This window comes from Faecalimonas umbilicata (assembly GCF_004346095.1).
Classification (GTDB): domain Bacteria; phylum Bacillota; class Clostridia; order Lachnospirales; family Lachnospiraceae; genus Faecalimonas; species Faecalimonas umbilicata.
The window spans coordinates 1-57,671 of record NZ_SLZV01000008.1 but is presented as its reverse complement, the minus strand read 5'-3'; the positions used below and the strand labels follow the sequence as shown (position 1 = coordinate 57,671).

Annotated in this window: 47 protein-coding genes and 2 riboswitches (1 of these 49 running past the window's edge); of the genes, 37 read left to right on the top strand and 10 right to left on the bottom strand. The window is 43.4% G+C overall.

Translation table 11 applies throughout. The features are described 5' to 3' along the window. From pheT to EDD74_RS05135, 31 genes are all read left to right on the top strand, one after another. Positions 1-1,401: the 3' portion of a phenylalanine--tRNA ligase subunit beta gene (gene pheT / locus EDD74_RS05285; protein ID WP_116441340.1), read on the top strand. 1,017 nt of this gene lie to the left of the window's left edge; 1,401 of the gene's 2,418 nt are visible here — the last part of the coding sequence; the start codon falls outside the window, past its left edge; the stop codon is at positions 1,399-1,401. A 374-nt stretch (positions 1,402-1,775) separates the two neighbouring features. Beyond that, positions 1,776-2,591, top strand: coding sequence for a hypothetical protein (locus EDD74_RS05280; protein ID WP_116441341.1), 816 nt, complete (start codon positions 1,776-1,778; stop codon positions 2,589-2,591). Positions 2,592-2,606: 15 nt separating this feature from the next. Continuing rightward, complete coding sequence (locus EDD74_RS05275; protein ID WP_116441342.1) at positions 2,607-5,918, top strand: InlB B-repeat-containing protein; 3,312 nt, start codon at positions 2,607-2,609, stop codon at positions 5,916-5,918. 227 nt (positions 5,919-6,145) lie between these two features. Continuing rightward, a complete protein-coding gene (sppA, locus tag EDD74_RS05270) occupies positions 6,146-7,135 on the top strand; it encodes a signal peptide peptidase SppA (RefSeq protein WP_116441414.1) in 990 nt (329 codons plus the stop codon). Continuing rightward, positions 7,116-7,802 carry an RDD family protein gene (locus EDD74_RS05265; RefSeq protein WP_116441343.1) on the top strand — a complete coding sequence of 229 codons (687 nt, stop codon included), beginning with the start codon at positions 7,116-7,118 and terminating at the stop codon, positions 7,800-7,802. The genes sppA and EDD74_RS05265 overlap by 20 nt, the downstream gene beginning before the upstream one ends. After that, complete coding sequence (gene queA / locus EDD74_RS05260) at positions 7,783-8,808, top strand: tRNA preQ1(34) S-adenosylmethionine ribosyltransferase-isomerase QueA (protein ID WP_116441344.1); 1,026 nt, start codon at positions 7,783-7,785, stop codon at positions 8,806-8,808. The genes EDD74_RS05265 and queA overlap by 20 nt, the downstream gene beginning before the upstream one ends. A 195-nt stretch (positions 8,809-9,003) precedes the next feature. Further along, the gene (locus EDD74_RS05255; protein ID WP_116441345.1) at positions 9,004-10,572 is read left to right on the top strand and encodes an ABC transporter substrate-binding protein; all 1,569 of its coding nucleotides are present in this window, start codon (positions 9,004-9,006) and stop codon (positions 10,570-10,572) included. A gap of 70 nt (positions 10,573-10,642) precedes the next feature. Further along, entirely contained in the window at positions 10,643-11,593 is a 951-nt protein-coding gene (locus EDD74_RS05250) for an ABC transporter permease (RefSeq protein WP_116441346.1), read from the top strand. Positions 11,594-11,604: 11 nt separating this feature from the next. Further along, positions 11,605-12,501, top strand: coding sequence for an ABC transporter permease (locus EDD74_RS05245; RefSeq protein WP_016440782.1), 897 nt, complete (start codon positions 11,605-11,607; stop codon positions 12,499-12,501). Further along, entirely contained in the window at positions 12,501-13,520 is a 1,020-nt protein-coding gene (locus tag EDD74_RS05240; protein ID WP_116441347.1) for an ABC transporter ATP-binding protein, read from the top strand. The genes EDD74_RS05245 and EDD74_RS05240 overlap by 1 nt, the downstream gene beginning before the upstream one ends. 2 nt (positions 13,521-13,522) lie before the next feature. Continuing rightward, positions 13,523-14,500 carry an ABC transporter ATP-binding protein gene (locus EDD74_RS05235; protein WP_116441348.1) on the top strand — a complete coding sequence of 326 codons (978 nt, stop codon included), beginning with the start codon at positions 13,523-13,525 and terminating at the stop codon, positions 14,498-14,500. A gap of 151 nt (positions 14,501-14,651) precedes the next feature. Continuing rightward, the gene (locus tag EDD74_RS05230; RefSeq protein WP_116441349.1) at positions 14,652-17,378 is read left to right on the top strand and encodes an outer membrane protein assembly factor BamB family protein; all 2,727 of its coding nucleotides are present in this window, start codon (positions 14,652-14,654) and stop codon (positions 17,376-17,378) included. Between the two features lie 159 nt (positions 17,379-17,537). Then, complete coding sequence (locus EDD74_RS05225) at positions 17,538-18,029, top strand: NADH-quinone oxidoreductase subunit NuoE family protein (RefSeq protein WP_008975060.1); 492 nt, start codon at positions 17,538-17,540, stop codon at positions 18,027-18,029. A 20-nt stretch (positions 18,030-18,049) separates the two neighbouring features. Beyond that, complete coding sequence (locus EDD74_RS05220) at positions 18,050-19,834, top strand: [Fe-Fe] hydrogenase large subunit C-terminal domain-containing protein (protein ID WP_116441350.1); 1,785 nt, start codon at positions 18,050-18,052, stop codon at positions 19,832-19,834. Positions 19,835-19,836: 2 nt separating this feature from the next. Next, on the top strand, positions 19,837-21,009 hold the full coding sequence (locus EDD74_RS05215; protein WP_008975062.1) for a SpoIIE family protein phosphatase: 1,173 nt from the start codon (positions 19,837-19,839) through the stop codon (positions 21,007-21,009). Between the two features lie 23 nt (positions 21,010-21,032). Further along, positions 21,033-21,227: riboswitch (cobalamin riboswitch) on the top strand. A 170-nt stretch (positions 21,228-21,397) separates the two neighbouring features. Further along, positions 21,398-22,540 carry a cobalt-precorrin-5B (C(1))-methyltransferase CbiD gene (gene cbiD, locus EDD74_RS05210; protein WP_116441351.1) on the top strand — a complete coding sequence of 381 codons (1,143 nt, stop codon included), beginning with the start codon at positions 21,398-21,400 and terminating at the stop codon, positions 22,538-22,540. Then, positions 22,537-23,229 carry a precorrin-2 C(20)-methyltransferase gene (gene cobI, locus EDD74_RS05205; protein WP_116441352.1) on the top strand — a complete coding sequence of 231 codons (693 nt, stop codon included), beginning with the start codon at positions 22,537-22,539 and terminating at the stop codon, positions 23,227-23,229. Before cbiD ends, cobI begins: the two co-directional genes overlap by 4 nt. Next, entirely contained in the window at positions 23,226-24,014 is a 789-nt protein-coding gene (cobM, locus tag EDD74_RS05200; protein ID WP_116441353.1) for a precorrin-4 C(11)-methyltransferase, read from the top strand. Before cobI ends, cobM begins: the two co-directional genes overlap by 4 nt. A 6-nt stretch (positions 24,015-24,020) precedes the next feature. Then, positions 24,021-25,124 carry a cobalt-precorrin 5A hydrolase gene (locus EDD74_RS05195; protein WP_116441354.1) on the top strand — a complete coding sequence of 368 codons (1,104 nt, stop codon included), beginning with the start codon at positions 24,021-24,023 and terminating at the stop codon, positions 25,122-25,124. Beyond that, positions 25,117-25,848, top strand: coding sequence for a precorrin-3B C(17)-methyltransferase (cobJ, locus tag EDD74_RS05190; protein ID WP_116441355.1), 732 nt, complete (start codon positions 25,117-25,119; stop codon positions 25,846-25,848). Before EDD74_RS05195 ends, cobJ begins: the two co-directional genes overlap by 8 nt. Continuing rightward, positions 25,841-27,880, top strand: coding sequence for a precorrin-6A reductase (gene cobK / locus EDD74_RS05185; protein WP_116441356.1), 2,040 nt, complete (start codon positions 25,841-25,843; stop codon positions 27,878-27,880). The genes cobJ and cobK overlap by 8 nt, the downstream gene beginning before the upstream one ends. Positions 27,881-27,895: 15 nt before the next feature. Continuing rightward, positions 27,896-29,278, top strand: coding sequence for a cobyrinate a,c-diamide synthase (locus EDD74_RS05180; protein ID WP_116441415.1), 1,383 nt, complete (start codon positions 27,896-27,898; stop codon positions 29,276-29,278). A 3-nt stretch (positions 29,279-29,281) separates the two neighbouring features. Next, a complete protein-coding gene (cobT, locus tag EDD74_RS05175; protein ID WP_116441357.1) occupies positions 29,282-30,361 on the top strand; it encodes a nicotinate-nucleotide--dimethylbenzimidazole phosphoribosyltransferase in 1,080 nt (359 codons plus the stop codon). Continuing rightward, positions 30,362-30,949 (top strand): bifunctional adenosylcobinamide kinase/adenosylcobinamide-phosphate guanylyltransferase, encoded by a 588-nt coding sequence (locus EDD74_RS05170; RefSeq protein WP_116441358.1) that lies wholly within the window; start codon positions 30,362-30,364, stop codon positions 30,947-30,949. A 5-nt stretch (positions 30,950-30,954) separates the two neighbouring features. Continuing rightward, positions 30,955-31,746, top strand: coding sequence for an adenosylcobinamide-GDP ribazoletransferase (locus EDD74_RS05165; protein ID WP_008975072.1), 792 nt, complete (start codon positions 30,955-30,957; stop codon positions 31,744-31,746). Between the two features lie 32 nt (positions 31,747-31,778). Beyond that, positions 31,779-32,162, top strand: a complete 384-nt coding sequence (locus tag EDD74_RS05160; protein WP_116441359.1) for a bifunctional adenosylcobinamide kinase/adenosylcobinamide-phosphate guanylyltransferase — start codon at positions 31,779-31,781, stop codon at positions 32,160-32,162. A 76-nt stretch (positions 32,163-32,238) separates the two neighbouring features. Further along, positions 32,239-32,886 carry a histidine phosphatase family protein gene (locus EDD74_RS05155; RefSeq protein ID WP_116441360.1) on the top strand — a complete coding sequence of 216 codons (648 nt, stop codon included), beginning with the start codon at positions 32,239-32,241 and terminating at the stop codon, positions 32,884-32,886. Then, positions 32,825-33,790: an adenosylcobinamide-phosphate synthase CbiB gene (gene cbiB / locus EDD74_RS05150; protein WP_116441361.1), complete on the top strand. Its 966-nt coding sequence runs from the start codon at positions 32,825-32,827 to the stop codon at positions 33,788-33,790. The genes EDD74_RS05155 and cbiB overlap by 62 nt, the downstream gene beginning before the upstream one ends. 55 nt (positions 33,791-33,845) lie before the next feature. Next, positions 33,846-34,892, top strand: coding sequence for a threonine-phosphate decarboxylase CobD (gene cobD, locus EDD74_RS05145; RefSeq protein WP_116441362.1), 1,047 nt, complete (start codon positions 33,846-33,848; stop codon positions 34,890-34,892). Continuing rightward, positions 34,874-36,403, top strand: coding sequence for a cobyric acid synthase (locus tag EDD74_RS05140; protein WP_116441363.1), 1,530 nt, complete (start codon positions 34,874-34,876; stop codon positions 36,401-36,403). Before cobD ends, EDD74_RS05140 begins: the two co-directional genes overlap by 19 nt. Before the next feature lie 31 nt (positions 36,404-36,434). Then, positions 36,435-37,076 carry a precorrin-8X methylmutase gene (locus EDD74_RS05135; protein ID WP_116441364.1) on the top strand — a complete coding sequence of 214 codons (642 nt, stop codon included), beginning with the start codon at positions 36,435-36,437 and terminating at the stop codon, positions 37,074-37,076. A 93-nt stretch (positions 37,077-37,169) separates the two neighbouring features. Here the strand turns inward: EDD74_RS05135 and EDD74_RS05130 are convergent, their stop codons facing one another. Genes EDD74_RS05130 through EDD74_RS05110 form a run of 5 tightly spaced genes read right to left on the bottom strand, consistent with a single transcriptional unit; the run spans position 37,170 to position 40,782 of the window. After that, a complete protein-coding gene (locus EDD74_RS05130; protein ID WP_116441365.1) occupies positions 37,170-37,964 on the bottom strand; it encodes a sirohydrochlorin cobaltochelatase in 795 nt (264 codons plus the stop codon). Between the two features lie 53 nt (positions 37,965-38,017). Continuing rightward, a complete protein-coding gene (locus EDD74_RS05125; protein ID WP_116441366.1) occupies positions 38,018-38,887 on the bottom strand; it encodes an energy-coupling factor ABC transporter ATP-binding protein in 870 nt (289 codons plus the stop codon). Continuing rightward, positions 38,887-39,657, bottom strand: a complete 771-nt coding sequence (gene cbiQ / locus EDD74_RS05120) for a cobalt ECF transporter T component CbiQ (protein WP_116441367.1) — start codon at positions 39,655-39,657, stop codon at positions 38,887-38,889. The genes EDD74_RS05125 and cbiQ overlap by 1 nt, the downstream gene beginning before the upstream one ends. Before the next feature lie 56 nt (positions 39,658-39,713). Then, the gene (locus tag EDD74_RS05115; protein WP_008975082.1) at positions 39,714-40,031 is read right to left on the bottom strand and encodes an energy-coupling factor ABC transporter substrate-binding protein; all 318 of its coding nucleotides are present in this window, start codon (positions 40,029-40,031) and stop codon (positions 39,714-39,716) included. After that, positions 40,021-40,782, bottom strand: a complete 762-nt coding sequence (locus tag EDD74_RS05110) for an energy-coupling factor ABC transporter permease (protein ID WP_008975083.1) — start codon at positions 40,780-40,782, stop codon at positions 40,021-40,023. Before EDD74_RS05110 ends, EDD74_RS05115 begins: the two co-directional genes overlap by 11 nt. A 228-nt stretch (positions 40,783-41,010) precedes the next feature. After that, a riboswitch (cobalamin riboswitch) is annotated at positions 41,011-41,187 on the bottom strand. A gap of 194 nt (positions 41,188-41,381) precedes the next feature. Between EDD74_RS05110 and tdh the strand changes: the two genes are divergently transcribed. After that, complete coding sequence (gene tdh / locus EDD74_RS05105) at positions 41,382-42,458, top strand: L-threonine 3-dehydrogenase (protein WP_116441368.1); 1,077 nt, start codon at positions 41,382-41,384, stop codon at positions 42,456-42,458. 47 nt (positions 42,459-42,505) lie between these two features. Beyond that, a complete protein-coding gene (locus EDD74_RS05100) occupies positions 42,506-43,708 on the top strand; it encodes a glycine C-acetyltransferase (RefSeq protein ID WP_008975085.1) in 1,203 nt (400 codons plus the stop codon). Positions 43,709-43,788: 80 nt separating this feature from the next. On the opposite strand, the gene EDD74_RS05095 is transcribed toward EDD74_RS05100, so the two are convergent. Beyond that, positions 43,789-44,640, bottom strand: a complete 852-nt coding sequence (locus EDD74_RS05095; RefSeq protein WP_116441369.1) for an AraC family transcriptional regulator — start codon at positions 44,638-44,640, stop codon at positions 43,789-43,791. A gap of 525 nt (positions 44,641-45,165) precedes the next feature. Between EDD74_RS05095 and EDD74_RS05090 the strand changes: the two genes are divergently transcribed. From EDD74_RS05090 to EDD74_RS05080, 3 genes are all read left to right on the top strand, one after another. After that, positions 45,166-46,629: an amino acid permease gene (locus EDD74_RS05090; protein ID WP_116441370.1), complete on the top strand. Its 1,464-nt coding sequence runs from the start codon at positions 45,166-45,168 to the stop codon at positions 46,627-46,629. Between the two features lie 77 nt (positions 46,630-46,706). Further along, a complete protein-coding gene (gene ebgA, locus EDD74_RS05085; RefSeq protein ID WP_116441371.1) occupies positions 46,707-49,847 on the top strand; it encodes a beta-galactosidase subunit alpha in 3,141 nt (1,046 codons plus the stop codon). Positions 49,848-49,999: 152 nt separating this feature from the next. After that, positions 50,000-51,025, top strand: a complete 1,026-nt coding sequence (locus EDD74_RS05080; RefSeq protein ID WP_116441372.1) for a M20/M25/M40 family metallo-hydrolase — start codon at positions 50,000-50,002, stop codon at positions 51,023-51,025. A gap of 174 nt (positions 51,026-51,199) precedes the next feature. Here EDD74_RS05080 and EDD74_RS05075 read toward each other — a convergent pair whose 3' ends face one another. The 4 genes from EDD74_RS05075 to EDD74_RS05060 all read right to left on the bottom strand — a co-directional run bounded on the left by EDD74_RS05075 (position 51,200) and on the right by EDD74_RS05060 (position 55,067). Beyond that, positions 51,200-52,066 carry a B12-binding domain-containing radical SAM protein gene (locus EDD74_RS05075; RefSeq protein WP_016440757.1) on the bottom strand — a complete coding sequence of 289 codons (867 nt, stop codon included), beginning with the start codon at positions 52,064-52,066 and terminating at the stop codon, positions 51,200-51,202. 35 nt (positions 52,067-52,101) lie between these two features. Then, a complete protein-coding gene (locus EDD74_RS05070) occupies positions 52,102-52,587 on the bottom strand; it encodes a deoxycytidylate deaminase (protein WP_008975097.1) in 486 nt (161 codons plus the stop codon). Position 52,588: 1 nt separating this feature from the next. Continuing rightward, positions 52,589-53,884 (bottom strand): 3-phosphoshikimate 1-carboxyvinyltransferase, encoded by a 1,296-nt coding sequence (gene aroA, locus EDD74_RS05065; protein ID WP_116441373.1) that lies wholly within the window; start codon positions 53,882-53,884, stop codon positions 52,589-52,591. An 88-nt stretch (positions 53,885-53,972) separates the two neighbouring features. Next, positions 53,973-55,067 (bottom strand): prephenate dehydrogenase, encoded by a 1,095-nt coding sequence (locus tag EDD74_RS05060; RefSeq protein ID WP_016440755.1) that lies wholly within the window; start codon positions 55,065-55,067, stop codon positions 53,973-53,975. A 211-nt stretch (positions 55,068-55,278) separates the two neighbouring features. Between EDD74_RS05060 and EDD74_RS05055 the strand changes: the two genes are divergently transcribed. After that, entirely contained in the window at positions 55,279-57,354 is a 2,076-nt protein-coding gene (locus EDD74_RS05055) for an elongation factor G (RefSeq protein WP_008975100.1), read from the top strand. The last annotated feature ends 317 nt before the right edge of the window (positions 57,355-57,671 follow it).

Genomic DNA, 57,671 nt, shown 5'->3' with positions numbered 1-57,671 from the left:
ATGATCACAGATGATGTGCAGACTATGTTGTTCGAGGCAGCATGTTTTGATGGAACAAATATCCGTAAATCCAGCAAAAAAGTGGGACTTCGTACAGATGCATCCGGAAAATTTGAAAAGGGATTAGATCCGAACAATGCAAAAGCTGCAATCGACCGTGCATGTCAGCTGATCGAGGAATTAGGAGCAGGAGAAGTTGTCGGAGGAACTGTGGATGTATACGGAAAAGTAAAAGAACCAGTTCGAGTTCCGTTTGATGCAGAGAAGATCAATGTAATGCTTGGAACAGACATTTCTGAGGAAGAAATGTTGGGCTATTTTGCAAAAATCGGTCTGGAATACGATGAGGATACAAAGGAAGTGATCGCACCGACCTTCCGTCATGATTTGTTCCGCCTTGCGGATCTTGCAGAAGAAGTAGCAAGATTCTATGGATATGATAATATCCCAACTACACTTCCAAAAGGAGAGGCGACAACAGGAAAACTGTCCTTTAAGTTACGTATCGAGGAAGTTGCAAGAAACATTGCAGAGTTCTGTGGATTCAGCCAGGGAATGACATATTCTTTCGAGAGTCCGAAAGTATTTGATAAATTATTGATTCCGGCAGATTCGAAGCTGCGTGAAGTAGTAGAGATTATGAATCCGCTCGGAGAAGATTACAGCATTATGAGAACTACATCCTTAAATGGAATGTTAACTTCTCTCGCAACAAACTATAACCGAAGAAATAAAGATGTCCGTCTCTATGAGCTTGGAAATATTTATCTTCCGAAACAAGTTCCGGTTACAGAGCTTCCGGAAGAGCGTATGCAGTTTACGCTTGGTATGTACGGAGAAGGTGATTTCTTTAGTATGAAAGGTGTTGTGGAAGAATTCTTTGAAAAGATCGGTATGCACAAGAAAGAAACCTATGATCCGCATGCAGGAAAACCGTTCTTACATCCAGGACGTCAGGCAAACATCATTTACGATGGAAAAGTTGTTGGATACTTAGGAGAAGTACATCCGGATGTTGCAGATACTTATGGAATCGGAACAAGAGCATATGTGGCAGTCATTGATATGCCGGAAGTGGTAGAGCTTGCTACTTTTGACCGGAAATACGAAGGAATCGCAAAATACCCGGCAGTGACAAGAGATATTAGCATGGTAATGCCAAAAGAAATCTTAGTTGGTCAGGTGGAAGATGTAATTGAGAAAAAAGGTGGCGCTTACTTAGAGAGCTACAAGTTATTTGACCTCTACGAAGGTGCGCAGATCAAGGCAGGATTTAAGTCTGTCGCATATTCTATCGTATTCCGTGCAAAAGACAAGACACTGGAAGAAGCAGATGTCACAGCGGCAATGACAAGAATCTTAAAAGCGTTAGAAGAAATGGGAATTGAATTAAGACAGTAGAAATTGGATGCTATTCTGAGAAAGTGTCTTAGAAAAATATTTTCAATAGAAATTTCATAGTGTTTCAATAGAAGGCAGAATCTGTTGCGAAATGTAATGGGTTTTGCCTTTTTTGTGTGTTTCCTGATAGGGATAAAAATTATTATAAATAAAATAAAAATGTAAAAATTGTATAACAAATCATAGTGAAAATGCATAAAAATCAAAAGAAAATATTGTGTAAAATAGCAATGCAAATGTTCTTGCTAAAGAACCTATTTTCGTTATAAAATAAAAATAATTAATAAGCGTAAAACAGCTAAAAATTATAAAATGGAAGAAAAAACACGTTTTATTATTTATAAAAAATAAAAAAACAACGGATAGGGGATAGCATGAAGCGGTTTTCGATAAGAGGGAAGAAATTAAATAGAAAAAAGCAAGTTGTGATAGGAGGGATTGTACTCCTACTCTTTTTTGGATTTTTTTTAATAAAGAATCTGCTCGCAGTGGAATATCCATTGATTGTGGATGGGAAAGGTATTACACAGGAAGAAATACGGTTTCACAATCATGATATAGATAGGGCAATACGGTCAAGAGTCATTTTTAACTGGGCATCAAAGGAAGGACTGGCTGATGAGTTTTCTTATGAGACGTTTCAAAAGTCTTTGAAAACTGAAAATAAAGAAAGGAAAGAGATAAAGCAGAAAGGAGAACCTTTATATGGTCCGGTAGAGTTTACGCCAATGCAATATTATAAGCGGCAACTCGGAGAGTATGAAAGAAGCTTAAAGGACCACATGATGAAACGTGTTGAGAAAAAAGAGTTGTATGAATTTTACAAGACTCATCAGGAAAATTTCAAAGAAGTGGATACGGTTTGTGCGGAATACACAGTGCGGCAGGATGGAAGAGAGATTTATAAAGAATCTGTGATACTGGACAAAAATAATATTCGTGCAAAAATGGAATTCGACGAGGAATTTGTCAACAGGCTTTTGTTGTTGGAGGAAGGAGGAAAAGTCATCTGGAGTACAGCGCAGGGGGAAGAAAAAGAACTGTATTGTACAAGCCGGGAGGATGGAGGGTATCTGTCCTATGAGGAAGTGTCAGGAGCAGTGTTGGAACAGTGCATTGCAAATAAGTTTGAAGTAGAATTGCAAAAAAGGATTTCAGAGTCTAACGTTTGGAATTTTATGAAAAAATAATTAAGGAGAAAGCAAATGAAACATATGAAAAAGAGAATCTCGTGTATGATTTTGACTGCAACGCTTTTGGCTGGAGGTTCGCTGGAGTATGCGGTTGCGGCAGAAGAACAACAAAATGTGTCGGAGATTGTGACAGAAGAACAGGTTGAAATTCAATCAGAAGAAATAGTACCACAAGAAGAGATGGTACAAACAGAGGAACAGGCGGCAGCGACAGAATGTAAGGTTGTTCTAGAAACTTATACAGACGGAAAATTAGATGAAGAACATATTGGCGGAACATTGACCGCAGATAAATTGTCAGGACATTCCGGAGAGTGGGTGACATTAACTGTAAAAGCAAATCATGGATATGTCTTTCAACGGTATGATACCAATACAGATAATCTGGTAACAATCGATAACAACCGTTTTCAACTAAATGAAAAATTCCCTACGGTAGTTGTAAAGGCGTATTTTACAACAAGGGAGCCAGGGAAAGATGAAGTCTTTTTTGATGATTTTGGAGGAGAACCAGGAGCTGCGCTTCCAGGAGGAGTTCACATTTCTAACGGAGAATTGGTGGTAGATATCCCGGAAGGACAAGGAAGCAATTTCTATGAGCCGGCTATTGACTGGAGTCAGGTTTCGGCACAGGAAGGCTATCGGATTTCTGTGGATGTAAGGAGAGTTACGCAAACTTCGGGTACAATGCAGATTGCTTTTCGTGGTGGAGAACAAAGTACACAACGTTATGTAGTAGCGATTAATTCTCAGGGAAGCTTGATGTTGAGAAAAATTGACGGAACGAATGTAGAATTAAAAAAAGCAGCGTTTCAGTTGACGGAGCAATATGCACATATAGAAATCACTGTGGTAAAAAATGAGGTCAGAGTTTCTGCAAATGGTCAAGAACTTGTAGCTTATACAGAACAGAACAACTGGGGTGGGATGACACCGAAAGTTCAGTTATGGAATATGACACAGGGAGCGTCAATGGGATTTGACAATCTGCTCGTAGAGAAAATTTGCGAAAAGAAACCTATTGAAGTTGTAACAATTTACAATGGGCAGGAAGATTTGGAACATCGTGCCGGAACAGCAGTTTCAGATGTTGCGGAAGCAAAAGAAGGTGATACGGTTACACTCCAGACGATTCCGAAAGCGGGCTATCGCTTCAAAGAATATCAGGTGGAGGGAATGGAAAGCCTTTCGATTGTAGATAATAAATTTGTGATGCCGGCGGGAGAGTTTGAAAAACTGAGAGTCAATGCTGTGTTTGAAGATGATACGGTGAGAGAAGCGAAAACATTTTATGTAGACTCTGAAGGTGGAAACGATCAATCTGTCGGGACATCGGAAAAAGAAGCGTGGAGAACATTAGGGAGAATTAAAGAACATAATTTGTTTGTTCCGGGTGATCGTATTTTATTAAAATGTGGAAGTGTATTCCGTGGGGAACAGTTAGCATTTCAGGGAATGGGAAGTGCAGAACAGCCAATCGAAATCAGTTCTTACGGAGAAGGGGAACTGCCAAGACTGGAAGGAAACGGAGAAGTTGAAAATGTAATTTCATTATATAATCAGCAGTATATCCATATTAATCGCTTAGAAATTACAAACTTAGATCAAAAGTATAATCAAAATTTTGAGTTGAATGGAAGCAACAATCAGGAAAAAGCGTTAAGAGCAATTAACGTGTCAATCCGTGATTTTGGAACCGCTTCAGATATTCGAATTGAAGATTGCTATATTCATGACATTAATGGAAATATTAAATCGAAGTGGAATGGTGGAATTTTCTTCGATGTAAAAGCAAATATACAAAATGGAACATTAACAGGAGTTCCAAGCAAATATGATCAGATTTTAATTTCGGGATGTACATTTGAGAGAGTGGACAGATCTGGAATTAAGTTGATCAGTTCACAGTGGTGTAACCAGTGGGAAAAGAATGATCCGGGTGTCCCTGTAAACTGGTATCCATCGACCAACGTAGTTGTAAGAGACAACTATATGGAGAAAATCGGAGGAGATGGAATTACAGTCAGAGATACAGATGGGGCATTGATTGAACATAACCTGGTAAGAGATTGTCGGTATCAGAATACAGGATATAATGTTGGTATCTGGCCATTTGAAGCAGCGAATACAGTGTTGCAATATAATGAAGCATATGAGACACATGGAACAACGGATGGTCAGGGATTAGACTGTGACCATGCATCTTCAAACTCGGTTATGCAGTATAATTACAGCCACAATAACGAAGGTGGATTTATGCTTATTATGGGTGGGTATCCGCATACAGGAGCGACAGTGCGCTACAATATCAGTCAGAATGACCGTGATAAAACATTTGAATTTGCACAGGGATGTCCAAAAGGAACTATGATTTATAACAACACAATTTACTCAGATCAGCTTTTAGAGAAGGGAGTCTTCTTCTTATCAAATACAGGAGCTGGACAAGGGGTAAATGATACCTTTGCATTTAATAATGTGTTCCACTACCCAGAAGGACAGAAATTCTATGGAGGAGAAACACAAAATCTGACAACGTATATGAAATTATATAATAATGCATATACTGGTGGGATAGAGGCGTTTGAGGGGGATGATAACCCACTGAAAGCGGAAGATGCAGGTCTGACAGCACCTGGAACCGGCCCGGAAGTAAATGAGAGTAAAACAGCAGTAACCGGATCCTCTGGAGCTCTGGATGGATATAAATTGGAAGATACTTCCGTGTTGATCGACAAGGGAATTACAGTGGATGAAGCATGGAAACATTTTGGAGGTACAGAGTTAGTTGACGGAAGAGGTATGTCTCCAAGAGATCTTTTTGAGCAGGCGAAAAATGGAAATAGTATTGATTATGTGGTGGGAAATAACTTCCCGCAAATCAATGGGGTTGGATATGACAAAGATTTCTTTGGAAACAGCCTTGCCGATGGAAAGCCTGATATTGGAGCTGCTGAATTTTTGGCATCTGTTCCGGAACAACCAGATCCAGAGCAGCCAAACCCAGAACAGCCGAACCCAGAGCAGCCGAACCCAGAACAGCCAAACCCAGAGCAGCCGAACCCAGAACAGCCAAACCCAGAGCAGCCAAACCCAGAGCAGCCAAGTCCGGAAAAACCAAACCCAGAACAGCCAAAACCGGATGGAGAAAAGCCGAATGGGCAAACAGCTCAAAAACCAAGTAAGGGAGAGTCGGTAAAAACAGGAGACCCTGTTGTAGTTACCGGGTTGATTTTGCTGCTGATAGTATCGGGAGGCATCATTATGATTTGTTTTTGTGTTTCAAAAAGAAACAGGAAAACAGCAAATAGAAAAGAAAATTAATAATAGATAAAAGCATTTATGAAAATACACCTTGCTGAGAGATTTTTAGTAAGGTGTATTTTTAGTTGGTGGTATACGTTGCTAATGGAGAAAAAAGGGTGACTCTTACGCAACACTATAGTTTATTTTGTTGATGAACAACTTTTGATGACTTTCTTTTTTTCCTATGGTAGAATAAGAAATAGCAGTTGCAGGAAATGGAAAAGGCAAGAAAGGATGAACAGAAGATGAATCAAAAACAGATCATAGGTGCGGTTGTTGCCGCAGGACTTTTTATTGTGACAGGAGTTTCCAGTGTGCTGACAAATACATTATCTGAGCGAATGTTGGCGGATACGGCAAAAAAGACAGAGGATGCGCTGTTAGGAGGAAATACGACAACCCTTCCGGGAGAACCATATATTGGAATTGTTGCTGTGGAAGGGACGATTCAGGAACAGACTTCTTCCAACGGTATATTTGATACTGTGGCAGGCTATCAGCATGATACCACATTGGATTATATTGACCGGATGATGGAGGATCAGAAAAATCAGGGGATTTTACTTCGAGTTGATTCTCCGGGAGGAACCGTATATGAGTCGGAGGAATTATACCGGAAATTAGTAGCATATAAAGAAGAAACCGGACGTCCGGTTTGGACTTACATGGAGCATTATGCAGCGTCTGGCGGGTATTATATTTCTGCACCATCCGATAAGATCTATGCGAATCCCAATACGACAACGGGGTCGATTGGTGTGATTATGTCCGGATACGATATGAGTGGACTGTATGAGAAACTGGGAATCCGCTCTGTGAGTATTACTAGCGGAAAAAATAAAGATATGAGTAAGCTGACAGAGGAACAGATTGCGATTTACCAGAGTTCTGTTGATGAGTCTTTTGATCGGTTTGTGGAAATTGTTGCAGATGGAAGAAAGATGACAGAAGAGACTGTCAGAGAAATTGCAGATGGGAGAACTTACACCGCAAAACAGGCAAAAGCAAATGGGTTGATCGATGAGATTAGTCTGTATGAGGAAATGCAGGAAGCAATGGAACAGGAAACAGGATGTACAACATTTTATGAACCTGAGCAGGGAGTGTCTCCGCTCGCATCTTTGTTTTCTAAACTGGAGACACTCAAACCAAAATCTGAGGCGGAAGTGCTGACGGAATGGAATGAGGATCTTGGAAGCGGGGTGCTGATGTATTATGCAGAACAGTTACAATAAAGCCGGAGAGCCGGCTGTATGTGCAGGATTTTTTGTCCGGATGGCGGCGCACTTGATTGATATGGTAATAGTTGGAGGAATCTTGTTGTTTGCAAGGATTCCGCTTGCTTTGCTTTCGCTGCTCTTTCCGACGGAACTTTTGGAGTATAGGGTGTTGTTTTCGTATACGATCAAGGATATTTATCTGTATCTTGGCGGAGTGTTGTATTATATTTTGCTGACGTATTATACCGGTACAACACTTGGGAAAAAGCTGATGAATCTCCGTGTAGTCGCGGAAACAGGAGAGAAACTTACACTTTTTAATGTAATCTATCGAGAAACGATCGGAAGATTTCTGTGCAGCTTTTTTTGGGGAATCGGATATATCATGGCAGGAATTGATGGACAGAAGAGGGGATTGCATGATATGATTTGTGGTACGCGCGTGATTTACGAGAAGCGAGTGAAAGTGACAGTTGTCAATAGCGGAGTACCGCAGGGATCATATGGGATGCCACATCATCCTATGCAGAATCCAGCTGTGCAGGCAGAATCAGAGCAGAGACAGAGCGTGGAGAAAGTAGATAGAGAAGTTTGCCGGCAGATGCAGGGCGACAGAATGGATGAGAAGATAGAAGAACGACAAGAAGTGAAGGAGACGGAAGATGAGAAAAGAAGATTTTAATTTTGATTTACCGGAGGAATTGATCGCGCAGGATCCGCTGGAGGATCGATCCAGTTCCAGATTGCTTGTACTGGATAAGGAGACGGGAAAGACAGAACATCATGTGTTCCGAGAAATCATAGATTATCTTGAGGCGGGGGACTGCCTTGTAATCAATGACACGAAAGTGATCCCGGCAAGGCTGATCGGTTCCAAAATCGGAACAGATGCAAAGATTGAAGTATTGCTGTTAAAGAGAAAGGAAAACGATGTCTGGGAGACATTGGTAAAACCTGGGAAAAAGGCTAAGATGGGAACAAGGATCAGCTTTGGGGACGGATTGTTAGTCGGAGAAGTGGTGGATATTGTAGAAGAAGGAAATCGTCTGATCCATTTTGAATATGAAGGGATTTTTGAAGAAATCCTTGACCGGCTTGGACAGATGCCGCTTCCGCCGTACATTACACATCAGTTGGAAGATAAGAACCGATACCAGACGGTTTATGCAAAACACAGCGGTTCTGCAGCGGCGCCGACAGCAGGACTTCATTTTACCCCGGAGCTGTTAAAGAAGATTGAGGAAAAAGGAGTGCAGATTGCGAGAGTGACCTTGCATGTAGGTCTAGGGACATTCCGTCCGGTGAAAGTAGATAATATTTTAGAACACCACATGCATTCTGAGTTCTATCAGATTGAGGAAGAGGCAGCAGAGAAGATCAACACTGCAAAAGCAAATGGCAAAAGAGTCATTGCGGTCGGTACTACAAGCTGCCGTACTATTGAGTCTGCGGCAAAAGAAGATGGAACGATCGCACCCGTGAGTGGATGGACGGATATTTTTATTTATCCGGGGTATCAGTTTAAAGTACTGGATTGTCTGATTACAAACTTCCATCTGCCAGAATCTACACTTGTTATGCTTGTTTCGGCATTAGCAGGAAGAGAGCATGTATTAAATGCATATGAGGAAGCAATTAAAGAAAGATATCGTTTCTTTAGTTTTGGAGATGCGATGTTTATCCGGTAAAAAGGCAAAGTGATCAGTTGGTAGGATTGATCACTTTTTTCTATTGATAAAATCGATAAACAATAAGTTTTTGCAGAAAAAATCAATTAGACGAAAAAAGAATCTTCCGTTAAAATAGGTATGGTTCCGGTAGGATGCCGGATATCAAGATGCTACAGAGATTTTTCAAGGAAAAATTCAGGAGGAAATACGTTTATGAAAAGAAAAGTAATAGCAGGTCTTCTGTCAGCAACGATGTGTATGTCGCTGTTGTTTACAGGATGCGGTGGTGCAAAGGAGAACAAGGGAACCGCAGAAAAGAAGGAAACAAAAGAATCAGAAATGCATATTGCAATTTCTGCAAATCCACCATCTCTTGACCCTCAGTCAATCAATTCCAATATTGTAGGAGGACTTGGAGTTCATATTTATGAGCCGTTGTTTGCAATGAGTGAAAATTATGAACCGACACCAGTGCTTGCAAAATCTTATGAAGTCAGTGAGGATGGAACGGTCTATACGATCAAACTTCGCGAGGGTGTAAAGTTTCACAATGGAGAAGAGATGAAGGCAGACGATGTCGTTGCTTCTATGAACAGATGGTTGGAAGTTTCTGCAAAAGCAAAAACATTGATTGGAGGCTCTGTATTTGAGAAGGTGGATGATTATACAGTGACATTGAAAGTGAATCAGGCTTCCTCAGATATCATCATGATTCTTGCAAGTCCAATCCAGTTTGCAGCAATCTATCCGGCAGACGTGGCAGAGACAGCTACAGCAGAAGGAATTAAGGAATATATTGGAACTGGTCCGTATAAGGTAGCAGATTGGAAGCAGGATCAGTATGTAAAGCTTGAGAAGAATGAAGCATATCAGCCGGCAGAAGAGGTATCTACCGGACTTGCGGGGGAGAAGAAAGCTGCCACGGAAACACTTTACTTTGACGTTGTGACAGATACGGCAACAAGGATTGCCGGAGTACAGAGCGGACAGTATGATATTGCGGAAGAGATTCCAGCAGATAACTATGAAGAACTTTCCAAAGATAAAAATTTGGAAATGAGTGTAGAACGCGGCGGTACACTGAATCTGTTCTTAAATACAACAGAAGGAATCATGGCAGATGTCAATATGCGACAGGCAGTTTTGGCGGCATTAAATTGTGAAGATATTTTGCTTGCAAGTTATGGAAATCCAGACCTCTTTGAAGCAAATGCAAGTTGGAGCATTCCGACAGATGCACAGTGGGGAACGGATGCAGGAAAAGAATATTACAATCAGAATGATGTAGATAAAGCAAAAGAGTTACTCCAAAAAGCTGGATACAATAACGAAAAACTTGTGCTTGTCACAACACCAGATTATCAAGAAATGTATAATGCAACACTTGTTGTTCAGGAACAGTTAAAGAAAGCTGGAATTAATGCGGAAGTAGAAAGCTATGACTTCAGTACATTCATGGAACACCGTGCAGATCCGAAGCAGTATTCTATGTTTATTACAAGTAATAGCTATAACATGTTGCCAATCCAATTGTCTGTACTAGATAAAGGATGGGCAGGGCTTGACAGACCGGAAGTATCAGAAGGAATCGAGAAGATTCGTTCTGCAGCAAATGCGGAAGATGCTTCTGCTGCATGGGCAGATTTGCAGACATTCTTATACGAATACGGAGCAGCAACGGTTATTGGACATTACACAGGAATCAGCGCAATGCGTGCAGAGGTAGAAGATGTGGGATATTTGAGATTCCCAATCTACTGGAATGCGACAACGACAAAATAGTAGAAAAAAGAAGACGGCGGGATGCAAAAAAGGCACTCCGCCGCTTTTCGGTGAAGGAGAGGGAAAGACAATGTTATCTTATATATGGAAACGATTTTTATCTTTGCTCCCGGTGCTGTTTGTGGTATCCTGCGTGGCGTTTCTCGTCGTCTATATGATTCCGGGAGGACCGGCGACAGCGCTGCTTGGGATGGAAGCTACACCGGAGCAGATTGCAGAATTGAATACGGAACTAGGATTTGACAGGCCGTTCCTTGTACAGTATGTGGACTGGTTTGGTAATGTACTGCAGGGAAACTGGGGAGAGTCTTATTTTCTGCACCAGTCTGTGCTGGAGTCAATCCGGGAATATTTTCCACCTACATTAAGCCTTGCTATTTTCGCTCAGGTTATTGCTATTATACTTGCAGTGCCGATGGGAATTATTGCAGCATACAAAAGAGGAACTGCATTTGATTTGACAGCAGTATCTGTTTCGCTGCTAGGGGTGGCACTTCCGGGATTTTTGCTGAGTATGTTTTTGATGTTATTTCTCAGTGTATATAATCAGTGGTTTCCGGTTGCAGGCTATGCGGTGCTGTCGGAAGGGCTGGGGGAACATTTGAAATATCTGTTTGTTCCGGCATTGTCACTTGGAATTGTGCAAGCTGCTTATATTACAAGAATGACAAGGGCAGCGCTTTTGGATGTACTTTATAAAAATTATATCCATACCGGCAGAGCGAAAGGATTGAAAGAGTGGGCAGTCATCATGAAATATGGACTGAAAAATGCAGCTCCGGCTATCCTTACGGCGGTTGGACAGTCTTTTGGCAGTCTGATCACTGGAACGATTGTGACGGAAACGCTCTTTAATATTCCGGGACTTGGAATGCTGACAATTGGATCTATCAACCGGAGAGATGTATTTGTGATACAGGGAGTTGTTTTGTTTGTCACATGTCTATATGTGTTTGTTAATCTTGCGGTCGATATTTTATATGGATTTGTAGATCCGAGACTTCGGCCGGGGCGCAGATAGGAGGAGATAAGATGCATTTTACAAGAAAAACTATTTCAGAATCGAGTGGACTGATTATAAAAGAACAGCGGCAGATTCGAAAAGAACGTTTGCTTGCAAGTCCGGCGCTGATAATTGGATTTACCGGATTTATGCTGATCTTGCTTGCGGCAGTTTTGATTCCGATTTTTAGTTCTGTTGATCCAAATGCGATGACAGTGGCAGAGAGATTGAAAGCGCCGGGAGGAAAATATCTTCTCGGGACAGACGAGTTTGGAAGAGATATTTTTATCCGTCTGATGTACGGAGCGAGAGTGTCGTTGTGGGTGGGGGGCTGTGTGGCTGTGTTTTCCTGCCTGCTGGGAACAATTATTGGAATATATGCAAGTTATTTTAAAATATTGGATCAGATTTTGATGAGAATCTGCGATGGATTGATCGCAATTCCGGGAATCCTTTTGGCGATCGCATTGATTGCAGGACTTGGAGCATCAAGCTGGAACGTCGTGATTGCTCTGACTGTTGTCTATACGCCGAGTGTGGCGAGAACGGTGAGGGCGAGTGCGATGGTCATCCGGGAACAGCCGTATGTCGAGGCGGCAAAGGTGCAGGGGTTCGGTACACTCCGCATATTGTGGAAATTAATTTTGCCGGGAGTTGTGTCACCATTGATTGTGCAGGCATCTTTCATTTTCGCACAGGCAATTATATCAGAGGCATCACTCAGCTTTCTAGGGGCAGGTGTTCCGGCTCCTGCGGCGAGTTGGGGAAATATGCTTCAGGCAAGTAAGCTTGTGTTTTCAAAGGCACCATGGACAATGCTCTGCCCGGGTATAGCAGTAATCCTATGTGTACTGAGCCTGAATCTGTTTGGGGACGGGCTAAGAGACTATCTGGATCCAAGAGTAAAAGGAGGGGCGAAAAAATAATGGAAGAGCAAATGAAACAGAGCGAAGAGACAATACTGGAAGTAAAGGATTTAAGTGTTTTCTTTTCGGTTCATAAGAAATGGCTTGCAGCGGTAGACAGTGTGAGTTTTTCAGTAGCGCCGGGGGAAATCACAGGCATTGTAGGAGAGTCTGGTTCTGGAAAAAGTGTGATGTCACAGTCTATCTTGAGGCTGAGAGATCATGATACAGTGGTAAAGTATAATGGAGAGATTCTTTTTGAGAGAGAAGATCTTTTGAAAAAATCACTTTCAGGTATGCAGAAGATCAGGGGAAATCAGATTTCTATTATTTTTCAGGATCCACTAAATTCGCTAAGTCCAGTACATACAATCGGTGAACAGTTAAGTGAAATTTTAATGCTTCATAAAAAGATGGGAAAGCAGCAAGCAGGAAAGCGTGCAGTCCAAATGCTGGAACTTACAGGAATTCCAGGTGCAGAAGCATGTATGAAGAAATATCCTTTTGAACTGTCAGGAGGAATGCAGCAAAGGGTAATGATTGCGATGGCATTGGCATGTGAGCCGAAACTTTTGATTGCAGATGAGCCGACTACTGCACTTGATGTTACCATCCAGGAGCAGATTTTATATCTGATTCAGGAACTGAATGAGAAACTGGGAATGTCGGTGTTGTTTATTACGCATGACATGGGAGTAGTGTCTCAAATTTGTCACAGTGTAAAAGTAATGTATCTTGGTCAGATTGTAGAGGAGGCGAAGACAGATCGGCTGTTTGCTGAGCCGCTTCATCCATATACAAAGGGGCTTCTGGCAAGTATTCCGCATTTAGGAGTAGAAAAAGGGAAAAAACTTCCGACAATTCCGGGAACGGTGCCTCCTCTTTCGAAAGTTCCGGAAGGATGCCACTTCTGCACGCGATGTTCGGAAGCGACGAAACAGTGCAGAAGCGAGCAGCCACCATCTGTGGAAGTACAGCCGGGACATTTTGTAAAATGTTGGAAATACGCAGAGAAACAAGGACAGAAGGGGGGAGCATAGGCATGGAAGAATGTTTGCTGGAAGTCAAAGGATTGAAAAAAACATATCCGTTACATGGGAGTGGAGGCAGGTTTTTTGGAAAGAAAGAACAAATGTATGCGGTAGATGGAATAACATTTGAGATTAAAAAAGGAGAAACATATGGGCTTGTCGGGGAGTCTGGATGTGGAAAGTCTACAACTGGGCGTGCAATCGTAGGCTTGGACAAACCGGATGCCGGTTCAATCTTTTATCAGGGGAAAGATCTCTGTAAACTGAGCGAAAAGGAATTTCGCCCTCTACGAAAAGAGTTACAGATGGTGTTTCAAAATACACTTTCTGCATTAAATCCACGTCAGAGGATTGGTTCGATCCTTGAGGAGATTTTGATTGTTCACGGAGAAAAAAATGCTTCAGCACGGAAAGAGCGGGCGCTAAAAGTGCTCCAACAAGTTGGACTTTCTGAGGAGCATTATTTCAGATATCCACATGAACTTTCTGGAGGACAGGTACAGCGGCTTGGGATTGCAGGTGCACTGTTGATAGAGCCTAAGTTAATCGTATGTGATGAGCCGGTATCAGCGCTCGATGTATCGATACAGGCACAGATTTTAAATATGTTGGTGGAAATTCAGAAGACATCAGGAATTAGTCTTTTATTTATTTCCCATGATATTGGTGTGATTCGATTTATTTCAGACAGAATTGGTGTGATGTATCTTGGCACACTTGTTGAAGAAGCAGATGCAGAAAGTCTTTTTGAAAATCCGCTGCATCCGTATACCAAAGCATTGCTTGCTTCCGCACCGGATCCGTATATTGTGCGAGGAAAAAGAAATATTCTGCGGGGGGAGCAGCCAGTTCGCACAGGTGAAATGAAAGGATGTGCATTCTGCGGGCGCTGTCCATATGCGGAGGAGATTTGTAAAGAAAAGACACCGGAAATGAGAGGGGTACAGAAAGGGCATCGAGTGGCGTGTCATCTGGTGGGAGAGAAGTAGATTTTGTATGGTGACAGTGAGAAAGAAGCGATAGAAATAATTGGGAAATCACTCCGGAGAGGTTGACAGCAGGGCAAAAGATGAGTAACATAGAAATGATTAGACTCAGATATATTTTAGAGACAGAAATAGAAATAAGGGGAGAAACTAGATGAGACCAAATCGGAAATATCGGGAAACCCTCAGAGTAGGATGCGCTGCTTTGTCGTTATCGATGGCATTAAGCTGCGCACCGTTGGCAGTATCTGCTGCCGAAACTGAGAATGCAAAAGAGAAGGCCGAGATTCACTGGACGATTAGTGATGCAGCAGAGATACAGACCTCACTTCCGCTTATGATAGAGAATCAGTTCTATGTGACTGTTGGAAATGTACTAAAAGTAATTGATGTCACAACCGGAAAGGAGACTGCTTCCACAGAACTAGCAGCGGATGCATCCGAATCGGCAGTCATCGAAAATGGGGATGGCATGTTGTTTGTCCCACTTTCAGACGGAAGGATTCAGGCGGTGAAGACATCGGATCTAAGCTCTGTATTTTTGACAGAGAAGCCTGCGGAAGGACTTTCGGTACAGAGCCAGATTTTATATCATGATCATATGATTTATGCAGGTTTTAGTCCGGTGGCACAGGAGCAGAAAGTATCAGGATATTTTGCCGCATTTAAGACAGACTCTAGGACAGGAACTGATGCAGTTGCACCGGAGTGGAAGTCAGCAGAACAAAAAGAAGGAAATTATATCGGTACAAAAGCAGCTATTCTCGGAGAGAATGTACTATTTGCAGGAGACTCTGGAAAACTGGTACTTGCAAATGCAAAGACCGGAGAGGTGAAAGACAAGAAGGATGACATCACGGGGAAAGTGAGAAGTCCGCTTGTAGAGGCAAATGGATCTGTGTGGTTTGCGACAGATGAAGGAATTCTTTACAAGGTTACACTCAGCAGTGATGGGAAGGTGACAGAGAAAGCGACTATTTCGCTGCCAGATAAAGGAAATGCGATTATTTCGATTCTGGAAGGGAAGGTGTTTGTGACAGGCGGAAGCGGTCAGGGTTACATAGCGGTGTACTCTGAATCTGATGCTACTGAGATTCTGTCACAGAAGACAGATCATCCGGTCGTTAGCCAGGCGGTTACAAAATCAGGTGAGAATTTCTATGTGTATTTTACACAGGAAGAAGACTATGCAAATTTATATGTAGCCAAGTTTGACGCAGACAAAAAGATGACGGTGGAGACCGTCTATACTTCGGAGACGAAGAAAAATGGAGAAGATTATCTTCTGATTGGCGATGATGGGAAAGTGTATTATGGAAATACCGGAAATGGAACGATCACATCTGTGGATGTTCCGAAGGAGGAAAATCCAGAACCAAAACCTCCGGTAGAGCCAGATCCCAACCCTCCAGTAGAGCCAGAAAATCCAGATCCGCAACCTCCGGCAGAACCGGAAGAGCCAGAGAAACCGGAGACAGATCCGCCGCAGGAGAATCAATCATCGAAACCAGATGGGAACCAGCAGGGCAATACACAAGGAACTACGGACAACAGCGGGTCGGAGAATCAGAATACAACGAGAAATCCTTCCAAGAGTCAGTCCACAGGAAGTTCAGGTGGAACCTCAGCGGGAAACACAGTGGGAAGTATTGCTGAACCGACATTGCTTGAGAATATCAATGCAGCGATCAAGGGTGGGAGCAATTCTCTTGTCAACGGAAGTAAGCCATATAAGCTTGACAAGGAAATTTTGACTGTCCTTTCTAAAAATCCGAACTTTGAGCTGACGTTAGAGTACGATAATTACTCCATCAAGATCAAAGGGGCAGATATAAAGAATCCGGAAAATGAGCTTTTTACAAAACTTATCGAGAAAAATGTTACGCTTTCCAAGAAGGAATCGGACAAAATCGGTGCGTACCAAGTATTGGAATTCATGATGAGCAAAAACTTTCCGGGGAAAGTGACGGTTATCTACCAGCTTCCAGAGCAGTTAAAAGGTGCAGAGAAATTGTTCCTCTATGAGAGAAGCAATCTGGACAAAGGAACAGAGATTGTAGTAGATCGGGATAAGGTAACTTTGATCTTTGAAAAAGGCGGGGAATATGTGCTCGCAAAAGAGAAAGACAAAGCTGCTGGCGAGACAGAAAAAGAAGATACAGAAGATAAAAAAGAAGTGTCAAAGAATACAGAGAAAGAAAAGAAACACTCTTTTCAGTTGCCGAAGCTTCCGACACCGGTACTTGTGGCGGCAGGGGTAGCACTTGCGGCGCTGATCGGTTTGATCATTATTATGCTGATGGAGGCGAGAGCAAGAAAAATCCGCGAAGCCAAACGCCAGAAGATTCGTGGAGAGAAAGGGGAACTTCCGGGAATTATAGAAGAGATTAGTTCTGAAGAAGCAGACCCAGAGCTGGAGAAGGAACTGGACAGTGAACTTGCTGAACTTGAGGAAGAAGCAAAAGAACTGTCAGAATCACAACCAGATGAGGAAGAAAAGGCGGAGACATCTTTAGAAGGTCTGGAAGAAGAGAAGACACAGGTATTGCCGGCGCTTCCGCTTGTAGAGAATATCCCGGATCCGGAAGAAGAAGCACTTTTGAAGAAAGAAGAAGAAGACTGGAACAAGATCCATGAGGCACAGAGTCAAGGTGCAGCAGAAGCGTCTGAAACAGAGGAAATGCCTGAAACAGAGGTAATACCTGTGGAAGAGGCAGAAAAATCAGATGATTCAGAGAAGATAGAACAGAAGGAATCCGAGGAAGAACCAGAAGTTCAGAAATCTGAAACAGAACCTTGCGAAACAGAATCTTCTCAAGTAGAACCTTCCGAAGCAGAATCTTCCAAGAAAGAGAAGGACGATACGCAGAAAGACGAATAAATCATTTTTTAGATGAGGCGCAGTCGGAAATGTGATAAGATAGCATTTCCGACTGTTTTTTTGTATGAAAATTTGAAACGATATGGCAAAAAGCGCCTATTTATGATACGATGAATGCAGTATACTGACATAGTTATAAGAACAAGGGAGGTTTTTCAGATGGCAAATAAGTCGACAGTTCCATTTCAGGGAACGAAAGAACAGGAGACGGTACTGCGTGAAGTGATCGAAAAGAGAAAAAGCGAACAGGGGGCATTGATGGCAGTATTGCAGCAGGCACAAGAGATTTATGGATATGTTCCTACGGAAGTACAGACGATCATTTCGGATGAGATGGATATCCCGCTTCACAAGATTGAGGAGGTTGTTGATTTCTATCCACAGTTTACGTTGAGCCCGAAGGGAAAATATCAGGTATCGATCTGTCTTGGAACGGCATGTTTTGTGAAGGGAGCAGGAGATGTCTACAATAAGCTGACGGAAGTACTTGGAATCGGTGGTGGAGAATGTACTGCCGATGGAAAATTTTCGCTGGACGCAAGCCGGTGCATTGGAGCATGTGGCATGGCGCCGATTCTGATGGTGAATGACGATGTGTACAACCATGTGAAAGCGGAAGATGTAGAAGAGATTCTTGCAAAATATGAATAACAAAAAGAAGGGACCTTGCGATGGGAAAGGTCCTTTTTTTGAATGGAGTGAATGGAATGAAAGTAATTGATTTTCAGAATGCGAGCTGTAAGCACTGTTATAAATGTGTGAGAAATTGTAGCGTCAAGGCAATCTCTGTCCGACATGAGCAGGCGCACATTATGAATGATCACTGTATTCACTGCGGGAAATGCCTGGAAGTCTGTCCGCAGAATGCAAAGCGTTTCGCAAGTGATCTAGAACTGATCAAAGCCTATATTCGACAGAATATGAAGATTGTCGTATCAATCGCACCATCGTATTTGGGAGTGATGAATTATCGGACGCCGGGACAGGTTGTCGGAGCACTTCGGAAGCTTGGATTTGATGAAGTGCGGGAGACATCAGAAGGCGCGGCACTTGTCACGAGAGAGTATCAGAAACTGCTGCGGGAAGGGACGTATAAAAATATCATTACAACTTGTTGCCCAAGTGTGAATGAACTTGTGGAGAAGTATTATCCGGAATTGACAGACCAGCTTGCTCCAGTTGTCTCTCCGATGATCGCCCACGGAAGACTGATCAAAAAAATGTATGGGGAGCAGACAAAGGTTGTCTTTCTCGGTCCCTGTATTGCGAAAAAGCAGGAGGCGATGGGAGATTCCCGCGTGTTTGGCGCAGTAGATGCGATTCTGACATTTGAGGAATTGGAACAGTGGCTGGAGGAAGAACAGATTGTTCTGGAAGAATGTGAAGATCTTCCGGTGGCAAACCCGGATTGTGGTGTGAACCGTCTTTATCCGGTCAGTGGTGGAGTCCTTCAGTCTGTGATGGTGGATTCTTCCGAAATGCGGGAGAAAGAGCAAGGTGGAGAAAAAAAACAATACCACAAAGTGTATGTTGATGGACTGGACAATTGTATGGAAATGCTGGAAAGTTTGAAAAGAGGCGAATTGGAGCACTGTTTTATCGAAGCGAATGTCTGCGATGGTGGCTGTGTCAAGGGACCGGCATCTGGAAAATGGAATGTGTCGTTTATCAAGGCAAAAGTGGAGATGGAGCGGAGAGTGGCTGCCCATCAGAAGGCACAATATGAGCCACAGTCTTTGGAAGTCGAACTTTCCAGACAATTTGCGCCGCATCCGCCAAAAGAGCAGCTTCCGACCGAGGAGGAACTTTCTGCAATTTTAAGAGAGACAGGAAAGTATTCTGAGAAGGATGAATTAAACTGTGGTGCGTGCGGATACGCAACCTGCCGGGAGAAGGCGATTGCAGTTTTTCAGAAGAAAGCAGAGAATAGTATGTGTCTGCCGTATGCACTTTCCAAAGCAGAGTCCATGTCGAATGTAGTAATGGATGTGACACCGAATCTTATTTTTATTATAGATAGGGAGATGCGGATCCGGGAATGCAATAAGAAGGCACAGGAACTGCTCGAAATCAGCAGAGAAGAAGCGCTGGAAAGATATCTGTATGACTTTGTGGATACAGCAGATGTAGAGGACGTTTTCCAGACGAGAGAGTCGATTACATACAAGAAAGTGAAGCTGGAGCAGTTAGGCATGAAAGCTGAGGAAAAGATCATATATATTCCGGAGATGGAGTCGGTGCTGATTATTTATCAGGACATCACAAAAGAAGAAAAAGCAAAAGAGAAACACTATAATCTGAAAATGGAGACAGTGGAGATGGCACAGCGTGTCATTGATAAACAGATGATGGTCGCACAGGAAATTGCCGGGCTGTTAGGAGAGACGACTGCAGAGACAAAAGTGACTCTGACAAAGCTTCGGGATTCGATTCTCCTTGATGGAGAGGGGGACTAGCCATGGGAATCAGTGTAGATGTTGCGTGGAAAAGCCTGAATAAGCACCACGAGGAGCTATGCGGGGATAAAGTGGAAGTATTAAAGACTGCGGATTCGGATATTGTGATTTTGGCAGATGGTATGGGGAGCGGTGTCAAGGCGAATATTCTGGCTACGCTGACCTCAAAGATTCTTGGAACAATGTTGTTTAACGGGGCGACGATCGAGTCTTGTGTGGAGACGATCGCAAAGACGCTACCGGTCTGTAAAGTAAGGGAAGTTGCCTATGCAACATTTAGCATTCTCCAGATTTTTCGGAATGGAGAAGCATATCTGGTGGAATTTGACAATCCAAGCTGTATTTTTATCCGGGATCATAAAGTACAGTCTTATCCATACGAGGAGCGGAATATAGAAGGAAAGCAAATCCATGAATATCGTTTCCGGGTAGAGTTGGGTGACTACTTTGTTCTGATGAGTGATGGGGTGCTCTATGCAGGTCCGGGAGATTTCCTGAATTTTGGTTGGACATGGGACAGTATGGCGAAGGCGGCAATCCGCTGCCTGTCGGAGGAGATCTCCGCATCAAGATTGGCGGTTTCGCTTGCAGATACCTGTGATGAACTTTATGGGCACCGTCCGGGAGACGATACGACAGTTGCTGTTATGCATGTGATCCCGCGGCAGATTGTCAATATTTTTACCGGGCCGCCGGAGAATAAGGAGGACGATGAGCGGGTTGTGAAGTCGTTCATGAAGCAGGAAGGAAAAAAGGTGGTATCCGGAGGGACAAGCGCCAATATTACAGCAAGGGTGCTTGGCAAAGAAATTTACACTTCATTGAAAGACTATGATCCGAAAGTGCCGCCGATGGCGCTCATCGAAGGAATCGACCTTGTGACAGAAGGAGTACTGACGCTTGGATTGGCGTTGAAGCTCTTGAAGAAATATGTGAAGAAGGAGATTGACGCCACATTTTTTGAGGAGCTGGACAAGAATAATGGAGCATCCAAACTTGCCAAAATGCTGATTGAGGAATGCACAGAGATTCATCTGTTTGTTGGAAAGGCAATGAATGTGGCACATCGGAATTCTAACCTTCCATTTGATCTGAGTATTCGCATGAATCTCGTTGAACAGCTGGAAGAAGTTGCCGAAAAGATGGGGAAATCAGTTACGATCCAATATTTTTAAGTTGACAGGTTTTTCAAAACTTTGTAGAATAACCGTATATTGACTTTGGCAGATGCCAATGAAACAGGGAATGCGGTGAAAGTCCGCAACAGCTCACTCTACTGTAAGGGATGACGAACCCTGCATACCACTGTGTTCGGATGAGTTTCGGATGCGGGAAGGGCAGGAAGTAGGTTTTAGTCCTAAGTCAGGATATCGGTCAATAGGTAAGTAACATCTTTCGGTGAGGAGAAGAGTATACACAGCTTAGAATGATTTTACAAAATGATTTTATGAGAGATGCGGAAGCATTTCTTTTCCGTGTATAAAAAGACAGCCGAAAGGCTGTCTTTTTATTGTTGAGAGATGAGCCATTTGTTTTTAGAAGACTGGAAAAGGAGATGGACAGATGGAGAAAAAAAGGCTTCGCGCAGGATATACAACAGGGACATGCGCCCAGGCTGCGACAAAAGCAGCAGTATGGATGTTGCTTTCCGGAGAAGAGAAAACATCGGTGGATGTGGTTCTACCGAAAGGAAAGGAACTGACGCTTCTTGTCTGTGAGATTGAGATGAAAAGGCAGGGAGAAAAGATTGAGCGTGTCAGCTGTGCCGTCAGAAAGGACAGCGGAGATGATCCGGACATTACAAACGGCATATTTGTCTATGCATCGGTCAGAAGAAAAGATGGAACGGAAATTAAAATTGACGGAGGGCGCGGAGTTGGGAGAGTGACCAAAAAAGGATTGGACCAGCCGGTAGGAGCTGCCGCTATCAATAAGGTGCCGCGACAGATGATCAGAAAAGAGGCAGAGGAGATCTGCGACTGTTATGGATACGAAGGAGGACTTGAGATCATCATTTCTATCCCGGAAGGAGAACAGCTTGCAAAGAAGACGTTCAATCCTAAGCTTGGAATTACAGGTGGGATTTCCGTGCTTGGGACAAGTGGGGTTGTGGAACCGATGAGTGAACAGGCATTGATCGATACGATCCGTGTGGAAATTCAGATGCAGCTGGCAAATGGGAACGGTTGGCTTTTGGCTGCACCGGGAAATTACGGGTTAGATTTTCTGAAGGAAACTTATGGGATCAGCCCGGACCGTGCAGTCAAATGCAGCAATTTCGTCGGGGAGACGATTGATCTGGCAGCGCAGTTTGGAGCAAAAGGGATATTATTTGTGGCGCATCTTGGTAAATTTGTGAAAGTGGCGGGGGGAATTATGAACACACATTCCCGGTGTGCAGATGCAAGGATGGAAATTTTCGGGGCGGCAGGACTTCGGGCAGGGATAGATCCTGCAGTGGTTCGGAAGATTCTGGACTGTACGACGACGGAAGAGGCTTTGGAACTTCTGGGCAGAGAAGAACGTGACGCGGTAATGAAAGAGCTGATGGCGCGGATGGAACATTATCTCGAATGGCGGACAAAAGGAGAACTGCCAACTGCCGCGATTGTATTTTCCAGCGGGATAGGGAAGATTGGAGAGACCGCGTGCGCGGAAGCATTTTTAAAGAAGATTGCAGAAAATGAGGAGACAATAGAGGAATGATAGGAAAATTATATGGAATTGGAGTAGGACCGGGAGAGGCAGAACTTCTGACTTTGAAGGCACTGCGGATCATGCGGGAGAGTGATGTGATCATTGTTCCCGGAACAGATGTAGAAAAAAGTGTGGCATATCAGATTGTGCTCCCGGTATTCCCGGAGATCACAGAAAAAACAAGGGTTGCGGTAAAGATGCCGATGACGAAAGATCCGGTGCGCTTAGAAGAGAGCCATCAGAAAGCGGCAGAGGTTATTGAGATATTTTTAAGGGAAGGAAAGCAGGTGGCCTTTTTGACACTGGGAGATGTCACGATCTACTCAACTTACCTCTATGTTCACCATAGAGTGGCAGAAGCAGGCTATCCTGTGGAAATCGTCAATGGAATTCCATCGTTCTGTGCAGTGGCAGCGCGGCTGAATATGGGACTGGTGGAAAAATCAGAAATGCTGCACATCATTCCTGCATCGTATCAGATCGAGGAAGCATTGAAGCTTCCGGGGACAAAAGTATTGATGAAGGCAGGAAAACAGATGGGACATGTCAAAGAACTGTTGAAGCAGGCAGATGCCACGGCAGTCATGATTGAAAATTGCGGGATGCCGGGAGAGAAAATTTATAGTACTATCGATGAAATCCCGGAAGATGCAGGTTACTATTCACTGATCATTGTAAAGGAGAAAAAGGAATTATGATACATTTTGTAGGGGCAGGCTCCGGGGCGAAAGATCTGATTACTGTCCGGGGACAGCGGCTGCTTGGAGAGGCGGATATTATTATCTATGCAGGATCCCTAGTCAATCCGGAGTTGCTGGATGAGAAAAAAGAAGGATGTGAAGTCTTTAACAGCGCAAAGATGACACTGGAGGAAGTGCTGACGGTGATGGAAGAAGGCGATCAAAAAGGGTGTGAAATTGTCCGCCTGCATACAGGGGATCCTTGTGTGTATGGGGCAATCCGGGAGCAGATGGATGCACTGGATGAAAAAGGGATTGTCTATGATTACTGCCCGGGCGTTAGTTCTTTCTGCGGTGCAGCGTCGGCGCTGAATCTTGAATACACACTGCCGGATATTTCTCAGAGTGTGGTCATCACTCGCATGGCAGGGCGGACACCAGTACCGGAAAAAGAGTCGATTGAGTCGTTTGCAGCTCATCAGGCGACGATGGTCATTTTCTTAAGCACTGGAATGTTAGAAGAATTGTCTCGGAGGCTGGTTGCAGGAGGTTATCAGGAGAATACTCCCGCGGCGATCGTCTACAAAGCTACATGGGCGGACGAGGAGAAATATGTTTGTACTGTAGGAAGTCTGGCACAGACCGCGAGGGAACATGGTATCACGAAGACGGCGTTGATCATTGTAGGTGATGTTATTTTGCCGCAACAGTATCGCAGATCGGATTTATACCATCCGGAATTCACGACAGAATTTCGAGAGGGGAGAAGTCAGGAAGCAAGTGAGCGAGAAAGGACAAAGTAAAAAGCATTGACAGAGCAGCAAAAAAAAATAGAAAGCAAAAAGAAAAGGCTTGTGATCGTCAGTTTTACCGAGGCGGGTACCCGGCTTGCAAGACAAATAGAAACACTGGCAAAAAATACCGCATATGAAGTTTCTCGTTATGTGAAGAGCCGGTATGTCATGGAAGAAGAGGTGCCAGAAACAATGAGGGCAACGGCCATTTTGGGGAAACTAAAAGAGCAGGTGCAAGTATGGATGCGGCAGATGGATGGAATTGTGTTTGTCGGTGCTGTCGGGATTGCGGTGAGGAGTATCGCGCCGTTCATCGAAAATAAAGCGAAAGATCCAGCGGTGATCGTTTTGGATGAAGAAGGTATGTTTTGTATTCCGATTCTTGCAGGGCATCTGGGGGGTGCCAATGCATTGGCACTCTGGATTGCAGATGCAGTGGGTGCAGTTCCGGTCATTACGACGGCGACAGACAGAAAGAAACGGTTTGCAGTCGACTTGTTTGCAAAAGAAAATGATTTAGAGATTTCTGATCTGAAACTGGCAAAAGAGATTTCCGCAGCATTGCTTGCGGGAAAAAAGATCCCGATATGTTGTGAGAAAGAATTGCCGGAGATTCTTCCGGAAGGACTTTACTGCTGCGAGGATTTTGCAGAAGAGCCAGCACGTCCGGGAATCTATATCGGAATTAAAAGATGCGGGGAAGAAGGAGTATTATCGCTGATCCCCAAGGCAGTGACGGTAGGAATTGGATGCCGGAGAGGGACAGATAAGGAAAAGATCGATCGGTGTGTGCATGAGGCTTGTAAGGAAGCGGATATCCACAAAAAAGCAATCAGCCGGGTGGCGAGTATTGACTTGAAAGCGAGGGAGCAGGGCATTTTAGAGTGGTGCAGGGAATCAGGGATTCCGTTTGCGGTCTATCCGGCAGAAGTTTTAAACGATGTGGAGGGAAGTTTTACTTCTTCTGCATTTGTAAAAGAGACAACGGGAGTAGACAACGTGTGCGAGAGAAGTGCACTTCTTGCAAGTGACGGAGGGAAATTGATACAAAGAAAGACAGCGGTGGATGGTGTGACAGCGGCACTGGCTGTGAGAGAATGGAGGATTCATTTTGCATAAACTATATATTGTTGGAATTGGACCGGGAAACTATGAACAGATGACAATCCGGGCTGCGGAGATATTAAAGACATGTGATGTCATTGTTGGTTACACGGTGTACATAGATCTGATCCGGGAACATTTTGGAGAGAAAGAATTTTTGACAACCCCGATGCGGCAGGAAGTCAAACGATGCGAAATGGCATTTGAGACGGCGATGGAAGGAAAGACGGTCGCAATGATCTGCAGCGGAGATGCAGGAGTCTATGGCATGTCGGGGTTACTTTACGAGATGGGTGCGCGTTATCCCGAGGTAGCGTTGGAGGTGATCCCGGGAGTGACGGCAGCTACCGCAGGGGCAGCGGTACTTGGAGCGCCGCTGATGCATGATTTCTGTCTAATCAGTCTTAGTGATCTTCTGACGCCGTGGGAGAAGATCGAAAGACGGCTGCGGGCTGCAGCGGAGGCAGATTTTGTCATTTGTCTTTACAACCCTTCGAGCAAAAAGAGAAAAGATTATCTGCGGCGGGCCTGTGAGATTTTGCTGGAGTATCAGAGTCCGGACATTGTCTGCGGAACTGTGGTCAATATCGGAAGAGCCGGGGAACAGAAGAAGGTTCTGTCGTTAGAAGCGCTGAAGGAAGAGCAGGTTGATATGTTTACAACAGTATTTATCGGTAATTCACAGACGATGTCACTGGAAGAGATGATGGTAACACCGAGAGGGTATCGGAATGTGTAGGGTGATAGTATTTGCCGGCACAACCGAGGGAAGAAAACTGTCAGCATTTCTGGAGGAAAGACAGATTCCAGCCATGATCTGTGTGGCAACAGAATACGGGGAATCTGTTCTGGAAGAATATGCACAGCTGGAAGTACACCGCGGGAGACTGGATCAGGAAGATATGAGGAAACTTTTTGAAGAAAAGGGGCCGGAAGTTGTCATTGACGCTACTCATCCCTATGCGGTGGAAGTGACAAAAAATATTCGAACTGCTTGTGAGAAAAGTGGAAGAACATATATCAGAGTTGTCAGAAAATCCGAAGAATATAAAAAATATGGAAAGAACATCTATGTAGATTCTGCTGCGGAGGCAGCCCGGTACTTAAGTGGGACAGCCGGAAATATCTTTTTGACGACTGGAAGTAAGGAGCTTGGAGCATTTACCGAGATTCCTGACTATGAAGAGCGGGTTTACGCGCGAGTTCTGCCGGCTCCGGAGATTATCGGTGTATGTGCCAAGCTTGGAATCCGTGGAAAACATGTAATCTGCATGCAAGGACCGTTTTCAGAAGCATTGAATGAAGCAATGTTTGCACAGTGTCATGCGGCTTATGTCGTGACAAAAGAGTCGGGAACAGCAGGTGGATTTCGAGAGAAGGAGCAGGCAGCAGAACAGCTTGGAATTCCGCTTGTGATCATAGGAAGACCAAAGAAGGAAGAAGGGCTTTCTTTGGAGCAGTGCAAAGAAATGCTGGAAAAACAGTTTCAAAAGGAAACAGATGGAAGAACAAAGGAAATGAGAGATCAGTCGGAGAAAGGCAGAAGGCGAAGGGTATCTCTTGTGGGAATCGGGATGGGATCTGCTGAGACGATGACTGGGGAAGCCAGCCGTACATGCAGGGAGGCAGATCTTCTGATCGGTGCGAAGCGGATGACAGAGGCAGTCAGACAAGAAGGACAGCAGATTTTCTGCGCCTACCGTGCGGAGGAAATACTGGAATATATCAAAGAACATCCACAGTACGAAAACGTTGCGGTTGTACTTTCTGGAGATGTTGGTTTTTTCAGTGGAGCAAAGGATTTCCTTGGCCATGTAAAAGAACAGGAGGAGAACTTGGAAATCCGCGTGATCCCCGGAATTTCGTCTCTTGTCTATTTCTGTGCGAAGCTGCATGTCCCATGGGAAAAAGTGAAGGCGATCAGTGTCCATGGGAGAGAGGAAGGGCTGGTTTCCGGTGTACGGGAACATCCTATGGTTTTTGCGCTGGCAGGAGGAAAGAATCAGATTGCAGAACTTTGCAAGAGATTGACAGCGTACGGCTTTGGAGACTGCAAAATCGCAGTTGGGGAGAGACTTTCTTATCCGGAGGAGCGAATTTTTCAGGGAAATGTGAGGGAATTCTGTGAGTTGGAAACCGATTCGCTCGCAGTTTTTCTAATCTGGAATCGGAGAGCAGAGCGGCGTGAGGTCGTTTGCGGGATTCCGGACGAGCAGTTTTGCAGGGGAAAGGTTCCGATGACGAAAGAAGAGGTTAGAAGTATCTCCATTTCTAAGCTGAGGCTTTGGAAGGATGCTGTGATCTATGATGTGGGTGCAGGAACCGGATCGGTTGCTGTGGAAATGGCGTTGCAGGCTCCCGATGGTGTCGTTTATGCGGTGGAGAAAAATGAAGAGGCAGTAGCGCTTCTGGGGAAAAATCGAGTGGCATTTGCTGTAGATCACTTGAAGATTGTTCACGGAAAAGCGCCGGAGGCACTGGAAAATCTTCCCGCCCCGACACATGTATTTATCGGAGGTTCCTCGGGAAATCTCAAAGAAATTCTGGATATTGTCCGCAAAAAAAATAAAGCAGTCCGGGTTGTGATCAATGCAATTACCTTAGAGACCGTCACAGAGGCGCTTACTTATCTGAAAGAGCAGGAGATTTCCGGTGCAGAGGTTGTCTCTGTTCAGACAGCGCGTGCACGGGAAGTCGGAAGATATCATATGATGACGGGACAAAATCCGGTCTATGTCATTTCATTTGGAGGAGAAAGGCAGGAAAGATAAATGAAAGGAGAAAAAATGCCACGATTTCTGCTTGGAGCACCTGCGAGCGGGAGTGGAAAAACACTGATCACCTGTGGGATTTTACAGGCATTGCAGGCACGGGGAAAAGCGGTGGCTTCCTTTAAATGTGGACCGGATTATATCGATCCGATGTTTCATACAAAGATTATTGGAGCGAAAAGCCGGAATCTGGATGGATTCTTTTTAAATCAGGAGCAGATCTGTCGCGAACTTACTTCTGTAGATTGTGATATTGCAATTCTGGAAGGGGTTATGGGGTATTATGACGGAATTGCAGGAATTTCCACGCGCGCAAGTGCGTTTGAAGTGGCAAAGTGGACGAAGACACCGGCGGTGCTGATCGTGGATGGAAAAGGAATGAGTGTATCAGTCACAGCCTTGATCCAGGGGTTCCTTGCCTATCAAACAGACAATCAGATCGAGGGAGTGATTTTCAACCGGGTATCCCCAATGCTGTATCCGCGACTTCGCAAGATGGTGGAAGAGCAGTTGGGAATTCAGGTGTACGGATATGTGCCGGAACTGAAAGGATTCAAACTGGAAAGCAGGCATCTGGGTCTGAAACTTCCGGAAGAGATCAAAGAGTTGAAAGAGCAGATGCATCTGTTGGGAGAACAGATGGAAAAGACGGTTGATCTGGATGGACTGTTAAAACTGGCAGCGCAGGCGGAGGACATCCCTGTGGCAGAGAAGAAAGAGGATCTTGTAAGAAAAGGAGATCAGGGGAAAAGGGAAAAAAGCATTGTGCAAAGAGAGAAAGTCCGCATTGGGGTGGCAAAAGATGAGGCATTCTGCTTTATCTATGAGGAAAATCTAGAAGCGCTTCGTCGGGCAGGGGCAGAAGTTTGTTTCTTTTCACCAATACATGATGCCGAACTGCCACCAGAGCTGGAAGGAATTGTGCTGTATGGAGGGTATCCGGAACTTTTTGCGGAAAGGCTCAGCACAAATGTATCAATGCGGACGGCGGTTTGCGCGGCGATTCGGCAGGGCGTGTGCTGCATTGCAGAATGCGGAGGATTTATGTATCTGCATGAGACTTTGAAAGATATGGAAGGAAAGGAATATCCGATGGTAGGTATCTTTCCGGGAAATACTTTTTATACCGGAAAACTTTCGAGGTTTGGGTATGTGACACTGACGGAAGGGACTGTGTTCGGAGAAAAGACAGATCCGATCACCGCGCATGAATTTCACTATTTTGACTCTACAAACTGTGGAGACGATTTTCTCGCAGTGAAACCACTCAGTGAACGATCCTGGAGATGTATGCATGCAGAAGAGCGGATTCTGGCGGGGTATCCACATATTCATTATGGGGGAAATCCACAGATCGCAGAACTTTTTATTAAAAAATGCAAGGAAAGAAAGAGGTAAGAGATGTCAGCACAGTCCCTTCAGACAGAAGGAAAACTTCTGAAAGAAACAATGAAAAAAATATGTCCGCCGGATACAGCGGCAATGGAGCAGTGTCAGAAGCGGTGGGATAGTATTGCAAAGCCCCTTCACAGCCTTGGAAGGCTGGAGGAAGTACTGATTCAGACGGCGGGAATGACAGGAAGCGATGAGGTACATTTTGGGAAGAAAGCGCTTATTGTCATGTGTGCCGACAATGGGGTCGTGGAGGAAGGAATTTCCCAGACCGGGCAGGAAGTCACTGCGGTTGTAGCGGAAAATTTCCTGAGTGGTGACACAAGTGCGGCAATCATGTGTAAGGCGGCAGGGGCAGACTTGTTTCCGGTGGATATTGGAATTGCAAGAGATACGAAGCTGCGAAATGAAAAGATTGCATACGGCACGAAAAATATGGCGCGGGAGTGGGCGATGACAAGAGCACAGGCAGTCTGTGCGATAGAAACAGGAATCCGTATGGCAGAGGAACTCGCAGAGAAAGGATATGAGATTCTTGCCACCGGAGAGATGGGGATCGGAAATACGACAACAAGCAGCGCAGTGGCAGCAGTACTGTTAGAAAAGCCGGTCGAAGAGATGACAGGCAGAGGGGCAGGACTGACAAGTGCGGCACTGAAGCGAAAGCAGGAAGTCATCAAAAAAGCAGTGGAATTGCATCAACCAGACCGGACAGATGGGATCGATGTTCTTGCAAAAGTGGGCGGATTTGATCTCGGAGGGATGGCAGGCGTCTTTCTGGGAGGGGCGGCAAAGAAAATTCCGGTGATCATCGACGGATTTATCTCGGCAGCGGCAGCCCTTCTGGCAGCGACTATTTGCCCGGAAGTCAAGTCATATATGCTAACCTCACATTTGTCAAAGGAGCCGGCGATGCAGATGATACTGGAAGCGCTGGGCAAGAAGCCACTGCTCACATGTGAGATGTGTCTTGGAGAAGGAACTGGAGCGGTAGCGATTTTTCCGTTGCTTCAGATGGCGGAGGACGTTTACAAAAAGATGAGTACGTTCGGGGAGATTTCGATAGAAAGTTATAAGGAGTTGAAGTAGATGTTTCAGATTGTGACCGGAGGAAGCGGAAGCGGAAAATCTGCTTTTGCGGAAGCGCTGGCAATGGAACTTGGAAAAAAACGGTATTATATTGCGACGATGTATCCTTTCGGGGAAGAATCTAAGCAAAAAATTGCAAGACATCGGGCAATGCGGGCAGAAAAGCAGTTTGAGACAATTGAATGTTATACAAACTTGAAAGCAGTACGCTTGCCATCGGAAAGCACAGATGGAAAACATTCAGATGGTCACTGGGATACTGGAGAAAGACTACAGGAATGTGTAGTACTTCTGGAATGTATGTCCAACCTCCTGGCAAATGAAATGTATTCTGAGGATGGGGCGAAGGAGCGGGCAGTAGAAGAAATCCTTCAGGGAATCCATATGATCCAAAAGCAGGCAGCGCATCTGGTCCTTGTGACAAATGAAGTATTTTCTGATGGGATCGTCTATGATCCCGATACGATACAGTATCAAAAACAGTTGGCGAAGATCAATCAGGTACTGGCTGCAGAGGCAGATGAGGTTATAGAAGTTATCTATGGAATTCCGTGGAAGTTAAAAGCAAAGAAGGAAGAAGGAGTATAGGGAAGATGGAAAAGGGAAAAAGACTGTATGAAAGTTTTAAAATCGCATGCTCGATGTACTCAAAGCTTCCGGTTCCACAAAGCGACTGGACGGAGGAAAATATGCGGTATGTCATGTGCTTCTTCCCATGGATCGGCGCAGTGATCGGACTTTTCTTTGCGGGAGTGTGGAATGCAAAAGAGTGGTTGGCAAGTTGCGGAATCTATTATCACGAATTGTTTTATGCGGCAATTTTGACAGTGCTTCCGATCTTTGTGACCGGAGGGATTCATATGGATGGGTTTCTGGATACGTGTGATGCGCTCAGCTCATGGCAGGAAAAGGAGCGGCGGCTGGAAATTTTGAAAGACTCTCATGCCGGTGCATTTGCGATTCTTTCGTGTGCCGTCTATCTGATTTTGACTTGTGGTGCAATGACGAGTCTGCGGACAGAGCTCATCCCGGTAGTCGGACTTGGTTTTTTGATGTCAAGAAGCTTAAGCGGACTTTCTATCGTTACTTTTCCGATGGCAAAAGGAAGCGGACTTGCTGCGATGTTTGCCGATCGTGCAAAAAAGAAGATCGTACGAAATACAATGGCCGTCTATTTGGTGATGCTTGCAGTGCTGATGATTGTGGTCGGAAAACTTTCAGGGCTTCTGGCTGTTGTGGCAGCCGGGGGGATATTTTTCTACTATTATAAAATGTCTGTCAAAAATTTCGGCGGCATTACCGGAGATCTGGCAGGATGGTTTCTGCAAGTCTGTGAACTGGGGATTCTGTTGTCGGCAGTGATCGGTGGAGGAATTTTCCGGTAAAACGATGGAAGAGATAAAAGGAGGCAGAGCAGATGAAATTAGTGATTGGAGGAGCTTATCAGGGAAAGCGTGCCTATGCGGAAGAACATGACTCTATTCAAAAATGGGCAAACGGGGAGATTTGCCCTGAGGAAGAAATTTTTTCCTGCGAAGGAATGGTAGATTTTCATCTATATTTGCGCAGGCTGCTGCAGGAAGGAAAGGAGCAGTATGTAAGAGAACAGCTGATTCCAAAGCTTTTGCAGGAAAATCCCCAGGTTGTTCTTGTGACAAATGAACTCGGTTATGGAATTGTGCCGATCGATCCATTTGACCGCAGTTGGCGGGAGCTGACCGGAAGAATCTGTACAGAGCTGGCTGAGCATGCCGACGAGGTCACTCGGGTTGTCTGTGGAATTCCGGTTGTACTAAAATAAGATGGAAGGGAAATAGAAATCGCACAAGACGACAAATAGAAACAGTGATAGATTCCTTGTAAATTGATGGAGAAATATGAAAGAAAGAAATTTAGAACAGAAGAAAATACCGATGCGGATCGATTTGGTCCGCCACGGAATGACAAGGGGCAATGAGGAGCGCAGATACATCGGGATCACCGATGAACCGCTTAGTGAGAGAGGAAGAAAACTGGCAGAACAGTGTATGTATGAGATGCCGGAGATTGTGTTTTCCAGTCCGCTGAAGCGCTGTGTGGAGACGGCAGAAATTTTATATCCCGACCAGGATATTTATATTATAGAAGAATTAAGAGAGTGTGATTTTGGGATCTTTGAAGGCAAAAATGCAGAAGAACTGTCCAAAACAGAAGCTTATCAGAGGTGGATCGACAGCAATGCAACGATTCCTTTTCCCGGTGGAGAAAGCAGGGAGGGGTTTCGCAGTCGGTGTCTTTTGGGCTGGAAGAAAGTGATTTCTGTCTGCCAAGAGCAGCAAAAAAAGTCTGCCGCTGTCGTGACACACGGTGGTGTGATTATGAATTTGATGGAGACCGTCACAGCGTTTGAAAAGTCGTTTTATGAATGGCATGTTAAAAATCTGTGCGGATATTCTATTTATATAGAAAAGGAGTTAGAAAAGAATGGGAAATTGGATCTTACCTGCGGTACTGACAGGTTTTCTTATGGATCTTTGCCTTGGTGATCCAAGATGGATGTATCATCCGGTCTGTATGATCGGAAATGCCATCACTGCCTGCGAGAAGTGGCTGCGGGCGTGGTTCCCGAAGACAAAAAGAGGGGAACAGATGGCGGGAGGAGTGCTTGTACTTTGCATTGTGAGCGGGTGTGTTCTGATTCCGGGAGGGCTTTTATTTCTCGCATACCGTTTGCATCCTGCAGCAGGATTTATCCTGGAATCGTGTATGTGCTGGCAGATGTTGGCGACAAAATCTCTGAAAACAGAAAGCATGAAGGTCTATGAACGATTACAGGCAGAAGATGTCGAGGGGGCGAGGAAGGCTGTTTCGATGATTGTGGGACGAGATACTGCCGCGCTTACCGAGGAGGGAATCACAAAAGCTGCGGTAGAGACAGTTGCGGAAAATACTTCCGATGGGGTGATTGCGCCACTGCTCTATATGATGCTTGCAGGAGGTGTGGGAGCTTACTTTTATAAGGCAATCAATACCATGGATTCTATGGTTGGATACAAAAATGAGAAATATAAAAATTTTGGAACTTGCGCCGCCAAACTGGATGATCTTGTCAACTATATTCCAGCAAGGCTGTCTGCATGGTTTATGGTTGCAGCGGCGGCGGTAGAAGGGCATCACTGGAAAGATGCGATCCGGATTTACAGAAGAGACAGAAGAAATCATGCCAGCCCGAATTCTGCTCAGACAGAGGCTGTCATGGCAGGGGCGCTTGGAGTGCAGCTTGCGGGAAATGCATGGTATTTTGGAAAATTATATGAAAAGCCGACAATCGGAGATGACAAACGAAAGATAGAGGCAGAAGATATCCGGAGGGCAAATCAGATGTTGTATGGAACAGCGGTGATCGCAGTGCTTGCATTTACTATGCTGTATATAGGAATTTGTCTGTAAGAAAGCATGAAAAAGAGATGGAAGTATCAAGAGAAGAAAGGCAGGAGAAGAGAATATGAGAAAACTGATCCACGGAGGAGACGTTTACCGGAATCCGGATTGTATCGATTTCTCGGCAAATATTAATCCGCTGGGGCCACCGGACAGTGTAAAAAAGGCGGTGGCATCGTGTGTAAATGACATCGCACATTATCCGGATGTGCAGTGCAAAGAGTTAAAAAAAAGGCTTGGATGGGCAGAGCAGATGGAAGAAGAGGCGCTGATCATTGGAAATGGTGCGGCGGAGTTGATCTTTGCGCTTGGATACAGTCTCAGACCGAAGCGGGCGCTCCTGCCGCAGCCGACATTTGCAGAGTATGAGCAGGCGCTTCTGGCAGCAGGCTGTGAAGTTTTCTATTACCCACTATCAGAAGAAAATGGATTCCGGCTCACAGAAGATTTTTTGCAGGTGCTGACCGGGGAGATAGATATGGTATTTTTGTGTAACCCAAACAATCCGACCGGAGTTTTGACGGAGAGAGATCTTCTGATACAGATTCTGAACCGGTGTAAAGAGAAACAGATTTTTTTAGTTGTAGATGAATGTTTCCTCGATTTTGTAGAGGAGGCGGAATCATTTGAATTAAAGGAAATGACAGGGTTATACTCAAATTTGTTTCTTCTCAAAGCATTCACAAAGCGCTATGCAATTCCGGGGCTCCGGCTTGGGTATGGAATTTGCCAAAACAAGGAATTGCTAGAAAAAATGGAACAGGCAGTGCAGCCGTGGAATGTCTCAGTTCCGGCTCAGGCGGCAGGAATTGCGGCATTGGAAGAGGATGCGTATGTAAGAAGAGCAAAAGTGTTGATTCGGGAGGAGAAGGCATATCTCAGAAAAGAACTTATCCGGCTTGGGATGAAATGCTACGCATCTGAGGCAAACTATATTTTTTTTCGGGGAGAAAAAGGGATGTGTGAAGGATGCCGCAGGCAGGGGATTCTTATCCGGGATTGTCAGAATTATCCAGGGCTCTCGGAAGGGTTTTATCGTGTGGCAGTGCGGACGAGAAATGAAAATAAAAAGCTGATAGAAGGGATAGAAAGATGGCAAAAGCAATTATGATACAGGGCACGATGTCCAGTGCAGGAAAGAGTTTGATTGCGGCGGGGCTGTGTCGGATCTTTCGGCAGGACGGATACCGGTGTGCGCCGTTTAAATCACAGAACATGGCGCTGAACTCCTTTATTACAGAAGATGGTCTGGAAATGGGAAGGGCACAGGTAATGCAGGCGGAAGCGGCAGGGATTGAGCCGTCAGTGTGGATGAATCCGATTCTCTTAAAACCGACCAACGATATGGGATCTCAGGTCATCGTAAATGGAGAAGTGATCGGTACGATGAAGGCCAGAGATTATTTTGCTTATAAGAAACAACTGATCCCAGATATTCTGCGCGCCTATCAAAAATTGGAAGCAGAATATGATATCATCGTAATCGAAGGTGCCGGAAGCCCGGCGGAGATCAATCTCAAACAAGATGATATTGTGAATATGGGTATGGCAAAATTGGCCAAAGCGCCAGTTCTTCTCGTGGGAGACATTGATCGTGGAGGAGTGTTTGCACAGCTTCTCGGGACACTTCTTTTGTTAGAGGAAGAGGAAAAACAGATGGTCAAAGGTCTGATCATCAACAAATTCCGGGGAGATAAGACGATTTTGGATCCGGGTGTCGTGATGCTGGAAGAAAAAGGAGGGATTCCGGTTGTAGGAGTTGCTCCGTATCTGCAGGTGCAGTTAGACGATGAGGACAGTCTGACTGAACGGTTTTGGATGAAAGAGGCGGCAGGAAAGATTGATATCGCCGTGATCCGTCTTCCGAGGATTTCCAATTTTACAGATTTTAATGCGTTGGAAGTGGCAAAGGAAGCGTCTGTCCGCTATGTGGAACATGTGAGAGAATTGCAGAAGCCGGATTTGATCATTCTGCCAGGCAGCAAGAATACAATGGAAGATCTCAGATGGCTTAGGGAAAGCGGTATGGAGGCAGCAATCTTAAAAGCACACGCAAAAGGGACAGTTATTTTCGGAATCTGCGGAGGATATCAGATGCTTGGGGAGACGATCAAAGATCCCGAGCAGATGGAGGCTGGAGGAACGATCCAGGGGATGGGCCTGCTTCCGGTGGATACTGTATTTTCCACAGAAAAGACAAGAACTAGGGTGGAAGGAACCTTTAGTATGCCGGGAGGAACATTAAAAAGGCTTGCGGGAATTCCGCTTTATGGATATGAGGTGCATATGGGACAGAGCGTATGTCGAGGGCAGACGCTGACAAAATTACAGGAAACATCCCATAAAAGAGAAGCATTCCAACTAGAAAAAGAAGGGGAGAAGGCAGATGGATGCTGGAAAGAAAATGTATATGGCACTTATGTGCATGGCATTTTCGATGGGGAAGGTGTTGTGCCGGCAATCTTAGAAGCGCTTGCAGAGAAAAAGGGGATTACACTTTCCGATTTGGAACAAGTGGATTTTGCAGCTTTTAAAGAAACGCAGTATAATCTTCTCGCAGAAGGATTGCGTGCACATCTGGATATGGAAAAAATCTATGAGATTTTGGAGACAGGAATATAGAATCTGGCAAAACTGAGAAAAGGAGATATCGATGAAGATTGCATTAGAAAAAGTAGAACCGGCACAAATCGAAAAGAGAAGTTTTGAAATCATAGGAGAAGAACTGGGCGGGCGTAGCTTTCCGAAACTGCACGAGCCGATCATTAAAAGATGTATCCACACAAGTGCAGATTTTGATTACGCAGACAACCTGGTCTTCTCAGAGCATGCGGTGGAAACAGCTCTCGCTGCGCTGAAGCGGGGAGAAGCGATCATCACTGACACAAACATGGGAAAAGCAGGGGTCAATAAAAAAATCTTGCAGAAACTAGGAGGGGAAATCTATTGCTTTATGGCAGAGGAAGACGTGGCGGCTACGGCCAAGGAGCGAAAAGAGACACGTGCGGTAGTCAGCATGGAGAAGGCGGCAGAATTAGGAGGACATCCGATCATTGCAGTAGGGAATGCTCCGACAGCGCTTGTGCGCCTCTATGAATTGATTCAGGAAAAGAAAATTTCTCCGTCATTGGTCATTGGAGTTCCGGTAGGCTTTGTCAATGTGGTGCAGTCCAAAGAGCTGATTATGGAAGCTGGAGTGCCATATATTGTGGCGAGAGGAAGAAAAGGGGGAAGCAATATTGCAGCTTGTATCTGCAATGCACTGTTGTATATGATTGAGAGAGATGGAAAATAAAGAGAAACATACGCCTTGTATAGACTGAAAAGCAGCCTTACAAGGCGTGTGTTGCATTTGAGATCACCAGGGAGTATACAGCTCTAAAATGGCCTATGCTTCTGCCAGTGCATCTTCGATATGCTGGAGAAATATTTTACGGATCGCTTCATATTCTCCAAGTCCCTTTAAGATGCATGTCACCGGATATCCAAGTGACTGAAATTGTGATTGCCAGGACTCTTCGTCTTCTCCAGCCATATCGTTTACAGCATGATCCCCTGCAACGATCATAAAAGGAGCAAGATAAATCTGCTCTGGGTGAGTTTGATCAACGAGGCGCAGCAGCGTATCCATATCGGGATAAGCTTCTACTGTTCCGACAAAGATATTTGGATATCCCATCTCTTTGAATTGATAATCCAAAGCAGCATAGATTGCATTGGAATAATGCGTAGTTCCATGTCCCATAAGTACGAGAGCATCTTTTGGGGAGAGAGACGAGAACGTCTCGGTCACTGCGGCGATCACGGCCCGATTATCTGCTTCGCTTGTCAGAAGTGGAGTCCCAAACCGGATGGAGCGAAAAGCGTCACGGAAAGAGAGGGCATGCTCTTTCATCAGATCATTCTCAATTCCGTTGATAACATGGGTTGGCTGGATAATGACATCTGTGATCCCATCTGCGCGCATCTGCTCCATCGCCTCGCTTACGGTGAAGATTTTCACATGGTCACGCTTCAGGATTTTTCTGATGATCATCCCACTTGTCCATGCACGGTAAATCGCAAAGTCCGGAAAAGCGGATGCGATTTCAGATTCAATCGCATCGATCGTAACTGCGCGGGTGTTTTCATGACTTGTGCCAAAGCTGACAACAAGGATTGCTTTTTTTTCGATAAAATTCATAATACAGTCCTCACTTTATATGGATGAAAATATGGTTTGCTTTCGGTGATTGTTTATTTACTGGATGCTTTTTTTGCATCATCGGGTAATGCTTCCAGTCGTTGTTCAAGTTCTGTTAAAGTTCTTGGGACAGGAAGTTCTTTTGATAAAATATGCTTCCTGCACAGTGTCTGAAAAAGCGGAAGGACCGATGGCGGTCTTAAGTTGGTCCGTGCCAGTGCTTCTGTGTCTGAAAAAACATCAAGCGGTGTCCCGCTTTTTAAAACACTGCCTTCGTGGATCAGAACCACTTCATCTGCCCAGGCAAATGCGTAGTCGGCATCATGAGTGGCAATTAAAATCGTCATATCATTGTCGCTAAGTTGATCGATCAATGCCCGCACAATATCGGTATGTTTCGGGTCAAGAGAAGCGGCAGGTTCATCGAGGATCAGAATTTCCGGCTGCATAACAAGAATATCTGCAATAGCAACCTGCTTTTTTTGTCCACCGCTCAGTGCATGGGTCGGTTTCTCCTGAAATGGTGTGATCTCCAATTTGGAAATGATATTGGAGACCGCCTGTCTGGCTGTATCTTTTGAAACCCCGAGATTTAAAATTCCAAAGGAAATCTCTTCATAGACACTGGCGGAAAAGAGTTGGTTATCCGGATCCTGAAAGACGATACCGATGTTACTCCTCAGTTCCAGAAGCTCTCTGCGGGAATAACCGATTTCTTTTCCGTGAAAAAACAGATTTCCGGAAGAAGGGCGGTGGATTCCGTTGCAGCAGAGGAAAAAGGTAGATTTGCCGGAACCGTTAGATCCCATCACTGCAATTTTCTTCCCTTTTTCAATTTTCAATGAAAAATCATTGAGAGAATGTGTCTGATCGTTGTCATAAGAGAAATATAAATGTTTTGCTTCTAAAATCGTTTCTGACATTATGGCAGTCCTTTCCATGAAAAGTAGAGTAACAATAGTTCGTAACCGATGCAAAGAAAGAGTTCCTTTCTCTTAACAGGATACTGTTGATGGAGAACACGAATTGTTCCATCATAGCAGCGTGATTCCATAGCATCATACAGCCTGCCCGATTTCTGAATGGCACGGATGAACAGAACGGATAAAAGTGCACCGAAAGAAGAAAAGGAAGTGCGAAAATTCCGGTTGCCAAGCCGTGCCTTCTGGGCTGTGGAAATAGAAGAGGCAAGCTCGGCGAGAACAAAGAGAAATCGATAGATCAAAAGCATCAGTTCGATGAACAGAGAAGGGCAGTACAGTCTTTCTAAAACGGCGATCAAATCAGTCATCGGTGTGGAAAGTGATAAAAAATAAAGGCAGGACACAGATCCGAATGCGGTGCAGAAAATCTGAACGGCAAAGAGAATCGTATCCTTTCCGGCTGTGATGTAAAAAGTTCCGAGGCAGATCGCATATCCTGACAATGGTGTCTTTGAAAAATTAATGACCACTGTCAAAGTACTCAAAAGAAGGAAGAAAAACGGAATACATAAAAGCCGTATGTAGCGGGCAGCAGGAATGCCACCCACACATACGGTCAAAAATCCGGTAGTTGCAAAGACGATCGCTGCGATCACAATGGAGCGGTTCCAGACACAGATGAACAGTGTCAGCACGGTGAAAGCAAATTTTATCTCTGCATTTTTCTCTCTTAGTTTTGAATGATAACAAAGTGTGTCGATTTCAAACATAGACAGTCCTTTCCGGGAAAATGATAATATAGGAAATAAAAAACGGTCGTCCGTCTTTATTTTGCAGGTTGAGATTCTGCTTTGGATTCGTGTTTTGCACGTTCTCTCAGAACACCGAGCAGATATCCAAAGACTCCTGCACCAAGCCCGGCCTGAAGACAGAACAGAAGACTTTCTGTCTCACCTCCCGGTGGCTCCAGAATCGGGGAAGCCCATGCTTCATAATCTGGGTTGATTTCTGTGATGGCAGTTTCTGCTTCGCCGTCTGCACCGCCAAATTCAGAACCTTTATTTTTGCTCATCGTAAGCGGGATTACGGCAATCAGTACGCAGAGCAGTAATAAAATAATGATAGATTTTGCTTTACTTGACATTTGCAGCACCTCCTTTGAAGTATCCAAGTGCAGATAATTCGGATTTTGCGTAAGATTCCAGACTCATGATAACGACAACCGTCAGAAGTCCTTCGATGATTGCAAGCGGCACCTGAGTCGCTGCAAAGATCCCCATGAACTTCACTAAAGAAGCGGAAAATCCACCGACTTCGGAAGGGTAGGCGAGAGCGAGCTGGAAGCTTGTAATACAATAAGTAAATAAATCGCCGAGAGAGGCCGCAAGAAAGATTGTGACCATTCGATTCAGTTTTAATTTCTGACAGAGCTTATAGATTCCAAATGTCAGAAGCGGACCGGCGATTGCCATGGAAAATGTATTTGCTCCAAGTGTCGTAAGACCTCCGTGAGCGAGAAGTACTGCCTGAAATAGGAGGACGATCAGTCCTAAAATTCCGGTGGCACATGGTCCGAACAAGATCGCACCAAGTCCTGTTCCTGTCATATGAGAGCTGCTTCCTGTGACAGATGGAATTTTCAGCGCAGATAAAACAAAGGCGTAAGCTCCTGCCATTGCTAAAAGGATCAGAGTCTTCCGGTGTTCCTGAATTGTTTTCTTCAGAGAGAAGAATCCTGCGATCAGAAATGGAATACAGAGAATGCCCCATGCGATGCAATAAGTAACTGGAAGATAGCCTTCCATAATGTGCATTGCATTTGCGGCGGGATAAATACCAAAACCGATGGCAAGTATGGTTGATAAAGTGACGAGTTTCTTTTGTGTTTTGTTCATTGATTATTCCTCCTGCATTTTGCTGCTTATTTTGTAAAGAAAATTTTTACAAAATAAAAACCTGTCATGCAAAAAAGCAGACAGGTATGCGCGATAAAGGGGCTGTCATAAAAGAAAGCTTTACAAAAGTAGCAACCGGTATCTGTCCAGATACAGGCTGTCACTTGATCAGATCTTCTATATTTATGACACCCTCTTTATACACCTAGTCATCGCTCGTAACTATGTGTGAATCTTATGCAACAGACAGGTCTTCTGACTCAGGTATCAACACCGTCAGCCGCCTTCCCAGTATCCCAGTGGCATATTGGCTGACGATTCCTCCAACACAGTGGCGGGACCGTATGAGAATCTCACTCATTTCCCTATTATCCCTTGCGGGCATCTGATTGCACTCAATTATATCAGAAGTGTATCGTGTTTTTTCTTCTCTGTCAATGGTGAATGTTGTAAGAAAACAAGTGTTTTTACCGTGCGGACAGTGAAATAAAAATGTTCGCGATATGCGGAAAAAAGTCTTGAAAAAAATGTCAAAATAGAGTATGATAAATACAAATGGTGATAATACTGAATCACAATTACACGGAGGGAAAAATAAGATGAACGATAATAAAATGTGGGCACTTGTAAAAGAAACAGCAGCTCCGGGACTTGCATTAAAAAGAGTACCGATTCCGGAAGTTGGTACAAACGATGTGAAGATCAAAATCCATAAGACAGCAATCTGTGGAACAGACGTACATATCTATCAGTGGAATGAATGGGCACAGCACACCATTGCCGTAGGACAGACAGCTGGACACGAATATGTTGGAGAGATCGTAGAGATGGGATCTGGCGTAGAAGGATTCAACATCGGAGATATTGTATCCGGAGAAGGACATATTGTATGCGGAAAATGCCGTAACTGTCTGGAAGGGCACAAAGAGAACTGTAAAGATGCAAAAGGTGTCGGCGTAAACCGCGATGGAGCATTTGCAGAATACCTTGTCATCCCTGCTGCCAACGTATGGCCGACAAATCCGGCAATCCCGGAAGAGATGTATGCAATCTTTGATCCATTTGGAAATGCGACACATACAGCACTTTCTTATGAAGTATTAGGAGAAGATGTGCTGATCACAGGAGCGGGACCGATCGGAATCATGGCAGCGGCAATCGCAAAATTTGCAGGAGCAAGACACGTTGTTATCACAGATTTTAACCAGTATCGTCTGGATCTTGCAAAGAAACTGGGTGCAACAAGAACGGTAAATCTTGCAAATGAGAAATTGGAAGAAGTCATGAAGGAAATCGGAATGACAGAGGGATTCGATGTTGGTATGGAAATGTCCGGAGCACAAGCTGGATTTAGAGACATGATCGACAACATGAAACACGGCGGTAAGATTGCAGTATTAGGACTTCAGAGACCAGATGCACAGATCAACTGGGAGACAGTTATCTGGAATGGACTGAATATCCGCGGAATTTACGGACGTAAAGTATGGGATACATGGTATAAGATGACTACAATGCTTCAGGCAGGATTGGACATCTCTGATATCATCACACATAGACTGAATATTAAAGATTACAAAGCAGGATTTGATGCAATGATCTCCGGACAGTCAGGAAAGGTTATCCTGAACTGGGAAGACTTAGATCAGTTAGAGGCACAACCACAGGAATTTTAAGATCGAAAACGACAAAAAAGTTGTCTGAAAGAAAGGAAGATTTCAACATGGCACGTAAAAATGATATTTTAAGTATCTACACAAAAGAAGTAGAAGACATTAAAGCAGCAGGATTATTTAAAGGAGAAGCTCCGATCGTTTCTCCACAGAGCGCAAAAGTAAAACTGGAGGACGGAAGAGAAGTTATCAACATGTGTGCAAATAACTATCTCGGACTTGGAGACAACCAGAGACTGATCGATGCAGCAAAGAGAACATACGATGAGAGAGGATACGGAGTTGCATCTGTACGTTTTATCTGTGGAACACAGGATATTCACAAACAACTGGAAGCAAAGATTTCAGGATTCCTCGGAACAGATGATACGATTCTTTACTCTTCTTGTTTTGATGCCAATGGTGGGTTATTTGAGACAATCTTAACAGCAGACGATGCCGTTATCAGTGATGAATTAAATCATGCTTCTATCATCGACGGAGTACGTCTCTGCAAAGCAAAACGTTTCCGTTACAAAAATAACAACATGGAAGATCTGGAAGCAAAATTGAAAGAAGCAGATGAAGCCGGAGCAAGAATTAAACTGATCGCAACAGACGGTGTATTCTCTATGGATGGAATTATCTGTAACTTAAAAGGTGTATGTGATCTTGCAGACAAATACAATGCACTTGTGATGGTAGATGACAGCCATGCAGTAGGATTTGTCGGAGCTCACGGACGTGGAACAGCAGAGCATTGTGGTGTAGAAGGACGTGTGGATATCATCACAGGTACTTTAGGAAAAGCACTTGGTGGAGCGTCAGGCGGATACACATCAGGAAGAAAAGAAATCATCGATCTGCTTCGTCAGAGAAGCCGTCCGTATTTATTCTCCAACTCTCTTGCTCCAGCAATTGCAGGTGCAAGTATTGAAATGTTCAATATGTTAGAGGAAAGTACAGAACTTCGTGACCACTTAGAAGAAACAACAGCATACTATCGTAAACAACTTGTAGACAACGGATTTGATATCATCATGGGAACACATCCATGTGTACCTGTAATGTTATATGATGAAGTGACAGCAGCAGAATTTGCAGAGCGTATGAGAGCAAAAGGGGTATATGTTGTTGCATTCTCTTATCCGGTAGTTCCGAAGGGAAAAGCAAGAATTCGTACACAGGTATGTGCAAGCCATACAAAAGAAGATATCGACTTCATTGTAAAATGCTTCATCGAAGTAAGAGAAGAAATGGGACTGAACAAATAAATATTGCTTACTCCATGATTAACTATTATAAAGAAAAGGCATCCACGATAAAAAAGTGGGTGCCTTTTTGAGGTGGGATCTTAGTCGTTGTTATCCTGTAACAAAAAGCCTTTTCGATATTCCGAAGGAGTTATGCCCCAATATTGTGTGTACAATTTTGTAAAATAGGGAGGGTTCTGAAATCCAACTGCATAACTGACATCGGTAATATTCAGAGGGCTTTTCCGTAATAAAATGTTGGCTTTTTCAAGTCGGTATTGCTGCAAATATTGACTTGGACTTTGTTTCGTATACTTTTGAAAAAGTTTGTACATATAAGTGCGGTCAATATTGGCAGCAGTAGCTATATCAGCAATAGAAATATTGTTGAAATAGTTTTTATGGATAAAATGGATTGCCTGATTAAAATATAATTCACTGGAGGTTAGCTCATCTTTTTCGTTATTATAGACATTGTGTTGAATATAATCTAATAATTGTATTGTTACACCGAGAGCCTTTAGTTTGTGTTGACTTTTTAGATCGTCGTAAACAGTTTCAAATAAATGTTCCAGCCGAGAATCCACTTTGTGGTGTAAAATGTAATGTTCAGAGGATAATCCACAGGTATGTAGGATTCGTTTTGCCAGTGTCCCTTTTATTCCAATCCAACGATAGGACCAGGGATTGGACGGCATGGGAAAATATTTATTTTTTGTATGAGGAGGAATCATAAATAAATCACCAGGGTGGATATGATTTTGTTTATCTCTAATCTGAAAATAGCCTTCGCCATCAATACAATAGTGAAGTACCCAGTAATCAATTGGGATAAATTCATATGGTTTTGTTGGACGACATTCTTCAAATCCACATTCATAAAGTTGTAACTCGTTGCCGATTGGCTCATCATCGATCAAAATACCAATTTCTTTTTCAAACAATTTAGCCATAAGCAAATGTACCTCCTAAATCTTTTGAAACAGTGCAAAATCTGCATTGTTTTTATATAAGTAAAACAAAAAAATATATATATTTTGTAAATATTATACACTTAAAAGGGTTAAATAGTCAAATTTATATTAAATATTTACTAAATAAGAGGGGGCTTTTAAAACAAAATTTTTAGATAGCTTTTCTATTAAAAAGTATAGTTGACGGGAATTGTAGTTTTAGGAATTTAAAGAATTTTGTTCAACATAGATGATAGTAAATTTATCTGAAAAATGAATCGACGTTACTTTATTTGTGATTTATGCACAAAGAAAGAATTAAAAATGTGATTTTGGCAATCTTTCTTCCTAAAGAAATGAGAAAAAGGGAAACTGGAAAGATACAAAAATTTATGTGAATTGGCAACATTACTATAAAAGCTGTCAACATTGTTTATAGAATTTTAAGTTTTTAAAATGATAAAATAAGTTCATAAAACAAATGCGCAGATGTTTAAAAAGGAACAAAGAAAAGGAGAAACTTTTATGGAAAAAACAAATTCAAGAGAAAGGCTGGGGTCGGCAGCGCTTATGATGATGACATTCTCAGCAGTGTTTGCCTTCCCTAGTATTATTAACAACAGCATTCAAATTGGTTTAGCAACGATACCGGCATACATTTTTGGATCTGTATTTTATTTTCTTCCATTTATTCTGATGATTGCAGAATTTGCATCTGCCAACTCAGAAAAAGAATCTGGTGTACATAGCTGGTTGGAATGTGTTCTTGGACCGAAATGGGCATTTTTAGGTGCTTGGGCATATTTCTTTGTAAACTTATTCTTTTTCTGTTCGCTGCTTCCACAGACGTTGATTTATGCATCTTATGCGGTTGTTGGAAGAAACGTATTCGGTGGAGAAAGTGGAACAAAAATTATTGCAGTGATTTCTATCGTATTATTCTGGGTTGCAACTTTTGTTTGTATCAAGGGTGTCGGTTGGATTTCAAAAGTAACAAGTTTTGCGGGAAGCGCACGTATGTTTATGGGACTTGCATTTGTTGTTCTTGCATTTGTTGTTGTATTTATTTTAGGGAAACAGCCTGCTCAGGAATTTAGTGCTCAGACAATTACACCAAAATTCAACTGGACATTCTTTATGACAATGGCATGGGTATTACAAGCCGTAGGTGGTGGAGAAAGTATCGGAGTTTATGTCAAAGACGTAAAAGGTGGAAATAAAACATTCGTTAGAGTAATGGTAATGTCCACAGTGGTAGTAGGTCTTATGTATGTGCTTGGTGCAGTAGCAGTTGGTCTTGTTGTTCCAGGTGACGTACTTGCAGGTAACTTCTCAAATGGTATTTTTGATGTATTCCAGATCATTGGATCACATTTTGGAATTCCAAAAGGTATTATGGTTCGGCTGGTCGGTATTATTCTTTTACTTGGAAGCCTTGGTGCTTTGGCATTGTGGACAGCTGCTCCGGTTAAAGTATTTTTCTCAGAAATTCCAGAGGGAGTTTTTGGAAAATGGCTTGTAAAAACAAATGATGAAGGAAACCCGACAAACGCTTTGATCGTACAGGGATTCGTAGTAACTGTTTTGCTTGTTATTCCTGCATTGGGAATTGGAAATATTGATAGTTTTCTTGAAATGTTGATCAATATGACAGCGGCAACATCTTTGCTCCCAGTGTTGTTCTTGCTTGCAGCTTATATTGGACTGCGTTGGAAAAAAGATGATATGCCAAGAGATTTCCGTTTCGGAAGCCGTAAATTTGGAATCGCAGCAGGTATCTTTTTATTGATTGTATTTGCATTTGTGTTCTTTATGTCAACAGTACCAGAGCCAGCTTTGATTATGCAGGCAATCAATGGAACATTGCCAGAAGGAACTGCAAATCCAATTGGAACATTGGCATACAATGTCTTAGGTGTAGTTATTTTCATGGGATTGGCATGGATATGCTGGAATCGTTATGAGAAGAAAAATAAAAATCAGAAATAATAGATAATGGATCTTTTCGGGGGAAGATCATCGGATTAAATTGGAAAATGTCTGAGTCAAAAAAGGAGGAGTTCAACATGAAAACATGGGAGAATCATCAGATTGATGGGATCAACAGAATGCCTGCAAGAGCACATTTCTTAACATTCCCAACAAGAGAGAAGGCATTGCTTGGCAGCAATGGATATACACATGCATTTAAAAATTTGAACGGAACCTGGAAATTTATGTTTTTAGATGCACCAGAGTACAGCCCAGAAGGATTTTCGGAAAGTGATTTTGATGTATCAGGTATGGATGATATTATTGTTCCAGGTAATTGGCAGTTACAAGGATATGGGAAAATGCATTATTCTGATTTGTGGTATAATTTTCCAATCAATCCACCATATGTACCGACAGAAAATCCAACGGGAATTTACAAACGTACCTTTTATGTGGAAGAAAGCTTCCGGGGAAAACAAATTATTCTTCGGTTTTGCGGAGTAGATTCTGCATATCATCTTTGGATTAATGGTCAGGAAGTGGGATATAGCAAAGCTGCAAGAAATGAGTCTGAATTTGATATTACGGAATTGGTGCGGATCGGAGAAGAGAATGATGTTACCGTTCGCGTGTATCAATGGTCAGATGGAACTTATCTGGAAGATCAGGATATGTGGTGGGAGAGCGGTATTTTCCGTGATGTAGAATTACTCGGAGTACCAAAAAACGGAATTAATGATTATAAAGTGGTTGCAGATTTAGATGATACATATCAAAATGGACTTTTTTCATTAAATGCTACACTTAGAACAGAAGAAAAGGTACAAGTTACTTTTGAACTTTTAGATGCATCTGGCATCTGTGTATGGCAGGATACAAAAGATTCTGAAGGAAATAGTGTTACCTGTGAAGGAATTATTGAAAATGTTCACACTTGGACAGCAGAAACGCCATATTTATATCAGTTATTGATGACAGTAAAACAAGGGGATAAAGTGATTGAGGTGATTCCTCAAAAAGTAGGATTCCGAAATATCCGCTTGAATGGGGATACTTTCCTTGTAAATGGTGTGGCAATCAAATTTAAAGGAATGAACCGCCATGATTACAATCCACGAAATGGGCGTGTTGTAGCCAGGGAAGAAATTGAAAAAGATATCATTTTAATGAAACAATTTAATGTAAATGCAATTCGTACATGTCACTATCCAGATTCATATTATTTATATGATCTCTGTGATGAATATGGTATGTATGTGATTGATGAAACAGATTTGGAATGTCATGGATTTGAATTGACTGGAAATTATGCATGGATTTCAGATGATCCAACTTGGGAACTTGCATATGTATCTCGTATGGTACGTATGATTGAGCGTGATAAAAATCATCCGTCTATTCTTATGTGGTCACTTGGAAATGAGTCCGCATCTGGCTGCAATTTCTTTAAAATGACGGAAGTGGCACATCAGATGGATTCTACCAGATTGGTTCACTATGAAGGTGACTTTGATATGGAATATGCAGATGTCTATTCTACTATGTATACATGGCTTGAAAATCCTGCAAAACCTTTCCTGATGAAAGATGTGATCGAAAACAGTAAACATCCTCACTTACTCTGCGAATATTGTCATGCAATGGGAAATGGACCGGGAAACTTAAAAGAGTATCAGGATCTGTTTTATGCACATGATAAACTGCAGGGAGGATTTATTTGGGAATGGTTCGATCATGGAATTGAAAGTTATACAGAAGATGAAGAAAAATATTACCGCTATGGAGGAGACTTTGGAGATGATCCAAGCAATAAAGATTTCTGTATTGATGGAATGTTGATGCCAGATCGTACACCTTCACCAGGATTATATGAATATAAAAAAGTAGTAGAGCCTATAACGACAACAGCAGTTGATCTTGAAAAAGGGATAATTCATCTTTTAAGCCGTTATGATTTTGCGGATTTAGACCAGTTCCGACTGGTATATCAGGTTATGGAAGATGATGTTATGATTCAGAGCGGAAGCCTGGATCTTCCGTCAATCCCGGCGAGAGGAGAAAAAGACATCACAGTTCCTTATACGTTAGTAGGTGTGCAGGCAAAACCTGGAGCAGAATATTATTTAAACATTTCTTACCAGTTAAAAAATGCAATGCCATATGCTCCGGCAGGGCATGAGCTTGCAACAGCACAATTCAAACTTCCGATTTATCAGGAAGGAATTGAAGTGATTCCGGAAGGAACACTGAAGGTAACAAAGAAGCATACAACACTTCGTGCAGAAGGCGCAAATTTCTATGTAGAGTTTGATTTAGTCCGCGGAAACATTACAAGTATTGTTCGTGATGGCATGCAGGTTATGAGCAAAGGACCAAGGCTGACGCTTTGGAGAGCTCCGATCAGCAATGATATGGAAATTATCGATCAGTTGAAAAAAGTATATTTCTTGCATCTTGAACATGAAGTGGTCATGGATATTCATTATGAAGAAGATGGACATTTCCTCAAGATGACTGTGAAAACAATCAATGGAACAACAAACAGTGCATGGCACTTTGATACAACATATGAATATGTTGTGTGTCCAACAGGAGATGTTTTGATTCGTGTATCAGGTGTTCCAGGAGGAAAAATGGAAGATACAGGAGCTTCGATCTCTGCAAATGGCTCTTCTGCAAATATGGCAATGGGCGGAAAGCTGGGATGCGCTCCGGATATGTTCCCGAGAATTGGTGTGACGATGCATTTGGATGAATCTATGGAACATGTTCGCTATTTTGGACGTGGACCAGGAGAAAATTATTCTGATTCCAAAGAAGCAGGTCTGATGGGTGTATATGAAAATACCGTAGATGGTTTATTTACAAATTATGTTGTTCCGCAGGCAAATGGAAATCATATGGATTGTAAATGGGTATCATTGACAAATGATCGTGGAATGGGTATGGTAGCTTCCACAGAGAATAGCTTTAATTTCAGCGCTTCTTTCTATGAAGAAAAAGACCTGGATGATGCAAAGCATACCTGTGATCTGAAAAAGAGAGATTATATCGTATTTAATGTGGATTATAAGCAAAATGCGCTGGGATCTTATTCCTGTGGACAGTGGCAGCTGGATAAATATCGTGCAAAAAATGAAGCATTTACTATTGATTTCCGGGTAACACCATTTAATAATAAAGAAACTGCTGACAAACAAATCGCACATGAAAGAATCCGTCTTTCTAAATAATTTCTGTAAGGGTAATTGCACTGGCAGGTGATTTGTCTGTCAGTGCGATACACCTGTTTTATATTCGGGTAAAAAAGGGTTATTGGATGTCAGAAAAATGTGGTAACATAAATGTAGAGAAACTGTAAAGGAAGAGAAAGGTGGCATACATCATGAATGAAAATTTTTTAGAACAGCTTTTGAGTCAGATTTCTGTATCCGGCTATGAGGAACCAGTGCAGGATGTAGTGGAGAATCATATGAAAGACTGTGCAGATGAAATCAGACGGGATGAGATGAGCAATCTGATCTGTGTAGTAAATCCGGAGGCAGAGAAGAGGATTATGCTTTCTGCACATGCAGATGAGATTGGACTTATGATTTCAAACATCACAGAGAATGGAAGATTACAGGTAATCGATCGCGGTGGAATCATTCTCGCAACATATCTTGGACAGCAGGTACAGATTCGAACAGCAAATGGAATCGTGTATGGTGTAGTGGAGGCATGCCGGGAACTGACTAAGAAGAGTGATCTTAAAACGTCTGATTTTCTGATTGATATCGGTGCAGTTGACAGAGAAGATGCACTTCGTTATGTAAGTCTTGGAGATCCGATTGTGTTGGATACACATATTCGCAGAATGGCAAATGGAAGAATGACAGCACGGGCGTTGGATGATAGAATTGGTGTTTTCATTATTATGGAAGCAGTTCGAAAGGCAAAAGAAAGAGGTTGTAAAGCAGGTATCTATGCGGCTTCTACTGTCGGAGAAGAGACGACAAAGAGTGGAGCTTATTGGACAAGTACAAGGATTCAGCCGGATTTGGCAGTAGTTGTTGATGTTACATATACAAGTGATTATGAAGGTGTAAATGCGGCAGATACAGGAACCGTGACACTTGGCAAAGGTCCGGTGCTGTGCAACAGCCCAATTGTTGTTAAGAAATTGAATGAACAGATGAAAGCCTGCGCGGAAAAAGCTGGAATTGAAGTGCAGATCGAGGCAGCAAGTCGTTTGAGTTATACGGATGGGGATAAGATTCATTTCTCAAATCAGGGTGTTCCGATGGTGCTGGTATCGATTCCGCTGCGGTATATGCATACGCCGGCGGAAGTTGCAGATCTGAAAGATGTACAGGGCTGCATTGATCTGATTGCAGAATTTTTATTGGCACAAAGTGCAGAGAAAAACTAATCTGAAAAAAGAGAAAGTAAGAAGAGAAAACAGAATAAGAGAGCTTTTGAAAAGAAAATGATATGCTCCCTTCCGGGCAGATAAGGAACAACCAAGCTTATCGCCGGGAAGGGAGCATGTTTTTATTACATGGAAAAGCTCGCTTACGAGATTCTTTGTTTATAGAAGAGTATATTATTTGTCTGCCATCTGAGATAAGTATTCCATCGCGCGCAGCAGTTCTTCTTTTTGTTCCGGAAGTCTTCCGCGCAGCGTGTAAGTGTTTAAAACAGTCGTATCTTCAAAGAGACAATCTTTTACTGTGAGATTTTCAAGAAGCAGATACTCTTCTCTGAGTATTTCTTCAGGTGTCATTGGATCAAAATGTCCTCGTTTACTCTCGCGGTACAGAGGAGTCCCCGGGAACAGGTGAAGCTTCAGACACCAGATATCTTTTGGATGGATCGTATTTAAAAATTTTGCGGTTTCAATTGCGTGAAGTCTTGAGAACGTGCGACCTCCAAGACCGAGAATGACGGTGACATAATATCCGATCCCGGCGCGATCCAGCATGTGAAAACCTTTGCGCATATCGGCAGAAGTTACACCTTTATTCATTACATCAAGAATTGGATCGCTGCCGGACTCTAGACCAAGATGCAGGTCAGAGAGTCCGGCTTTTTTGAGCAGTTCCAGTTCCTCAGGAGTCTTTCGAAGTACATCGTCAATGCGCGAATACATTGCAAATTCTTTTACTTGTGGCATGTAGGTCCGCACAAGGGAGAACAGGCGCAGCAGGCGCTCGCTCTCGATGACAAATGCATTTTCTCCAAGGAAAAAGACACGGGGATTCTCGGGTTGGAGTTTTGAAAGTATTTTTAGGTTTTCCTCGATTTTTTCATCGGAGTGAAGGGAGAATGTGTCTTTGGCAAAGTCGCAGAACCGGCATTTCCCCCAGCTGCATCCGAGCGCTACTTCCAGCGGGGCAGACTGTTCCTCCCAAGGAGGAAGATAAATGGTATCGTGTGTATAGATTGATGCGTATAATTCTTCACGTGTCATAGAAGAAACACCTTCTTTCCAGATTCTGGGAATGATTAGTATCCATAAGAGCCGTCTAAAGATTCATCGTGTGCAATCCATTCTTCCACGTCGATGACCCGGTAGTCATCTTTGGTGTCACGGATGTATACTTTGTCAATTCCGGCATTGATGATCATTTTTTTGCACATGGAACAACTGTTAGAATTTTCGACATAGTCGTTCGTCTTCATATCGATTCCGGTAAGATATAAAGAACTTCCAATCATTTTATCGCGGGAGGCGCTGATGATCGCGTTGGCTTCTGCGTGTACACTGCGGCATAATTCGTAGCGTTCTCCTCTTGGGATTTTTAATTTTTCACGGATACACATATTGATATCTGTACAATTTTTACGACCGCGAGGGGCACCGGCATATCCGGTGGAGATCACTTCATCGTTTTTTACGATGACTGCGCCATAGTGTTTTCGCAGACAGGTACAGCGCTGAGATACCATTTCTGCAAGGTCAAGGTAGTAGTTGATTTTATCACGTCTCATATTAGTTTTCCTCTCTTAAATGATAAAGTGTTCTATAAAAATCTGGGTAGGAGACATCCACACAAGAACTGTTTTGGATAGTGGTTGTTCCGTCTGCAACCAGTGCTGCAATCGAAAATGCCATGGCAATCCGATGATCGAAATAGCTGTTTATCACAGCACCGTGAAGGGGTGTCTTTCCACGGATGATCATACCATCGTCAGTTGGTGTGATATCTGCGCCCATTTTCTTTAAATTTTCTGTCACGGTGTCGATCCGGTTCGTTTCTTTGACTTTCAGTTCGGCAGCATCTCGGATGATAGTTGTCCCTTCCGCGCAGGCAGCAAGAACAGCGATCATCGGGATTTCATCAATGAGTGTCGGAATCTGGGAACCCTCAATGACGGTGCCGTGAAGTTCGCTTGTGCGGACAAGGAGATCAGCAGTAGGCTCTCCGCCGTCATTGGTCTTGGAAAGGTAGGTGATATCTGCTCCCATAGCCTCGCAGACAGATAAGATCCCGGCGCGTGTCGGATTGATTCCGACATTTTTTATAACAATCTCGGAGTGTGGGACAAGCAGTCCGGCAGCGATAAAGTACGCTGCGGAAGAAATGTCGCCAGGTACAAAAATTTTCTGACCAAAAAGTTCGTTGCATGGCCGGATCATAGAAACAGCTCCGGCATCTGTTTTTGTGCTTGTAAGCTCCGCACCGAATGCCCGCAGCAGACGTTCGGTATGGTCACGAGACAGTTCCGGCTCTGTTACGGATGTCTCACTGTCTGCATATAGACCGGCAAGAAGTATGGCAGATTTTACCTGCGCGGAGGCAATGTTGGAAGAGTAAGAGATTCCATGCAAGTCAGCAGGGCGGATCCGAAGAGGGGCACACCCATTGCCGGAAAGACTTGTGATGTCTGCTCCCATCATGGAGAGTGGGGTGATGATCCGACCCATCGGTCTTGTGTTGAGAGAAGCATCTCCGGAAAGTGTCGTCTCAAAAGGCTGTCCGGCTAGGATACCGGAAATCAGTCTTGTCGTTGTACCGCTATTCTTTGTATCCAGGACAGAAGATGGACGGCGAAGTCCACGGAGTCCTTTTCCGTGGACAAGCACGGTATCTTGATTATTTTCTATAGAAATTCCCATTTGTGCAAAGCAATCGATGGTGGCAAGGCAATCTGCCCCTTGAAGAAATCCGTGGATTTCTGTCAGACCATTTGCAAGTGCTCCAAACATCACCGCACGGTGAGAGATAGATTTATCTCCCGGAATAGTAACGGTTCCTCGTAGTTTTGTTGTAGGTTTAAGTTTCATTGTAAATCCTTTCTGAAAGAAAATGTTTCAAAAATTTTAGGTATGAATCTGAGTGAAAAAGGAGAAGTGCGTTTCTCCATACGAAGTATTATCTTTCGTATACAATATAGCGATACTTCTGAAGAAGTTTCACTGCTTTCTGTGAGGAGAGCTCTTCGTAAAATTCAATGCGAAGCACACCTTCTTCAAACTCTCGGTTGTGAATGATTCCGATGTTTTTTATACTGATATGGTTGGAGGCGAGGATGGTTGCAATGGTTGCAATTCCGCCCGCTTCGTCAATAATATCACAGTAAATAACGAATTCCTTTTTGATACAGCCAAAGGAACTGTCCGGAATAGAATTCCTGTAGTTGTTTGCGCGGTCAAAGAAGTCATAAAGCTGCTCGGTATTACAGGTTTCTACAGACTTCTTTGTCTCGATCAGGAGGTGAATATAAGCATCCAGAATCTCAGAAATCTGTTTGTGATTCTTTAGACAAATATGCTGCCACATAGTAGGAGAAGATGAGGCAATTCGCGTAATATCCTTAAATCCTCCGGCGGCAAGCAGTTTCATATATTCATTTGCCGTATCCGTCTGTTCTACAAAATTTACTAGACCAGAAGCAATGATATGGGGCAGATGGCTGATCGTTCCGGTGACAAAATCATGCTCCTTAGCATTCATAATAATCGGGATTGCTTTCAAGGAGGCAATGAAATCTTTGTAAGCAGTTACTTTCTCCGGCGAGACTTTTTCTGACGGAGTCAGGACAAAATATGCATTTTCAATTAGAATTGCTTTTGCATTTGCAAATCCGCTCTTTTCAGAACCGGCCATCGGATGTCCGCCGATAAAATATTCTTCCAGCCCGAGCTTTTTGACTGCTTCGTGGATAGAATTCTTTACGCTGCCGACATCTGTCAGAATACAGCCTTCGTGCAGATAGGTTTTCAGTTGCGCCAAATAGGCATTGTTATAGGCGACAGGAGCACATAGAAACAGATATGTGCAGTTGCAAAAACTGTCGTTGATCGAAGAACATGCAGTGTCGATGATGCCTTCCTGGGCAGCGAGTGCCAGTGTTTCTTTTTGCTTATCAAATGCGACCAGTTCAAAGTCCGGATAGTATTGCCGGATTGCCTTTGCGATCGATCCTCCAATCAGTCCAAGTCCGATAAAACCAATTTTTTCTTTCATATTTTGTATGTCCTTCCAGTATGTATCAATCAGAAAATTTTATATGAATTATTGTAAGCTATTTTTTTATATTTGTCAAAGCTATGATGCTTTAAAGTGAAAAAGAATATATTGTATAAAATTTGTATAAATTACATAAAAGAGTTGTAATTTATATATTTTTTTAGTACAATATACACATGACAAAAACGTGCTAGAAGGAGGCAGCAATATGAAGGTTTACAGAACGGATGAAATTAGAAATGTCGTGTTACTTGGACATGGCGGCAGTGGAAAAACAAGCTTAGTGGAAGCGATGGCTTTCGTATCAGGGGTGACCAACCGTATGGGAAAGATTTCTGATCACAATACGCTCAGCGATTTTGATAAAGAAGAGCAGAAGAGAGAATTTTCCATCCATACAACGTTATATCCGATTGAATGGGAAAAGGCAAAGATCAATGTGCTTGATACTCCGGGATATTTCGACTTTGTCGGGGAAGTAGAAGAGGCGGTCAGTGCAGCGGATGCGGCTGTCATTGTTGTATCAGGAAAAGCAGGTGTGGAAGTCGGAACAGAGAAGGCATGGGAGCTCTGTGATAAGTATAATCTGCCTCGTATGGTCTATGTGACGGAGATGGATATGGATGATGCGAGTTTCCGTAATGTTGTGGAAGAATTGACAGCGAGATATGGAAAGGTTATTGCACCGCATTTCCAGCCGATCAGAGAGAACGAACAGCTGGTAGGATATGTCAATGTCATCAAGAATGCAGCAAGAAGATATACGGGCATTGGACAGCGAGAAGAATGTGAGATTCCAGATTATTGTCTGCCAAACCTTAAAATATACAGAGACACATTGTTAGAGACGGTTGCCGAGACAAGTGAAGACTTGATGGAGCGTTACTTTGCAGGAGAAGAATTTTCCGTAGAAGAAATTCGTTCTGCGCTTAGAGTAAATGTGATGGATGGAAGTATTGTTCCGGTTGGAATGGGATCCAATACGATGGCACAGGGAGTTGCCAATCTTCTGTCAGATATCGTAAGATTTTTCCCAAGCCCGGATAAGAGAGAGTGTGTTGGATTTAACCGTACGACAAAGGCGATTTATGAAGCAAATTATGACTTTGCAAAGGCAAAGACAGCCTATGTCTTCAAGACCATGGTGGATCCTTTTATCGGAAAATATTCGTTTGTCAAAGTATGCTCTGGTGTTTTAAAAGGAGAGGACGTTCTGTATAATACGAGTACAGATGCAGAAGAAAAACCAGGAAAATTATATACGATGCAGGGAAATAAGCCGGTAGAAGTACAGGAGCTGCATGCGGGAGATATCGGTGCCATCGCAAAATTAAGTGCGACTAGAACCGGAGACACGCTTGCTACTAAGAATACGCAGGTTGTATATCCAAAGACAGATCATTCTGTTCCGTATACATATATGAAATATGTTGTAAAATCGAAAGGAGACGAGGATAAAGTATCTCAGGCGCTGGCAAAGATCATGGCAGAAGATGTGACTGTCAAGGTAGTTAATGACAGTGAAAATCATCAGACACTTCTCTATGGTATGGGTGAGCAGCATTTGGAAGTCATCGTCAGCGAACTGGCAAACCGCTATAAAGTAGAGGTTACGCTGGAGACACCGAAAGTTGCATTCCGTGAGACGATCCGTAAGACTTCCGATATCGATACAAAATATAAGAAACAGTCCGGTGGACATGGTCAGTATGGACATGTCAAGATGAAATTTGAACCATCAGGCGACCTGGAGACACCATATATTTTTGAGGAGACAGTCGTAGGGGGAGCAGTTCCGAAGAATTATTTCCCGGCAGTCGAAAAAGGTCTTCAGGAATCTGTAGGCAAGGGACCTCTTGCAGGATATCCGGTAGTCGGTGTGAAAGCAACGCTGTATGATGGATCTTATCATCCGGTTGACTCCTCTGAGATGGCATTCAAGACTGCGACCATGCAGGCATTTAAGAAAGGAATCATGGAGGCTTCTCCGGTTCTCTTAGAGCCTATTGCAACATTGAAAGTGACTGTGCCGGATGAGTACACCGGGGACGTCATGGGAGATTTGAACAAACGTCGCGGACGTGTACTCGGAATGACACCAGTGCAGGGTGGAAAACAGATCATCGAGGCGGATATTCCGATGACGGGAGTGTTCGGATATTGCACAGTGCTTCGTTCTATGACCGGAGGACGCGGAACTTATGAGTATGAATTTGCAAGATATGAGCAGGCGCCTTCTGATGTACAAGAGAAAGAAATCGCAAAGCGTGCAGCGGAAGAGTAGATTGTATATAAAATAGGAAAGCAGTGATAAAAATAGAAATCTATCACGGAACTGGCAGAGAGTCTGAGACGGTGGAAGCGGTCCTGGATTCTCTGTCTTTTTGTATCTGAAAATCAGAGAATAGTCTCTTGAAAAATATAGTATATCTTCTTAGGTTTTGGATGCTGTGAAGCGATGGCTGAGAGGGATATTAAAAGAAAATAAAAATATGTAAAAATACATGGCGGGTTACGATTGCAACTTGAACTAATAAAAGTTCAGGTTGCTTTTTTTATGCAGTTTGCACAAAAAGGAGGAAAAGGTTATGAGTATGATAT

What these genes read in the sequence shown, in the direction of transcription:
- EDD74_RS05280 (WP_116441341.1), top strand. Translation starts at nt 1,776, where the DNA reads ATGAAGCGGTTTTCGATAAGAGGGAAGAAATTAAATAGAAAAAAGCAA.
- EDD74_RS05275 (WP_116441342.1), top strand. Translation starts at nt 2,607, where the DNA reads ATGAAACATATGAAAAAGAGAATCTCGTGTATGATTTTGACTGCAACG.
- sppA (WP_116441414.1), top strand. Translation starts at nt 6,146, where the DNA reads ATGAATCAAAAACAGATCATAGGTGCGGTTGTTGCCGCAGGACTTTTT.
- EDD74_RS05265 (WP_116441343.1), top strand. Translation starts at nt 7,116, where the DNA reads ATGCAGAACAGTTACAATAAAGCCGGAGAGCCGGCTGTATGTGCAGGA.
- queA (WP_116441344.1), top strand. Translation starts at nt 7,783, where the DNA reads ATGAGAAAAGAAGATTTTAATTTTGATTTACCGGAGGAATTGATCGCG.
- EDD74_RS05255 (WP_116441345.1), top strand. Translation starts at nt 9,004, where the DNA reads ATGAAAAGAAAAGTAATAGCAGGTCTTCTGTCAGCAACGATGTGTATG.
- EDD74_RS05250 (WP_116441346.1), top strand. Translation starts at nt 10,643, where the DNA reads ATGTTATCTTATATATGGAAACGATTTTTATCTTTGCTCCCGGTGCTG.
- EDD74_RS05245 (WP_016440782.1), top strand. Translation starts at nt 11,605, where the DNA reads ATGCATTTTACAAGAAAAACTATTTCAGAATCGAGTGGACTGATTATA.
- EDD74_RS05240 (WP_116441347.1), top strand. Translation starts at nt 12,501, where the DNA reads ATGGAAGAGCAAATGAAACAGAGCGAAGAGACAATACTGGAAGTAAAG.
- EDD74_RS05235 (WP_116441348.1), top strand. Translation starts at nt 13,523, where the DNA reads ATGGAAGAATGTTTGCTGGAAGTCAAAGGATTGAAAAAAACATATCCG.
- EDD74_RS05230 (WP_116441349.1), top strand. Translation starts at nt 14,652, where the DNA reads ATGAGACCAAATCGGAAATATCGGGAAACCCTCAGAGTAGGATGCGCT.
- EDD74_RS05225 (WP_008975060.1), top strand. Translation starts at nt 17,538, where the DNA reads ATGGCAAATAAGTCGACAGTTCCATTTCAGGGAACGAAAGAACAGGAG.
- EDD74_RS05220 (WP_116441350.1), top strand. Translation starts at nt 18,050, where the DNA reads ATGGGAAAGGTCCTTTTTTTGAATGGAGTGAATGGAATGAAAGTAATT.
- EDD74_RS05215 (WP_008975062.1), top strand. Translation starts at nt 19,837, where the DNA reads ATGGGAATCAGTGTAGATGTTGCGTGGAAAAGCCTGAATAAGCACCAC.
- cbiD (WP_116441351.1), top strand. Translation starts at nt 21,398, where the DNA reads ATGGAGAAAAAAAGGCTTCGCGCAGGATATACAACAGGGACATGCGCC.
- cobI (WP_116441352.1), top strand. Translation starts at nt 22,537, where the DNA reads ATGATAGGAAAATTATATGGAATTGGAGTAGGACCGGGAGAGGCAGAA.
- cobM (WP_116441353.1), top strand. Translation starts at nt 23,226, where the DNA reads ATGATACATTTTGTAGGGGCAGGCTCCGGGGCGAAAGATCTGATTACT.
- cobK (WP_116441356.1), top strand. Translation starts at nt 25,841, where the DNA reads ATGTGTAGGGTGATAGTATTTGCCGGCACAACCGAGGGAAGAAAACTG.
- EDD74_RS05180 (WP_116441415.1), top strand. Translation starts at nt 27,896, where the DNA reads ATGCCACGATTTCTGCTTGGAGCACCTGCGAGCGGGAGTGGAAAAACA.
- cobT (WP_116441357.1), top strand. Translation starts at nt 29,282, where the DNA reads ATGTCAGCACAGTCCCTTCAGACAGAAGGAAAACTTCTGAAAGAAACA.
- EDD74_RS05170 (WP_116441358.1), top strand. Translation starts at nt 30,362, where the DNA reads ATGTTTCAGATTGTGACCGGAGGAAGCGGAAGCGGAAAATCTGCTTTT.
- EDD74_RS05165 (WP_008975072.1), top strand. Translation starts at nt 30,955, where the DNA reads ATGGAAAAGGGAAAAAGACTGTATGAAAGTTTTAAAATCGCATGCTCG.
- EDD74_RS05160 (WP_116441359.1), top strand. Translation starts at nt 31,779, where the DNA reads ATGAAATTAGTGATTGGAGGAGCTTATCAGGGAAAGCGTGCCTATGCG.
- EDD74_RS05155 (WP_116441360.1), top strand. Translation starts at nt 32,239, where the DNA reads ATGAAAGAAAGAAATTTAGAACAGAAGAAAATACCGATGCGGATCGAT.
- cbiB (WP_116441361.1), top strand. Translation starts at nt 32,825, where the DNA reads ATGGGAAATTGGATCTTACCTGCGGTACTGACAGGTTTTCTTATGGAT.
- cobD (WP_116441362.1), top strand. Translation starts at nt 33,846, where the DNA reads ATGAGAAAACTGATCCACGGAGGAGACGTTTACCGGAATCCGGATTGT.
- EDD74_RS05140 (WP_116441363.1), top strand. Translation starts at nt 34,874, where the DNA reads ATGGCAAAAGCAATTATGATACAGGGCACGATGTCCAGTGCAGGAAAG.
- EDD74_RS05135 (WP_116441364.1), top strand. Translation starts at nt 36,435, where the DNA reads ATGAAGATTGCATTAGAAAAAGTAGAACCGGCACAAATCGAAAAGAGA.
- EDD74_RS05130 (WP_116441365.1), bottom strand. Translation starts at nt 37,964, where the DNA reads ATGAATTTTATCGAAAAAAAAGCAATCCTTGTTGTCAGCTTTGGCACA.
- EDD74_RS05125 (WP_116441366.1), bottom strand. Translation starts at nt 38,887, where the DNA reads ATGTCAGAAACGATTTTAGAAGCAAAACATTTATATTTCTCTTATGAC.
- cbiQ (WP_116441367.1), bottom strand. Translation starts at nt 39,657, where the DNA reads ATGTTTGAAATCGACACACTTTGTTATCATTCAAAACTAAGAGAGAAA.
- EDD74_RS05115 (WP_008975082.1), bottom strand. Translation starts at nt 40,031, where the DNA reads ATGTCAAGTAAAGCAAAATCTATCATTATTTTATTACTGCTCTGCGTA.
- EDD74_RS05110 (WP_008975083.1), bottom strand. Translation starts at nt 40,782, where the DNA reads ATGAACAAAACACAAAAGAAACTCGTCACTTTATCAACCATACTTGCC.
- tdh (WP_116441368.1), top strand. Translation starts at nt 41,382, where the DNA reads ATGAACGATAATAAAATGTGGGCACTTGTAAAAGAAACAGCAGCTCCG.
- EDD74_RS05100 (WP_008975085.1), top strand. Translation starts at nt 42,506, where the DNA reads ATGGCACGTAAAAATGATATTTTAAGTATCTACACAAAAGAAGTAGAA.
- EDD74_RS05095 (WP_116441369.1), bottom strand. Translation starts at nt 44,640, where the DNA reads ATGGCTAAATTGTTTGAAAAAGAAATTGGTATTTTGATCGATGATGAG.
- EDD74_RS05090 (WP_116441370.1), top strand. Translation starts at nt 45,166, where the DNA reads ATGGAAAAAACAAATTCAAGAGAAAGGCTGGGGTCGGCAGCGCTTATG.
- ebgA (WP_116441371.1), top strand. Translation starts at nt 46,707, where the DNA reads ATGAAAACATGGGAGAATCATCAGATTGATGGGATCAACAGAATGCCT.
- EDD74_RS05080 (WP_116441372.1), top strand. Translation starts at nt 50,000, where the DNA reads ATGAATGAAAATTTTTTAGAACAGCTTTTGAGTCAGATTTCTGTATCC.
- EDD74_RS05075 (WP_016440757.1), bottom strand. Translation starts at nt 52,066, where the DNA reads ATGACACGTGAAGAATTATACGCATCAATCTATACACACGATACCATT.
- EDD74_RS05070 (WP_008975097.1), bottom strand. Translation starts at nt 52,587, where the DNA reads ATGAGACGTGATAAAATCAACTACTACCTTGACCTTGCAGAAATGGTA.
- aroA (WP_116441373.1), bottom strand. Translation starts at nt 53,884, where the DNA reads ATGAAACTTAAACCTACAACAAAACTACGAGGAACCGTTACTATTCCG.
- EDD74_RS05060 (WP_016440755.1), bottom strand. Translation starts at nt 55,067, where the DNA reads ATGAAAGAAAAAATTGGTTTTATCGGACTTGGACTGATTGGAGGATCG.
- EDD74_RS05055 (WP_008975100.1), top strand. Translation starts at nt 55,279, where the DNA reads ATGAAGGTTTACAGAACGGATGAAATTAGAAATGTCGTGTTACTTGGA.